Below are 56,117 nucleotides of genomic sequence, written 5' to 3'. Positions count from 1 at the left end.
CGACGTCCCTGGCCCAGAGGGCGGCACCCACTGCTCCTGAGTAAGACCCGAAGTGGCTCGTGACGAGCGGAAGGTGCTCGGGCGGCGTCAGGTGAATTCTGCGAGCGACCGCTCGGCGCAGCGGATCGAGCAGCGCAGCTCCGACACGGGCGACGCCTCCGCCGATGACGACGATGTCAGGTGCCACGATCGCGTGCACGTTCGCGATGCCGATCGCCAGGTGTTCGACAGCCTCGTTCACGGCGCGGATGGCGCGATCCTCGCCTGCGGCGGCGAGCTCGAAGGCTTCCTCTGCGGTCGCGACGCCCGCGGAAGCCGCGATGATGCTGGGACGGGCGACGGCCTCGATGCAGCCTCGATTGCCGCATCCGCATCGGGGACCGTCGGGGACGACGGTCTGGTGGCCGAACTCTCCGGCAATGCCGTCGTGGCCGCCGTGCAGCCGCCCACCGATGACGAGCCCTCCGCCGATGCCGGTGCCGAGAACGATCGCGAGCACGTGCGCGTAGCCCTTCGCGGCTCCGGCCTCTGACTCGGCGAGTGTGAACGCCCGTGCATCGTTGAGCACGGCGACCTGGTGTCCGAGCAGCTCGCCCAGACGTCGTGAGACCGACACCCCCGCCCAGTCGCCGGGCAGGTTCGGAGTGACGGTCGGAATGCCGGTGTCGGGATCGATGACACCCGGGAAGGTCATCCCGACCGCTGAGACCGGAGCGGTCGCGAGGTGCCCAGTCGCGACTGCGCCGAGAGCCTGGAGAATGTCGTCGGCGTCCGTCGTCGGCGTCCGAGTCGTCGAGGTGGCGGTCACCTCGATACCGTCGGTCGTCGCCGCGATCACCGCCGCCTTGATGTTCGTGCCTCCGAGGTCGAGGCCGAGCAGCAGGCTCATCGTGCCGCCACCACGGGTCGGCCCTCCGACACGCTCCATCCGCCGTCGACGGCCACGACCTGACCGGTGACGCTGACGGCGTCGAGCAATGGGACCGCGAGCCGCGCGACATCGCGAGCGTCGAGAATGCCGGCAGCGACCGGCTGCTTGCGAGCGGCGAAGTTCAGAATCGTCGCGTCCTGGGCCGCACGAGCAGCCATCGGCGTTTCGACGAGCCCTGGAGCGATCGCGTTGACCCGGATGCCGTCGTCGGCGTAGTGGGCCGCGAGCGTCCGTGTGAGGCCCACGATCGCTGCTTTCGCGGCCGCGTAGGCATGCGTCGAGAAGTGTTCTGGCGACGGCGACCAGCCGAGAACACTCGTCGTGAGCAGGAGGGAGCCGCCGCGGCCGCCTGCGAGGAGCGCGCGAATGGTCTCTCGCGCGGCGAGGAAGGTCGTCGTGAGGTTGAGGCCCAGGGTTCGGTCCCAGCCCTCGAGCGGAATCTCGTGCAGCGGTCCGTCGCCGAGCCGCCTCCCGCTCCCTCCCGCGACGGCGACGAGGCCGTCGAGCCCTCCGAGCGCATCGTCTGCCGTGGAGAATGCGCGCTCAGCCTCGCGCTCGTCGCTTAGGTCGGCGACGGCGAAGCCCGCGAGCGGCACCCTCGCCGCAAGCTCGGCCAGCGACGACTCGGTGCGTGAGATGGCGAAGACCTGAGCGCCGCGCGAGGCGAGCTCCGTCGCGACCGCAGCAGCTATGCCGGTCGCGCCGGTCACGACGACACGCGTGACCGACGCTGGCTGCACCGAGGTCACGTGTGCACCGTGGGCAGGGGCAGCCGTGGGTCGATGACCTCGCCGGTGCGGCTCGATCGCAGTGCGGCGAAGCAGAGCGCGAGACCGGGCAACGAGGTCGAGGCTGCGTTGACGGGGGCACGCTCTTCTTCGATCGCGACCAGCAGTTCGCCCATCGTGCCGCGCATGCCGTTGAGCCACCAGGTTCCCGTGACTGTGATCGTCTCCGGCTCTTCGCCGGGACGTGACCAGACGATCTGGGTGCCGCCGAGCGCTTCGCCGAGGTGCGAGAGCGATCCCAAGGTGCCGTGCACCTCGTAGCCGCCGCGCTGCTGCACCTTCGTCGCGCCGCGGAACAGCAGCGTCGCCTGAGCCGCGGGAAACTGGATGAGCACTTGCGCCTGCGTCGCGACGGCCATCTTCTGGCCCGGCCGCGAGCCGGTCATCGCGACGACTCCCGTCGCCTCCTGCCGGTTGCGGAACAGATTGGCGAGAAGGTCGAACCAGTGGATGCCGAAATCGTACAGAATCAGGTCTTCCATCGAGTTGAACGCGGGGTTGTCGGCGAAGTCGGAGTCGTGGTCCCAGTAGACGTAGAAGTCGGCAGAGGTGACCTCGCCGATGAGTCCTGCCGCGACGGCCTCGCGCAAGAACGAGAAGTGCGGTGCCCATCGGCCGTTCTGATTGACGGCGAGCTGCATACCGTGCTCGACAGCGAGGTTGACGAGCTCGCGCCCTTCGTCGAGGTCGACGACGAACGGCTTCTGCGAGAGCACGTGCCGCCCGCTGAGAATCGCATCCCGCACGATCGACGGGCGAACGTCGACGTGCGTCGCGATGTCAACGACTTCGATGTCGTCGCGCGCGAGCAGGTCGCGATAGTTCGCGTAGACATCGGCATCCGGATAGAACTCATCGCGTCGGGCTTCGGCCTTCGCACGATCGATGTCGGCGAGGGCGACGACGTTGAACCCGGCGTCGCGGTAGTTCGAGAGGTGCTGGAACGAGATGCCGCCGCAGCCGATGAGACCGATCGGCGTGGTGAGCGACTTCGGAGCGCGGGGCAGATAGTGGATGCCGTCGCTCGTCGGCACGGGGATTCCGGTCATAGCTCGACCACCTTTCCGGCCGCCATGCTCGCTCGGGCGGCATCGACAATGAGTTGGCCCTTGAGGGCGGTCTCGAGGGTGCATGGCCCGCTCGGGGCGACACCGGTCTCTCGGCAGTGGAGGAGGTACGAGAGCGCGTTCTTGGTCGTCTCTGTCGACTCGTCGACGTCGATCTCGTGCACGTCGGGACGCTCGTGCGTCTGCACCGAGAGCGTCGTCGCGAAGTCGCGGCTCACGATCGTGCCTCCCGTGCCCACGACCACGAAGCCGCAGAAAGGTTGGGGCTGCGTCGTCCACGGATCCGTGAAGGTGCCCCATCGGGTGCGATAGGTGGAAAGGCCGCTTGCGAACTCGGCGATCGTGACGCTCTGCTCGTCGACGAAGAGTCCGTCGGGAACGAAGCTCATCGCTGTCACGCGCGACGGCAGCTCGTCGTCGCGAAACCACGTGCCGAGCGTGGTGCCATACCCGAGGTAGTCGTAGGTCGCACCGCCGCTGGCCGGGTCGTACCACCAGTTGCCGTTCTTCTCCTCGGGGGTGGCGCCGAGTGCGAGCGTCTTCTTGCCGTGCGCGTGGCCGAGCGGGCCGCGGTTGCCGTCGTAGTAGTGCACTTCGGTGACGTCGCCGATGAGGCCTTCCGCAATGACTTTCGCGGTCATCCGATGAGCGGGATACCACTCGAGCGGCCAGTTGACGTACACCTCGCTGCCGGTGCCGGCGATCGCGTCGTGCATCGCGAGACCGTCGGCGTGCGATGTCGAGAGCGGCTTCTCGAGGATGATCGTGACCTCGAGCGGAGCGAGCAGGCGGACGTACTCGAGGTGCTGGTCGGTCGGCGAGCACACGAACACGATGTCGGGCCGGGCCGACGCGAGCATCTGCTGGAGGTCGAGGTGTCGCAACTCGGTGGCGATGCCGAGGTCGTCGCACACGGCGTCCATCCGAGCCTTGTCGGTGTCGAACACGCCTGTCACCTCTGCCTGCGGATGCAGTTGTGCGACACGCAGCTGGTCTCCGATGTGCATGTGGTCGAACGCGACGCCGGCGACGCGATACTGGGGCACGTTGTTCATTCCTGCAATCTCCATTGAGTCGGAACATATCTATAGGACTAGGTGCAGGTAACCTTAGGGGACGCGCTCTCAGTGAGACAAGTGCACCGGGGTTTTGCCTCATTCGTCCCAAGAAACAGCTTGGATCTGCGGTTCACACAGGGTTCACGCGGCAATCACTAGGGGGGAGACCGTTGACATCGTCGATCCAACTCGTATAGACATGTGTTACTTGACCGCGCGAACCTGCGGTCCAGAGCACCAACGGCGCTGTGATGGGCACGGCGCTGTTTCCTGACCAGAAGGAGTCAGTTATGCAACGAGGCAAACTCGCTCACCGGCCCCGGAGCGTCATGCTCGCGGTGGCAACGGTGTCGGTCGCAGCCCTCGCACTGAGCGGCTGCACCGACGCCGGCGGCGGCGACCAAGTCATCCGCGTCGTCTATCCAGAGCAGCCGCCCAGCACGGCAAAGTCCGATGTCATCGAAACCGTCAAGGCCGAATTCGAAGAGGCCAACGAGGGCTGGACGCTCGAGCTCGTCCCCATCAACGCAGCGGATGCCGACTACTTCAGTCGCATCGCCCTCATGTTCGGGTCGCCCGATACCGCACCCGACATCGTCTACGACGACACCTTCCAGGTGAACGCGCACGCGGAGGCCGGCTACCTCGCTCCACTGGACGAGTATCTCACCGACTGGGAGGACTGGGACGCGCAGTACTCACCGACGACTCAAGACCTCGGCAAGGGTCTCGACGGAACGTCGTACGGCATTCCGATCACCGGTGGAACGATCGGTCTCTGGTACGACAAGTCGCTGTTCGAACAGGCTGGTCTTCCGACCGACTGGCAGCCCGAAACCTGGGATGAGTTCGTCGCCGACCTCGAGACCTTGCAGGCGGCCCACCCGGACATCGTTCCGTTCGCGGCACAGACTGCGGAAGTTCACGCCGAAGGTTCGACCTTCCAGACCTTCCAGGTCCTCCTGCAGGGCACCGAAGGCGGGCTCGACAGCAGCTTCTACGACCCCAGCGCAGGCGAATTCGTCACCGGAAGCGAAGGCTTCAACGACGCGCTGACGCTGCTGGCCGATCTGCGCTCGAAGGGCCTCCTCGCCGATGACGCTGATCAACTCGACCCCAACTACTGGGGGACGTTCGGTGGATGGTTCACCGAAGACAGGGTCGGCGTCGCCCTCACCGGGTCGTGGCTCATGTTCCTCTTCGGCGAATACCCGGAGTGGACCGACGAGCTCGGCTGGACCCCGATGCCGTCGCGCGACGGCGGCGATGCCGCGAGCATGTCGGGCGGCTGGGTGTGGGCGATGGGCGCGGGAGCTGCCGACAAGGAGATGACCTTCGAGGCGCTCACGATGCTCACGAGCTACGAGAGCTCGCTCGCCCTTGCCCTGGGCACGGGCGACGTTCCGACCCGCATCGACGTCGCAGAAACCCCGGAGATCGCGGAGAACAACCCGTCGATTCCGTTCTTCTACGACCTTGTCAACGTCGCGGGCATCCGACCGGGAGTTGCGGAATACCCGCAGGTCTCGGCAGCCATCGCGGCGGCCACGGAGGCAGTCACAATCGGCGGTATGTCACCCGAGGAAGCTCAGGCGGCGTACGACGAAGCCGTCCGGTCGATCACGGGCGGCTGATGTCCTCTCGCGACAACGGGCGGGGGGTCGCGAACGCGGCCCCCCGCTCCTCCACGCCTCCGAAGAGCGCGCTCCGCACCTTCCGCCGAAGCGTGGGTCCGGTCGTGCCGATCGTGCCGGCCGCCGCGATCATGGCCGTGTTCTTCGTCGGGCCGATCCTGTGGGCCGTCTACGTCGGCTTCACCGACCAGGGACTCACCGGTGCTGCGGCGCTCAACCCGCAGTGGGTGTGGTTCGACAACTTCGAACGACTCATCAACGACCGCGACGCGCACGCGGCGATCAGCCGCACTGTCGCCTACGTGCTGCTCGTCGTCGCGGGCCAGAACGTGCTGGGACTCGCGCTCGCGCTGCTGCTGCAGAAGCGCAACAAGGCCATGAAGACGATCGCCAGCGGAGCGGTCGTGCTCGCCTGGGTGCTTCCCGAAGTCGTCGTGGCGATGCTCTGGTACGCGTTCCTCAACACTCGAGATGGCACGCTCAACACGATCCTTGCGTCGGTCGGGCTTCCTGGTCAGAGCTGGCTCATCGACCAGCCCTTGTTCGCGATCGTCATCGCGAGCGTATGGCGCGGCACCGCCTTCTCGCTCCTCATCTACTCCGCCGCGCTCGAGGAGGTCAGCCCTGAGTCGATCGAGGCTGCGCAAGTCGACGGGGCCAGCGGCATGCAGCAGCTCTTCTATGTCGTTCTGCCCTCGATCAGTCGGCTCATTCTCACCAACCTCCTGCTCACGACCCTGCAGACGCTCGGCGTCTTCGGGCTCATCTTCGCGCTCACCGGCGGCGGGCCGGGCGGGCAGACTCAGACGCTGCCGCTCTACATGTACGAGCAGGCCTTCCGCTACAACCTCATCGGGTACTCGTCGGTCATCGCTATCGTGCTCGTCGTGCTCGGCGTGATCCTCTCCGCCTTCTACCTCTACGCCTTCAGGAAGGGGTCGAAGTGACGCTCCCTTCTCTCGCTGCGCCGCGGCCGCGGCTGCACGCGGTTTTCGCGAACGTGACGCTCGCGATCATCACGCTGTTGTTCCTGCTCCCGCTGATCTGGCTCGTGCTGGCTTCACTCGACCCGGGCGCGACGCTCTCGCTTCGAGCCCCTGAGCGGATCGCGCTCGACAACTTCGTCGAGATCGGCACCTGGGAGCTCACGTTCCGGCCGATGATGAACGGGCTCATCATCTCGGGACTCGCGAGTCTGCTCGTCGTCGTGCTCTCGGCCCTCGCCGCGTATCCGCTCTCGCGATACACGATGCGCTATGGCGACCACTTCTTGTACACCGTGCTCTTCCTGTCGGCGTTGCCGGTGACGGCGATCATGATCCCGGTGTACACCATGTTCGTTCGCCTTCGACTAGTCGACAGTTTCCTCGGCTGCATCCTGTTCCTCGCCGCATCGAGCTTGCCGTTCGCCATCTGGATGATGAAGAACTTCATGGACGGCATCCCGATCGAGTTCGAGGAAGCCGCCTGGCTCGACGGGGCCTCGAGCCTCCGAACGCTGAGAACGATCGTGCTCCCGCTCATGACGCCCGGCCTGGCCGCGGTGAGCATCTTCCAGTTCATCCTCATGTGGGGCAACTTCTTCGTGCCGTTCATCTTGCTGCTCGATCCAGCAAAACTGCCGATGGCGGTCACGCTGTATCAGTTCTTCGGCAGCTTCGGTGTCGTGAACTATGGCAACCTCGCCGCCTACGCAGCGGTGTACTCCGCGCCGGTGATCGTGCTCTACCTCGTGGTCTCCCGGGTGTTCAACGGGGCGTTCCGGTTGAGTGGCGGGGCGAAGGGCTGATGCCGGAGCGCGGTGCCTTCGCAGACGCGGGCTCCGGCGGTATCGACTCGTCGAAGCTCAGCCTCATGCGTGTCGATCGTTTCATCACGCAGCGGCTGGCACCCGCGGTGATCCGGGCGACGCACGACGTCGAGCTCGCCGCATGGCGCGTCGGCGGCGAGCCGGTTCCGTTCTCCACCGCACGCACGGCACCCTACGAGCCGTTCACGATCGGCACCTCGTGGGGCGCGCCGTGGGACACCGTGTGGTTCCGCATCCGTGGTGACGTGCCCTCGGAGTGGCGCCGGCCGGGCCTCACCGTCGAGCTCGATGTCGATCTGGGCGTTGTGAGCGACTTTCCGGGTTTCCAGGCTGAAGGGCTCGTCCACCGCTCCGATGGATCGGTCGTCAAGGGTGTGCATCCCGAGAACTCCTGGGTGCCGATCGACGACGAGGTGAGCACCTTCGAGCTCTACCTCGAGGCCGCGGCGAACCCCTACGTCGCTGGCGACTTCAGCTTCTTGCCGACCCCGCTCGGCGATCCGTCGACCGCCGGTACCGACGAGCTCTACGTGCTTCGCACGCTGCGGCTCGTGGCACGCGACGAGGAGGTCTGGGAGCTGCTGCAGGATGTCCGCACCTTGCGCGGCCTCGCCGCCGAGCTGCCGCCGAGCTCGCCGCGACGCGCCGAGCTGCTCTTGACCCTCGAGCGCATTGTCGACGCAGTCGACCCCGATGACGTCGCCAGCACGGTGTCGCATGGCAGGGAGCTCGCTGCGCAGTCGCTCGCGCGACCCGCGACGGCGAGCGCTCACCGGGTGCTCGCGGTCGGACACGCGCACATCGACACGGCGTGGCTCTGGCCGACGCGTGAAACAGTGCGCAAGGTTGCGCGCACTTTCGCGAACGTGCTCGATCTGCTCGACCGCGATGCGGATTTCGTGTTCGCGGCATCGTCAGCGCAGCAGTACGCATGGGTGCGCGACGCGCAGCCGGAGCTGTTCGAGCGCGTCCGCGCCGCGGTCGCGGAGGGGCGGTTCGTGCCGGTGGGTGGCATGTGGGTCGAGAGCGACACGAACCTGCCGTCGGGGGAGTCGCTCGCGCGCCAACTCGCCTACGGCAAGCGCTTCTTCCTCGACGAGTTCGGGGTAGAGACGTCGACGGTCTGGTTGCCCGACTCGTTCGGCTACACCGCCGCGTTGCCGCAGCTCATCACGGCCTCGGGTTCGCGGTGGTTTCTCACCCAGAAGATCTCCTGGAACGACACCAATCGCATGCCGAACCACTCGTTCCGCTGGGAGGGCATCGACGGCACTCGGGTGTTCACGCACTTTCCCCCCACTGACACCTACAGCAGCGATCTCTCTGCTGGCGAGCTCGCTCTCGCGGAACGCCAGTTCGACGAAGGAGGTCGAGCGAACACCTCGCTCGCGCTCTTCGGATGGGGTGACGGCGGCGGCGGACCGACCCGCGAGATGCTCGCCGCCGCCCACCGCGCAGCCGACCTCGAGGGATCGCCGCGCGTGGAACTCGCGGGCCCCGAGCAGTTTTTCTCTCTCGCCGAAGCCGAGTACGTCGATCCGGCCGTGTGGGCGGGCGAGCTCTACCTCGAGCTGCACCGCGGGGTGTACACCTCGCAGGCGCGGCTCAAGCGGGCGAATCGTCGGGCAGAGGCGCTGCTTCGCGAAGCCGAATTGTGGAGTGCGACGGCAGCAGTCCGCACCGGGCACGAGTACCCCGCCCCGCAGCTGGACTCGGCCTGGCGCACGGTGCTGCTGAACCAGTTCCACGACATCCTGCCCGGGTCGTCGATTGCCTGGGTCAATCGGGAAGCCGAGCGGGCGGGAGCGGACGTTCTCGCGGTGCTCGAATCCCTTGTCGACGCCGCGCTGACGGCGCTCGCAGGCAGCGGCGAGACCGAGCTCGGGTTCAATGCGGGACCGGGGCCGCGATCGGGGGTCCCCGCCCTGGCCGCCGGCCACGTCAACACGCGATCCGAGTACGTCGACGTCGAGCGCGTCCCGTCAGGATTCGTCCTGTCGTCGCCGATCGCACGCGCCGTCCTCGACGCCAACGGGATGCTGGCTTCCCTTGTCGACGTCGCGACGGGACGGGAACTCGTGCCCGCGGGCATGCCGGGCCTCGCACTGCAGCTGTTCCGCGACACACCACGGCAGTGGGACGCCTGGGACGTCGATCGAGAGGCCCTCGACACCCCGCGCGATGTCGACGCTCCTGAGTCCATCGACCTCGACGCTGAAGCACGGGCGGTCGTCATCCGGCGACGGCCAGGGGATTCGACGATCGTGCAGCGCGTTCGCATGCACCGCGACACCGGCGCCCTCGAGGTCTCTTTCGACATCGACTGGCATGAGCGGGAGAAGCTGCTCAAGCTCGCCTTCCCGCTCGACCTCCGGACCGACCGGGCGACCTCCGAGATCCAGTTCGGCCACGTGCACCGTCCGGTGCACGCGAACACGTCGTGGGACCGAGCGCGATTCGAGACCCCTGCACAGCGGTGGGTGCACGTGGGCGAACCAGGACTGGGCGTCGCGATCGCGAACGACGTCGCCTACGGTCACGACATCCGCACTCGCTCCGGTCCCGACGACCGGCCCGTCGTCGTCCCGCGCGTGTCGTTGCTGCGCAGCGCGAGGTTCCCCGACCCCGAGGCCGACCAGGGTCAGCACGAGTTCACGATCTCATTGCGGATCGTCGCGGACCTCGACGGCGCGATCGACGAGGGCTACCGGCTGCACCTGCCGGTGCGGCTGCGCCGCGGCGCGGGCGCCGTCGAGCCGCTCCTGACCGTCGACGGGCACGGCGTCATCGCCGAAGCGGTGAAACTCGCCGACGACGGATCGGGCGATGTCGTCGTGCGACTCTACGAATCGCGGGGGGCTCGCGCGCTCGCGACGCTCACGACGACGTTCGACTGGAGCAAGGTCTCCGAGACCGACCTCCTCGAGCGCGACATTCCCGACACGCGCGTCATCGACCGAGAACCTGACTCGGTGCGACTCGATCTTCCCGCGTTCACCGTCTGCACACTCCGATTCGCCCGGCCGAGTGCCCACTCCGAGGAAAGGACACGGTGATGACGAACGGCCCCTTGATCGATCCGGCCAGCGCGGCCGAACCCCCACCAACAGCCTTCCACGCCGTCCGACTCTCCGAACGCGACGTCTCGCACCTTCCCGTCATCTGGGCGGGCGATGTCGTCGTCGTCGGCGGCGGCTCCGCGGGCAGTGCGGCGGCGGTCGCGGCAGCTCGGCATGGGGCGTCGACCCTCGTAATCGAGAACGGGGGCTTCTTCGGGGGCACAGCTGCGGCGGTGCTCGACACGATGTACGGCTTCTTCGCGCCCGGCACGGACCAGCGCGTGGTCGGGGGCATCGGCTGGGAGCTTGCCAGCGCGCTGCTCGACGTCGGAAGTGCGATTCTTCGCGGAAACACCTACGGGGCGGGACTCGGAGTCACCTACGAGCCCGAGGCCCTGAAGGCCGAGTGGGATCGCTTGCTCGTCGAGTCGGGGGCCCAGCCGTTGCTGCATACGCGGTTCACGGCATCCGTGCTCGACGGCACCCGCATGACCGCTGTCGTCGTTCTGACCCGACGCGGCCCGTTCCTCGTGCGCGCTGCGCGCTTCGTCGATGCGTCGGGCGATGCAGACGTCGCCTGGGCGGCGGGCTGCACGCTCGAGCAACCGTCGGCGTCGGCACGTGTGCAGCCGCTCACGACGACGTTCCGCGTGGGCGGGGTCGAGCAGCCCGCCTCGACGGCCGAACTGCATCGTTTGCTCCAGGATGCAGCCGCGAGCGGCGCGTACCGGCTCCCGCGTCGTGAAGGCTCATCGCACCACACTGTGCTGCCCGGGGTCTTCCACACCAACCTCACCCGCGTCGCCGGCATCGACCCGACGAATCCCTGGGCGACGACAGCCGCCGAGATCGAGGGGCGCAGTCAGACGGTCGAGTACATTCGCTTCTTGCGAGACCGCATGCCAGGCTATGAGAACTCCTACCTGCTCTCGACGTCAGTCTGGATCGGCACGCGCGAGACCCGCCGTCTGATCGGCCGGTACGTGCTCGATCGCGACGACGTCGTGAGTGCCCGGCGCTTCGACGACGAGATCGCACTGTGCGCCGCGCCGATCGAGGACCACGACGGCGGGACCGCCACGATCTGGCGCTACGTCGCGACCGCGGAGGGCGAGCCGCCCAGCGGCAAGACCTACGGGGTCCCGTACCGCTGCCTCGTTCCCGTCGAGGTCGACAGCCTGCTCGTGGCCGGACGCAGCCTTTCCGCCACTCATGACGCCCATGCCTCCGCCCGTTCGATCGCTCAATGCCTCTCCTACGGTCAGGCCGCGGGTACGGCGGCCGCGCTCTCGGTCTCGGCAGGCGTCTCTCCCTCCGAGGTCAACGCCGACGACCTTCGCCAAGCGCTTGTCGCAGACGCGGTGATGCTGTGAAGGGTGCGATCCGCACCGTGCTCGGAGACCGGTTCGCGATCGAGGGCGTCGCCTATATGCACGAGCACCTCATCCTGGACTCGCCGCTCATCGCCGACCGTTTTCCGCACATCCACCTCCACGATGTCGTTGCGGCGGTCGCGGAGGTTGCTCGGTGCCGGGTGGCCGGGGCGACGCTCGTGCTCGAGGCGATGCCGATGTCTGCGGGGCGCGACGTCGTGCGGCTCGCCGAGGTTGCTCGCCGGGCCGAGGTCGACATCGTGGCAGCGACCGGTCTGCACCACGATCGGTACTACGGACCGAGACACTGGACCAATTTCGTCAGCATCGATGAACTCGCAGACCTGTTCGTCGCAGATCTCGTCGACGGCATCGACGCCTTCGACTACACCGGCCCGATCGTCCGCCGAACGTCGCACCGTGCTGGGGTGGTCAAAGTGGCGACGAGCGGATCGTCGCTCGATGACCGCGATCGTCGCAACCTCCAGGCCGTCGGGCAAGCGAGTGTGCGCACCGGCGCGCCCGTTCTGACGCACTGCGAAGAGGGCAAAGGCGGCCTCGAGCAGGTGGCGCGATTGACGGAGCTCGGAGTGCCTGCGTCGGCGATCGTGCTGAGCCACGTCGACAAGAGCGACGACCCCGGCTACCTCGTGGCGCTCGCGGAGAGTGGCGCAGTGCTCGAGTTCGACCAGTCGCTTCGTGAGTGGGAGGCCGGCGTGAACTCCCGCACTGTTCGCTCCACGCTCCTGCTGCTGGAGCACGGTTTTGCCTCGAGTATCGTGCTCGGTACCGATGGGGCCCGCCGCACACTGTGGCACGAGCTCGGCGGTGCGCCCGGGCTCGCGTGGCTCGCCTCCCACTTGCCGAGCGTGCTCCGCGCCGCGGGCGTGGGGGACGACGACCTCGATCTGTTGCTGCGCGGTAACGCGGAGCGCGTGCTGCGCTGGCGCACCGTGCATGCATCAGGAAGCGGATGATGCAGCTCATCGTGCGCGAGCTTTCTGGCGTGCCGCACGAGGCATTCACCGCCACACACTGCAACGATGTGATCGTGAAGAAGCAATGTGCCATGACCGAACGGGCTCCGGGGCGGTGATCGGGGCTGGTCGCGAACGCCGGCACTCCGCGATCGATTCCCTGCTTGAGTTGTCTCTTCGGCGCGGCGTTTGACTGTGAGTCAGCACACCACACGTCCATTTGGGTGACGATCTCAACGTGACGAGTCCCATCCCGGGCGGTTTGTCTCTGGAGGTAAATGCACGAGTGCTACCCATCAGGGACGGGCCGGATAGGCGTGGACTCGTCTTTGGGTCCCTTTCAGGGCGCCCCGAGCGTGGAGGGGTTTCGTTCCTGGTCACGCCAACGCAGAGGAGTGTTGGTAGAAGTTCTCCCGACTTTCTCGGGGCATCTGGATACCCACCGCGCCGGTGCTGTGCCTGGCGCAGACCGCCCTCTACGGGCCGCCATCTGCGCGCCATGCATATCTAGCCGATGCCCGAGTAGCATCGGCGGGTCGTACCCTGGAACCCTGAGCACGATCGATCACCCGTCGACTCCTGCACCGCACCGACCCGAAGGCCCTCATGACGACCGACCGCGATGGCGCGCGCCACGAGCAAGCGGTCACCTATGCGGCCGTCGGCGCGAGCCAGGCCCCCGACCTCATGCGCTACCCGCCCGAGGGCTACCGACCGCTCGAGATGCGCGGCCGCCTCGGCCACGGCATCGAGCGCTGGGAGTGGGCGGTCGATGCCCTGCTCACGGGCGGGGTGTACCGCGGCGCGGGCATGGACGTGCGCATGAGCCCGGTCGAGGCGAGCGAGGCGGAGCGCGTCTACCGGCCGGTCGAGTTCGACGAGCAGGGCGAGCCGGTCGAGGCCGCCGAGGTCGGCGCTGCAGAAGAGGTCTTCGCCGCCGACGGCACTCGGCACGTGCGCCCCGGTGACGTCATCGTCGTCGGCCTCTCCGTGGGGGAGCGCTTGTGGCTGCCGCTGCCGGGGCGGGTCGTGCTGCTCGAGCAGGATGAGAACCGCGTCATGTACGCCATCGGCACGCTGCCCGGCCACGCGTTCTCGGGCGAGGAGTCGTTCACGCTCGAGCGGGAGGAGAACGGCTCGGTGTGGCTCACCGTGCGCAGCTTCGCGCGCCCAGCCGCATGGTGGGGCTGGCCCATGCTGCCGGGGCTCCTGCTGGCCCGCACCCTCATCGCCCGTAGGTTCCTGCGCGCCCTCACGGTGCCGCTCACCACTCAGGATCGCTGACATACTCTGAACGAGATGAGCAGCGAAACCCGTCCCGTGCAGACTGAGCCGCGGCCCACGAGCAGTGGCGTCGGCCGCGTGCTCGTCGCCGTGTACGCGATCCTCGCCCTCGCCGCTCTCGGCCGCTCGAGCTATCAGATCGCCACCAAGTTCGGCGAAGCTCCCCTCGCGTACAGCCTCTCCGGGCTCGCCGCCGTCGTCTACGTGCTCGCCACAGTCGCGCTCGTCGCCCGGGGCCGCCGCTGGTTCCTCGTCGCCGCCGTCGCGATCACCGTGGAGCTCGCCGGCGTGCTCATCGTCGGCGTCGTGAGCCTGCTCGCCCCCGACGTCTTCCCCGACGACACTGTGTGGTCGGTCTTCGGCCGGGGCTACGCCTTCATCCCGCTCCTCTTGCCCGTGCTGGGCCTGCTGTGGCTGCGGCGCATCGCGGCCGTGCGGCACGCGGAGGAGGCCTCGTGAGCCGCTCCGCCCAGGGACACGTCGCGCGCGGGCTCGACGCGCTGCCCCAGCCGACCGTGCCGTCGATCGTCACGATCGGCAAATTCGACGGCGTGCACCGCGGGCATCGCGCCGTTCTCGACAGCCTGCGGGATGCCGCTGCCGACCGCCGCACGGTCGTCGTCACCTTCGATCGGCACCCGCTCGCCGTTCTTCGGCCCGAGTCGGCGCCGACGCCCCTGCTGAGCGTCGACCAGAAGACTGAGGCGCTACTCGCCGCCGGTGTGGATCTCGTCGTCGTCCTCGACTTCACCCCCGAGTTCGCCGCCCTCAGCCCCGAGCAGTTCGTGCAGCGCGTACTCGTCGGCGGGCTCGGCGCGACCGAGGTGCTCGTCGGCGCCGACTTCCGCTACGGCGCGCGCGGCGCCGGCACGGTCGAGACTCTGCGGCAGGCGGGGGAGCGCGACGGCTTCACGGTCTCCCTCGTCGACGACGTGTGCGAGGCCGACGGCCGCCGCGTGTCGTCCACGGGCATCCGCGCCGCGCTCGAGGCCGGCCATGTCGCGGAGGCGGCCGAGGCTTTGGGGCGCGCCCCGCGCATCCGGTCCCTCGTCGTGCCCGGCCATCAGCGCGGCCGCGACCTCGGCTACCCGACCGCGAACCTCGCCCCCGGCGCCGAGGGCTACATTCCCGCCGACGGCGTGTACGCGTGCTGGTTGCGCGTCGACGGAGAGCGCTACGGGGCCGCGGTGTCGATCGGCAACAACCCGACCTTCGGCGACGTGCTCGAGAAGACGGTGGAGGCGCACGCGATCGACGTGACGCTCGACCTCTACGGCTCGATAGTCGAACTCGAATTCGTCGAGTACATCCGGCCCATGCGCAAGTTCGAGTCGGGCGACGCACTCGCCGTGCAGATGGGGCTCGACGAGCTGCGCATTCGCGAGGTGCTCGGCCTCGCCGCCGAACCCGCGTAGGCCGCTGAGCCCTGCCGACTACTTGTCGGCGATGAGCGACTTCAGCGGAACCTTCGCGCCGTTCTTGATGTTGTCGATGACGTCGTCGGGCACGTCCTTGACGAGGGGCACGTCGAGGTCTTTCGCCCAGGTGCCGATCGTGTCGAGAATCTGGTCGGTGTCGAGGCCCGCGAGGGTCGGCTGAATCTGCTCCCAGAGGCCCTGCAGGGCATCCGGGTCGAAGCCCTTGCCGCTCACGGGGTCGCTCACGACCTCGCCGATGTCACCGAGGTCGAATCCGTTGTTCTGAGCCATCGCGTAGTCCTGCTCTCTCGGGAGCCCGGCGGGCTCGATGCTCATGAGCCTACGGCTCGTCGACGCGCGGCGGAACACCTCCGCGACCGGCGAGGAAGAGCACGATCGAGGATGCCGTGGCCGGCAGAGCCGGCCCCGTGCCGACCTGCCACTCGCTGTCGACCGCGACGAGGGTTCGCGCGGTGAGGACGCTGCGGCGAGGCGTGGGCGCGCGCACCGCGAGATCCACGGCGACGGCGCCGCTCGCGAAGGGGTCGACGCCGAGGTCCACCTCGAGCGCGGTGCCCAGGTCGAGGGCGGCGACGAGGATCTCGCCGAACTCGCGCACCGAGCAGCGCGCCGTCGCGCCCGAGAGGCTCATAGCCTCCGCGCGCAGCGCGGGGGCGAGGCGGTCGGCGTCGAGGGCGGCGACCTCGGGGCTCGGGATCTCGTGGGCGCCGAGGCGTGACGCGAACCACTGCCACCCGCTCCAGCGTCGCAGGGTGAGCAGCTCGCGCACGGCGTCGTCGACGCTCACCCCGGGCCGCAGCGTCTCGCGGGCGAGCGACTCGGGGCGCGTCTCGAGGAGGTTCGCGAGCGACAGCAGGAGCCCGCTCGCGGGTCGTGCCCAGTTGCGCGTGACCCCGCCGTCGTCGCCGCGCGGTCGGTTGCTCAGGGGCAGGAAGCGGCTCCAGTCGGTCACGGCACCACTGTACGGGGCACCCCTCGACCGACATCGAGGTGACCGGCATCTAGGATTGTGCGGTGCCCTCCGACCCCGTGATCTCCCGTCGCGGGGCATCCCTCCTCGGCATTGCGGGCATCCTGCTCATCGCCGCGACGCTGCGGCTGCCGGTCGGGGCGCTGTCGCCTCTTGCCGACCAGATCTCCGTCGACATCCCGCTCTCCGCCGCCGCGCTCGGAGTGCTCGGCATGATGCCGCCCATCGGCTTCGCGCTCTCCGGGCTCATCGCGCCCCTCGTCGCGCGCCGCGTCGGGCTCGAGACGACGCTGCTCCTCGCCGTCGTCATCATGATCCTCGGGCACGTCGCGCGCGCTCTCGCCGGCGGCTACCTCGTGCTCGTGCTCGGCAGCTTCATCGTGCTGCTCGGGGCGGGCTTCGGCAACGTGCTCATGCCGAGCGCCGTCAAACGCTTCGCCCCGCACGCTCTCGGGCCCATGACCGCGGCCTACGCGATGATCATGGCCGTCGGCTCGGCGGTGCCGCCGACCCTCGCTGTCCCGCTCGCCGAGGAGATCGACTGGCGCTTCTCGCTCGGCTCGTGGGCGATCCTCGTCACCGCGGCACTCGTGCCGTGGGTGCTGCTCGCGGTGCGCGGCGCACGGCGTCGAGCGCGCGATCGCGCCGCCGACCCCGACGCCGCGATCCTCGAGCCCGACCCGCACCGCTTCGCGACCCTCGCCCGCTCGCGCACCGTGTGGGGCATCACGATCCCCTTCACCATCTCGAGCATCTCGGCCTATGTGACGTTCGCGCTGCTGCCGGTGATCCTGCAGGACGTCGCGGGGGTCACGGCGACGGAGGCGGGCTCCCTCCTCGCGGTGTTCGCGATCACGGGACTGCCGCTCGCCTTCCTCGCTCCCGTGCTCACGGCCCGGCTGCGCACGCCGACGGTGATCCTCGCCGCGTCGATGGCACTCTTCCTCGTCGGGTACGGGGGCCTCCTCCTCGCCCCGCAGCCCCTCGTGCTGCTGTGGGTCGTGCTCATCGGGCTCGGTCAGGTCACCTTCCCGATGTGCCTGACGCTCATGTCGCTGCGCACGCGCTCGTCGCAGTCGGCCGCGAGCGTGAGCGGGTTCGTGCAGACGATCGGCTACGCGGTGGCCGCGATCGCCCCGCTCGCGCTCGGCGCGCTGCACGAGCTCACTGGCTCGTGGGCGCCGAGCCTCACGATCCTCATCGTGCTCGCGGCGCTCACGATCGTCGCGATGCCGATGCTCGCGGCGCGCGGCATCGTGGAGGACGAGGTCAGGGCACGAGCTCGCTGAGGTGCACGAGGGCCGCAGCACCGACGAGCGGCCCTTCGCCGCTGAGCGATGAGGCCACGACGCGCGTCTTCGTGACGAAACCGAAGTCGCTGTGCTCGGCGACGGCGCGGCCGACAAGCGGAACGTACTGCTCGCTCACGTGACTGAAGCCCCCGCCGATCGCGACGATGTCGAGGTCGACGAGCGCACTCGCGGAGGCGATGGCGCGCCCCACGGCCGTGGCCGACCTCTCGATCGCGGCGAGCGCGATGGTGTCGCCCGCGCGCGCGGAGGCGGAAAGCTCCTCGCCCGTCGACCCGACCCAGCCCTGCTCGGTCGCCCACCGCACCGAGCGGGGGCCTGAGGCGATCCCCTCGAGGCAGCCCCGCGCGCCGCACGCGCACTCGTCGTCGAACCCGCTCACAGCGACGTGCCCGATGTGGCCGGCGTTGCCCGTGGGCCCCGCGATGATGCGGCCCCCGAGCATGAGCCCGCCGCCCACACCGGTCGAGACGATCATGCCCATGACGTTCGTCTCGCCCTGCGCTGCACCCTTCCAGACCTCGGCGAGGGTGATGCAGATGCCGTCCATGCGCAGCGTCACCGGGATGCCCGGCACGAGTTGCTCGACGAGTCCGCCGAGGGGGTAGTCGCGCCAGGCCGGCAGATTGAGCGGGGAGACGTTTCCGCTCGTGCCCGCGATCGGCCCCGCCGAGCCGATGCCCGCGCCCAGGAGAGTGTCGCCCGGCGCGCGCGCGGCGAGCGTCGCCGTGACGCACTCGGTCACGGCGGCGGCGAGCTGCTCGGCGCTGGAGGCGGACCCGGTCGGTCGGCGATGACGCGACCCGTCGACGAGGGTGCCGTCGGCCGCGACGAGCGCGGACTCGACTTTCGTGCCACCGAGATCGATGGCGAGGGCGAGGTCGGTCATGGTGCTGCTTTCACGAGGAGGGGGAGGGAACTCCTCAGCGTATCGAGATCACGGTGGGCGCCACGCTCTGCTCATCTGAGCACGATCTGCAACATATGTTGTCTCGCTCCACGGACCGTTCTAGGCTGGGGAGGGTTCCTCGTGCCTGAGGCACGCCGGCACGCGATACAGGGGGGAGTGCCCATGGCCGCCACCGACACCACCGCCGCCAACGAGCTGCTCGCCGTGCGCGCGGCCGAGCTGTACTACGAGGAGAACAAGACTCAGGACGAGATCGGCGCGATCCTGCGGGTGACGCGCTGGAAGGTCGGCCGCCTCCTCCAGCAGGCGCGCGATCGCGGCATCATCCGCATCGAGATCGTCCACCCGCGCGCCCGGCGCCTCTCGCTCGAGCGCGAGCTCACCGCGAGTTTCGGCCTGCGCGACGCGATCGTGGTGCCCGGACCCCCCGATGACCGCGAGCTGCAGGCCCGCGTGGCCGAGGCGGCCGCCGACTTCCTCGTGAGCGTCCGACCGATCCCTCGTCTCCTCGGCGTCAGCTGGGGCCGCACGCTGCACCAAGTCGCCGAGTGCCTGCCCGAGGGCTGGTCGACGGGCGTCAACGTCGTGCAGATCAACGGCGGCGTGAGCCTCTCCAAGCGGCCCGGCACGGCGGCGAGCACCGCCGTCATGATCGCCCAGAAGGCCGGCGGCGAGGCGACCCTGCTGCCGACCCCGGCCATCCTCGAACGCCTCGAGACGAAGCGCGCGATCGAGGGCGACCGTACTGTGAGCGGTGTCGTGCAGCGGGCCCGCGGCGCCGCCGCGTACCTGTACAGCGCGGGCGTCGCCGACACGAGCTCGGTGCACGTCGACAGCGGCTACCTCACGCCCGACGACATGCGCAGCCTCGTCGAGAAGGGCGCCGTCGGCGACGTCATCGGCCGGTACATCACCGCGGAGGGCACGATCGCCGACCCCGAACTGGATGCTCGTACCCTCGGCCTCGGACTCGACGAGCTGCGCGACTCGCCCATGAGCATCCTCGTCATCGGCGGTGAGGCGAAGCACCCCGTCGCCCACGCCATCGTGCAGCACGGGCTCTGCTCCGTGCTCGTGACCGACGAGCACACCGCCCGCTCCCTCCTGGACGCGGCCCCCGACTCGACCACCTCTGGAGAGGACCCCTCATGACGCTCGACCACCCGGTCGCCCTCGCTCCCGCCGATCGCGCGGTGCAGCTGCTCGGCGGCGACCTCACCGAGAAGGCCCTGCGGCTGCATCTCGACGGCCTCAGCGGTGTCGACGCCGTCGGCCTCGAGCAGCGCGCCGCCGGGCTCTCGACGCGCTCCATCAAGACGAGCTCGAAAGCCTGGGCGCTCGACACGATCATCCGCACGTGCGACCTCACGAGCCTCGAGGGCGCCGATACGCCCGGTACGATCCGCTCGCTCGTCGCCAAGGCCGTGACGCCCGACGCGACCGACCCCGAGACGCCGCGCGTCGCCGCCGTGTGCGTCTACGGCGACATGGTGCCCTACGCGGTCGAGGCGCTCGGAAGCCTGCACGCGGCAGGAGGCGAGTCGGGCATCCAGGTCGCCGCCGTCGCGACGGCGTTCCCCTCGGGGCGCGCGAGCCTCGCCATCAAGCTCGCCGACACGCGCGAGGCCGTCGCGGCCGGTGCTGACGAAATCGACATGGTCATCGACCGCGGGGCCTTCCTCGCCGGGAGCTTCGCGGTCGTCTTCGACCAGATCGTCGCCGTCAAGGAGGCCTGCCGGCGCACCGACGGCACCTACGCCCACCTCAAGGTCATCCTCGAGACGGGCGAGCTGCAGACCTACGACAACGTCAAGCGCGCCTCGTGGCTCGCGATCCTCGCCGGTGCCGACTTCATCAAGACCTCCACGGGCAAGGTGAGCCCCGCCGCGACCCTGCCGGTGACGCTCCTCATGCTCGAGGTCATCCGCGACTGGCACCGCTTGACCGGCGAGAAGATCGGCATGAAGCCTGCGGGCGGCATCCGCGCCTCGAAGGACGCCGTGCGCTACCTCGTGACCGTCGCCGAGACGGTCGGCGAGGAATGGCTCACTCCGCAGCTGTGGCGCTTCGGCGCCTCGAGCCTGCTCAACGATGTGCTCCTGCAGCGTCAGAAGCTCCGAACCGGTCACTACAGTGGCCCCGACTACGTGACGGTGAACTAGATCATGGGTTTCCTCGAATACGCACCCGCCCCCGAATCGGCGGCGATCCTCAACCTCAAGGCCGAGTACGGGCTCTTCATCGACGGCGAGTTCGTCGACGGCCACGGTGAGGTCTTCGACACCATCTCGCCCGCGACCGAGAAGGTCATCGCGCGCATCGCGCAGGCCGACGGGAAGGATGTCGATCGCGCTGTCGCCGCCGCCCGACGCTCGTACGAGAAGGTCTGGTCGCGCATGAGCGGCAGCGACCGCGGCAAGTACCTCTTCCGCATCGCGCGCCTCGTGCAGGAGCGCAGCCGCGAGCTCGCCGTCGCCGAGGCGCTCGACAACGGCAAGCCGATCCGTGAGACGCGCGACGTCGACGTGCCGCTCGTCGCCGCCTGGTTCTTCTACTACGCCGGCTGGGCCGACAAGCTCGAGCACGCCGGGCTCGGCCCGAACCCGCGCGCACTCGGCGTCGCGGCGCAGGTGATTCCCTGGAACTTCCCGCTGCTCATGCTCGCGTGGAAGATCGCGCCGGCCCTCGCCGCGGGCAACACCGTCGTCATCAAGCCCGCCGAGACGACCTCGCTCACCGCCATGCTCTTTGCCGAGATCCTCCAGCAGGCCGAGCTGCCCGCCGGCGTCGTCAACATCGTCACGGGCCCCGGCTCGACCGGGCAGGCGCTCGTGACGCACGACGATGTCAACAAGGTCGCCTTCACGGGGTCGACGGGCGTCGGTCGGATGATCGCGCGCTCCGTCGCCGGAACGAGCAAGAAGCTCACGCTCGAGCTCGGAGGCAAGGCGGCCAACATCGTCTTCGACGACGCGCCCATGGACCAGGCGATCGAGGGCATCGTCAACGGCATCTTCTTCAACCAGGGCCACGTGTGCTGCGCCGGCTCGCGCCTGCTCGTGCAGGAGAACGTGCACGACGAAGTCATCGACCGGCTCAAGCAGCGCCTGTCGACCCTGCGCATGGGCGACCCGCTCGACAAGAACACCGATATCGGCGCGATCAACTCGGCCGCGCAGCTCGAGCGCATCCGCACCCTCAGCGACGTCGGCGAGGAGGAGGGCGCCGAGCGCTGGACGGCTGACTGCGTGATCCCGGACAAGGGCTTCTGGTTCGCACCGACGATCTTCACGCAGGTCTCGCCTGCGCACCGCATCGCGCGAGAAGAGATCTTCGGCCCCGTGCTCTCGGTCATCACCTTCCGCACCGCGGCCGAAGCGATCGCGAAGGCCAACAACACTCCGTACGGTCTCTCGGCGGGCATCTGGACGGAGAAGGGCAGCCGCATGCTCGCCCTCGCCGACCAGCTGCGCGCGGGAGTCATCTGGGCCAACACCTTCAACCGCTTCGACCCGAGCTCGCCCTTCGGCGGCTACAAGGAGTCGGGCTACGGCCGCGAGGGAGGCCGGCACGGCCTCGCCGCGTACCTGGCTTCGAATGGGTGGGAGGCATCGGGCTCGAGCTCAGCATCCCGGCCCGTCACGAAAGCCAGCAAAACGACCAAGAAGGCGGTGGCGAAGTGAGCCGGCTCACCGTGCCCAAGACGTACAAGCTCTACGTGGGCGGCAAGTTTCCGCGCAGTGAGAGCGGTCGCACCTACGAGGTGGCGACACCCAAGGGCGCGTTCCTCGCGAACGCAGCGCAGGCCTCGCGCAAGGATGCGCGCGATGCCGTGGTCGCCGCCCGCAGCGCCGTGGGCGGCTGGGCCGGCGCGACCGGGTACAACCGCGGTCAGGTGCTGTACCGCATCGCCGAGCTGCTCGAGGGGCGTCGCGCCCAGTTCGTCGACGAGATCGTGCAGTCGGAAGGCGTCTCGGCGACCGCCGCGGGCGCGCAGGTCGACGCGGCGATCGATGTCTGGGTCTGGTACGCGGGCTGGGCCGACAAGTACGCGCAGGTCGCGGGCAACGCCAACCCCGTCGCCGGCCCGTACTTCAATATCTCGGTGCCCGAGCCGACCGGTGTCGTCGCGATCATCGCGCCGCAGCAGGCCACGGGAGCCTCGCTCCTCGGCCTCGCCGCGGTCGTCGCCCCCGCGATCCTCACCGGCAACACGGTCGTCGTCGTCGCCCACGAGCGGGCGCCGCTCTCGGCGATATCGCTCGGGGAGGTGCTCGCGACCTCGGACGTTCCCGGGGGAGTCGTCAACATCCTCACCGGGTCACCGGCCGAGATCGCGCCGTGGCTCGCTGCGCACGCCGACGTGAACGCGCTCGACCTGGCCGGTGCGGGCGACCTCGAGTGGGTCGACCTGCAGATCGCCGCGGCCGAGACGCTCACGCGCGTGCTGCAGCCCGAGCCGGGCATCCCGTCGCCGTCGCTCGACCGCATCGGCGCCTTCATCGAGATCAAGACCGTCTGGCACACGAAGGCGATGCGCTAGCCGCGCGCCCGCCTCGCTGCGCGCCGCGCCGCCCGCTTGCGCCACCCGCCCCCCAGCCGGTTCGTCTCCACAATTCAGGAGTCGGCACCGGCTGAGGGGCGGTTCGGGTGCGGGTACGGCGTGTCGCACGACCTCTGCCGCACGATCTCCTGAGTTGTGGAGGCGCGCGCCGCTCCAGGAGGTGCGTGCCGCTTCAGGAGGCGCGCCGCTTGTGGAGGCGCGAGCTGATCGAGGCAGGCGCGCGCTCCGCCGGGAGGCGGAGACGCCACTCCGTCGGGCGGGGGACGCTGGCCCGCGCGCCCGTCGATAGCGTGGGAGAAAGACTCGAATCGACCCACCGAGAAGGATGCGCATGCTCGCCGACCTGCAGGACTACACCGCCACCGTCGACCCGATCTGGCAGTGGCTCGTGATCATGGCCGCGGCGGCCGTGCCGTTCATCGAGTCGTACTTCGCGGCGCCGATCGGCATCCTCGCCGGTGCGTCGCCCCTCGTGGCGATCCCCGCAGCGATCCTCGGCAATGTGATCTCGATGGTGCTCGTCGTGCTGCTCGCCGGCCGAGTGCGGGGAGCGGCGGGAGCCCACGAGCAGCCGCTCTCACCGCGGCGGGAGCGTTTCAAGCGGCGCTTCGATGCGTGGGGCGTGCCCGGGGTGAGCCTGCTCGGCCAGACCCTGCTGCCGAGCCAGATCACGTCGGGCCTCATGGTCGGCTTCGGGGCGTCGCGCCAGCGCGTCATCCTGTGGCAGATCGTGTCGATCACGCTGTGGGGCCTCGGCTTCGGGCTGCTCGGACTCGGCTTCGTGGCGGCCGTCGTCGGTTGATCGCCCGCTAGTCCTGAGCCGGTGACGCGGAGAGCCGGGCGAGAACGGCGGCGGGGTCGAGGAACTCGCCCGTGCGCTCGACCTCGTGCACGAGCTCGACCATGAGCGCGTTCACGGGCGTCGCGACGCCGCCCTCCGCCCCGGCAGCCACGACGACACCGTTGAGGGCGTCGATCTCGGTGGCGCGCCCCCGACGGATGCTCTGCAACGTCGATGCCGGATTCGGCACGTCCCCCATCCTGGCGGCGAGAGCCCGCGGCACCGCCTCGCCCGCGGCAGGGTCGTCGCTCAACAGCAGCGCGACCTCGTCCGGCCCGACGGCTCCGATGCGTGCCAGGTGCAGACCCTTCGCCCGCGCGACGGTCGCCGTCTCCCGCATGCCGCGCGTGAGAACCGCGCGCAGTCCGTCGTGCGCGACGACCTCCTGCACGCTCAGCCCGGTGACCGCCGGCAGGGCGTTGACCTGGTTGACGAGCAGCTTCGTCCACTGCGCGCCCACGATGTCGTCGGCCACGGTGACCTCCGCGGGGAGAGCCGAGCGCAGCGCGGGCAGCGCGACGGCGACCGCCGCAGGGTCACCGCCGAGCACGAGCGGGTTCGGGCCCGTCACGTCGACGTGCCCTGGCTCGAGAAGGCTCGCGGCGAAGAGTGCCAGGCCGATCGCGACGGGGGAGTGCGGCAGAGCATCCCGCACCGCGGCCTCGCCGCCGAGGCCGTTCTGCACGACGAGCGCGGGCGTGCCGTCGATGCGCGCGGCGGCCTCGAGGGCTGCCGCGGTGTCGTGCACCTTCGTCGTGACGACAAGCAGGTCGAGCGGGGCCACGAGGGCGTCCACGACGCGCACACGGGCCCGGTGGTCGCCCCAGCCGCCCGTGAGCAGCAGTCCATCGCGCGCAATGGCGGCACCGTGCTCGCCGCGCGCCGTCACGACCACGTCGTGCCCCGCGCGGTGGAGGAGCGCCGCGAGGGTGCCGCCGACGGCCCCGGCTCCGAGAACGGCGATGCGCATGCTCGGCATCCTACGCACTGCGCACCGAGCGGTAGCGTGGATGCTGTGACCGCCGGGATGCTCTTCGTCGACAAGCCGCAGGGCCTCACGAGCCACGACGTCGTCGCCCGCGCGCGCCGCGCCCTCGATACGCGCAGGGTCGGCCACGCCGGCACCCTCGACCCGATGGCAACGGGCCTGCTGACGCTCGGCGTCGGCCCGGCCACGCGCCTGCTCACCTACCTCGTCGGCCTCGACAAGACGTACGAGACGACCATGAGGCTCGGCGTCGCGACGACGACGGATGACGCCGAGGGCGAGCCGCTCGGCACTGCCGACCCGGCGGCGCTCGAGGCGGTCACGCAGGAGAGGCTCGAGCGGGGCATCCGGAGCCTGACCGGCGAGATCGAGCAGGTGCCGAGCGCCGTGAGCGCCATCAAGGTCGATGGGCGGCGCGCCTACGATCGCGTGCGCGCTGGCGAGGAGGTCGAGCTCGCGGCCCGCCGCGTGACGGTGAGCGCTTTCGAGGTGCTGGCCGTGCGTCGGCAGGCTGACGGCATCGAGGTGGATGCTCGCATCGACTGCTCGTCGGGCACCTACATTCGCGCGCTCGCGCGCGACCTCGGCGCCGATCTGCGGGTCGGCGGACACCTCACGGCGCTCCGCCGCACGCGCGTGGGCCCGTTCGACACGTCACGCGCCGTCGCGGTCGACGACATCGCGCCGGAGGCGCTCGTGCCGCCCGCCGAGGTGGCGGCGCAGCTCTTCCCGGTGCTGAGGGTGAGCGACGTCCAGGCGCGAGATCTCGGCCACGGCAAGACGCTCGCACAGCCCGACTCGCCCGATGCCGAGCCCCTCGCCGCCGTCGACGCGCGAGGTCGACTCGTCGCCCTCGTGTCGGTGCGGGCGGGTGTCGGCCGTACGCTGGTGGGATTCCCTCAGGAGGCGGCCGAATGATCGAGTGGTTCACCATCGCGCAGATCGTCGTCGCGCTGCTCGTCGGGCTCGTGTGCCTCGTGCTCGGCGGCATCGGCACGAAGCCCAACGACGTCTCCGTGCTCGGCTCGGCCCTCGTCGCGCTGCTGCTTCTCGCTCAGATCGTCATCTCCATCGTCGCGCCGTTCGCGGGCAACGCGCCCACGGGCGACCCGGTCGAGTACTGGATCTACCTCGTCACGGCGCTGCTACTGCCGGTACTCGCCATCATCTGGGCGCTCATCGACCGCTCGCGGTGGGCGACCGTCATCCTCGGGGTCGCCGCGATCACGGTGGCGGTCATGCTCTACCGCATGCAGCAGATCTGGTTCGTGCAGATCTACACGCCCGTCGTGTAGGCGCCGCGGGCGTCAGGCGCCGCGGCCGTCAGGCGCCGCTGCGGGCCGCGGGCAGCGCGGCGATGGCGGCAAGCACCTCGTCGAGCCCGGCGACGAGATCGGGTACGACGAGAATCGCCTCTGTCTGCCGCAGCTCCTCGACCGTGAACGCCCCCGTCGCGACGGCGATGAACGGGATGCCCGCGGCCCGAGCCGCCTCGTCGTCGCGCGGGGTGTCGCCGATGATGACGAGCGCGTCGTCGGGGAGGGCCGCGCGCGCGGCCGCGGTGATCTCGCTGCGGTCGCGCGCCGTCGCGCCGAAGTACGAGCGCTGCCAGTCGAACGCCGCGTCGCCGAGCGCCGCAGCCGTGAGCCCGGCGCCCTCGAGCTTGACGCGCGAGCGCGTGAGCGAGTTGCCCGTGAGGAGGGCGTTGCGCCACCCGCGGGCGGCGCACGCGCGCAGAGCATCCTCGACTCCCGGTGCGGTCTCGCGACGGTCGCCGCTCTCAGCGCGCTCCACCGAGAGGTCGTCGAGCACCGTGCGGGCGCGCTCGTGCCACTCGTCGCCGTAGCCGAAGTGGGTGAGGATCTCCCTGAGGATGAGCCCATCGGGCTTGCCGTGCGTGCGCGGCAGGGCCGGGCCGAGCTCGCGCTCCACGGCGCGCTCGACGGCCGAGTGGTAGAGCTCACCGCCGCCGGAGTAGGCGTTCAGCAGCAGGGTTCCGTCGACGTCCCAGAGGATGGTGGTGGTCACCCCTCCACCCTGCCAGAGCGGCGCACGCGGCTCTGCACGACCTCGGCGAGCTCGCGTGAGTCGGCGGCGATGCCGTGGATGATCGAGGAATCGAGTCGGCGCTGCCAGGGCAGGCCGATCCAGTACAGGCTGTCGACGGGGGAGACGCCGCGGTCGTGACGAGGTGCGCCGTGCTCGGTCAGCGCACCGTCGACCTGCACGAAGGGGTAGTGGGCGCGGAACCCGGTGGCCCACAGCACCCCATCCACCTCGACCCGCGTTCCGTCCTGCAGCTCGAGTTCTCGACCGGCGGCGCCGACCACGCGGCTCGTGAGCAGTCGCAGGCGCCCCGCTCGGATGGCGCGCTTCGCCTGCGTGCCGAGGATGCCGTCGCCGCGAGAGTGGATGTACTCGCTGATGCGGCTGTCGGCGGGCGAGCTGAGGATGCCGAAGAGCTTGAGGGGCCAGTACACGGTCGCCCCGAGGACGCGTTCGGGAATGAACCACGGCTTCTGCGGCGCGATCATGGTCACCTCGTGCGTCGCCGACAGCTCGTCGGCGAGCTGTGCAGCCGAGTTGCCGCCGCCGACGACCGCGATGCGTCCGGGAGGCAGATCCTCCGGGCCCTCGTACGCGGTCGAGTGCACCTGCACGACCTCGGGGTGCAGGCCCGCGGCGACGCGGGGCACGCGCGGGTACTGGAACGGACCCGTCGCGATGACGACCGCGCGCGCGTGCACGGTGCCGCGGGTCGTGTCGGCGACGAAGCCGCGGCCGTCGCCGTCACCGTCGCGGGTGATCGCCGTGACGCGCGTCTGTGCCACGACGGGCAGCGCGTGCTTCTCGGCGTACGCCTCGAGATAGTCGGCGATCTCGTCCTTCGTGGGGTAGTAGCCCGCCGAGTCGGGCAGGGGCAGCCCGGGCAGTGCCGAGAACCGCCGCGGGGTGAAGAGCACGAGGCTGCGCCAGCGCGCCCGCCACACGTCGCCGACCCGATCGCGGTCGTCGACGATCACGAAGGGCACGCCCGCCTCGCGCAGCCGGTACCCCATACCGAGGCCGGACTGCCCGCCGCCGACGATGAGCACCTCGGTGGTCTCGGGCAGCGCGGTGTCGTGGTCAGGGCTCGTCGTCACGGCATGCTCTCCACTCGCGTTCTTCGGCGTCGACGCCCCGACCGACGGGTGCGGCGTCTCCACAATTCAGGAGTTCGGGATGCTCGCACCGCGCGACACGCCCGGCAGAGCATCCCGGCCCTCGTTCTGCAGTGTCTCGTCCTGAATTGTGGAGATGCCGCACGGGAGGCGGTGCCGCGCAGGTCGCGCAGGCCCGCGAGGTGCCCGGCGCCGCAGCCTGCCCTGGGCTGGGAGAATGGAGCCGTGCCCAGCGCCCTGCCGATCGCCGACCCGGCTCCCGAGGACGGGGCGCTGCCGTCGACCGTCGCGGAGGGCGCCGAGCAGCGCGAACTCGGCGTGTACCTGCACGTGCCCTACTGCCGCGTGCGGTGCGGCTACTGCGACTTCAACACGTACACGGCCGACGAGGTGCGCGGGGTGAAGCGCAGCGACTTCGCCGACCAGGCGATCGCCGAGCTCGACCTCGCCGCGCGCGTGCTCGACGCCGCGGGCCTGCCGCCGCGGGCTGCGAGCACGGTCTTCCTCGGCGGGGGCACGCCGACGATCCTGCCGCCCGCCGACCTCGCCCGCATGATCGGCGCGGTGCGCGACCGATTCGGTCTCGCGCCCGACGCGGAGGTCACGACCGAGTCGAACCCCGACTCGATCGACGCCGCCGGCCTCGCGGCCCTCGCCGACGCCGGCGTGACGCGCGTTTCGTTCGGCATGCAGTCGGCGGTGCCGCACGTGCTGCGCACCCTCGAGCGCACGCACGACCCCGAGAACGTCGCGCGCCGCGTCGCCGAGGCGCGCGCGGCCGGCCTCGCCGTGAGCCTCGACCTCATCTACGGCACGCCCGGCGAGTCGCCCGATGACTGGGAGGCGAGCCTCGCGGCCGCGCTCGCCGAGCGGCCCGACCACGTGAGCGCCTACGCCCTCATCGTCGAGGAGGGCACGAAGCTCGCGCGCCAGATCGCGCGCGGCGAGGTGCCTCCCGTGGACGACGACCTGCACGCGGCGGCCTACGAGGCGGCGGATGCTCGGCTCACGGCGGCCGGATACCACTGGTACGAGGTCAGCAACTGGGCGACGGCACCCGAGCAGCGCTCGCGGCACAACCGCGCCTACTGGACGGGCCAGGACTGGTGGGGTGTGGGCCCGGGCGCGCACAGCCACGTCGGCGGCGTGCGGTGGTGGAACGTCAAGCACCCGCACGCCTATGCGCAGCGGGTCGGGGCAGGAGTCAGCCCCGCCGCCGGTCGCGAGACGCTCGACGCCGAGACGCGGCGCGTCGAGCGCGTTCTGCTCGAGACGCGGCTGCGCGAGGGTCTGGACCGCGAGCTGCTGACGCCGTCGGGGCGGCACGCAGTCGCTGGCCTGCTCGCCGACGAACTCATCGAACCGGCCGCCGCCTTCGCGGGCCGCATCGTGCTGACCCTGCGCGGGCGGCTGCTGGCCGACGCTGTCGTGCGACGACTGCTGCCGGATTAGGCCGTCGACCGCGTCAGTTCAAGAACTTGATCGCGACGGGGTAGTAGTACTCCTCGCCGCGGTTGGCGGCGATCGCGGCAATGATGCCGAACACGATGATGACGACTCCTACGGCGAGCAGCACGAGGAACCCGATGAAGACGAAGGCCAGCACGTAGCCGGCGACGTAGCCGATGAGCATCGTGAGTTGGAAGTTGAGCGCCGTCATGGAGTGGCCGCGGATGAACGGCCCGCGGTCCTTGAGCACGAGGTACCCGACGAGGGCGGGCACGAAGCCGAAGAAGATGCCGCCGACGTGAATCAATGTCGCCCACAGCTTCTCGTCCTCGGGCCGCAGGGGTGCGGGGGCGGTGGCGTACGGGTTGACGGGCGGCTGTTGGCTCATGGGGCCATTAAACACCGCACGGGGCCCGGCGCGATAGCGCGCGGGCCCCGTGGGCGGAAAGTGATGACCTACTTGATGAGGCGGATCGACACGGCGTAGCGGTATGCGGTGCCGTCCTTCGCCTTGGTGAAGCCCATGATCGAGAAGATCACGGCGAACACCCACACGGCGAGCGGGAAGATCCAGCCGATGAGCGCCCAGAGGCCCAGCGTCACGGCGCCGAGGATCGCGTTGAGGATGAAGATGACGACCTGCGCGATCGCCACCGTGATCTGGAAGTTCAGGGCCTCCTTGGCCTCCTGGTTCGTGAACGAACCGCGGTCCTTGAAGACGAGCCAGATGATGAGGGCGGGCAGGAAGCCCAGGATTCCGCCGAGGTGGGCGAAGGAAGCCCACTGGCGGTCCTCGGTCTCGCTGAGGGGCTGGGCGGGCTGCGGAGCTGCGGGGGGCGGAGTGGACTCAGTCATGTGGGTGCTGCCTTTCAATCGTCCGAACAAGAGGGACCCGGGGTGGAGCCTGACGTGTGACTCGCATCGTTGCGGTGTGCATAACTGCTCCGCGCGGTGCGAGCACACCATCACCGTAGTGCGCACCTCCGTCGGAGGCAACGATGCGCTCACGGTGTGGCGGGGTAGAATTGGCAGTCAGTGGTTTCGAGTGCCAGCGGCGCGGCCACGACGACGGCCATGAGAACAGCCACGACGACGAGCACGACGAGGAGAGGGGCAAGGATGGTTTCCGACCGCGCTCTGCACGTCTTGCGGGCCATCGTGCAGGACTACGTCGCCTCTCGCGAGCCCGTCGGCTCGAAGGCGATCGTCGATCGCCACCAGTTCGGCGTCTCCGCCGCGACGATCCGCAACGACATGGCGCTCCTCGAAGAAGAGGAGCTCATCTCGGCACCCCACACCTCCTCGGGTCGGGTGCCGACCGACAAGGGGTACCGGGTCTTCGTCGACCAGCTCGCCGACCTGCGGCCGCTGAGCGCCGGCCAGCGCCAGGCCATCGCCGCCTTCCTCGATCAGTCGGTCGACCTCGACGACGTCTTCGCGCGCACCGTGCGCCTGCTCTCCTCCCTGACCAACCAGGTCGCGCTCGTGCAGTACCCGACGCTCGGCAATGCGCGCGTGCGGCACATCGAACTCGTGCCCATGAGCCCGACGCGCCTCATGACGGTGTTCATCACCGACGGCGGTCGCGTTGACCAGCGCATGATCGAACTACCGGTCGAGGCCGACGAGGTGTTCGTGGGGGAGCTGCGGGCGAAGCTCAACGCCGCGCTCTCCGGCCGTGCTCTCGCGGAAGTCGGCACCGTTGCCGGCACGCTCGACGGCCAATTCGCCCCCGATCGGCGGGAAGCCGTTCGTGTGGTCGCGGATGCCCTGCTCAGGCACGTCGACGAGCACCGCTCCGATCGGCTCGTGATGGCGGGTGCCGCCAACCTCGTGCGCACCGAGCAGGACTTCGCGGGCAGCGTCTACCCCGTCCTCGAGGCGATCGAGGAGCAGGTGACGCTCTTGAAGCTGTTCAGCGAGATGCAGCTCGACAGCCAGGGGGTGTCGGCACGCATCGGCCGCGAGAACGATGTGGCGCTGCAGGAGGCGGCCGTCGTCACGAGCGCGTACAGCATGGGCAGCGACTCGAGCGCGAAACTCGGGGTGCTCGGCCCCACCCGAATGGATTACTCGAACAACATGGCAGCGGTCCGCGCCGTGGCGCGCTACGTGTCGCGACTGCTCGGTGAGGAATAAGTGGCAGACCACTACGAAGTGCTCGGAATCGATCGCGGTGCGAGCGCCGATGAGGTGAAGAAGGCGTACCGACGCCTCGCACGAGAGCTGCACCCCGACGTCAACCCGAGCGGGGAGGCGGCGGAGCGGTTCAAGCAGGTCACGCACGCCTACGACGTGCTGAGCGACCCGCAGCAGCGCCAGCAGTACGACATGGGCGGCAGCGGCGGCATGGGCGGAGCATCCGGATTCGGAGGCTTCGGCGACATCTTCGAGACGTTCTTCGGAGGAGGGCAGTCGCAGCGCGGCCCCCGGTCGCGCCGCGAGCGCGGGCAGGACGCCCTGCTGCGTGTCGAGGTCGAGCTCGATGAGATCATCTTCGGCACCCATCGCGAGATCGAGGTCGACACAGCCGTGCTGTGCGAGACCTGCAACGGCTCCTGCTGCTCACCCGGCACCGAGCCCGCCACGTGCGACATCTGCCGGGGCTCCGGTCAGATTCAGCGCACCGTGCGCAGCCTGCTCGGCAACGTGCTCACCTCGAGCCCGTGCGGCACGTGCCGCGGCTACGGCACCGTCATCCCGAGCCCGTGCCCGACGTGCGCCGGCCAGGGCCGCGTGCGCGCGCGCCGCACCGTCGCCGTCGACATTCCCGCGGGAGTCGACACGGGCCTGCGCATCCAGCTTCCCGGTCAAGGCGAGGTCGGCCCCGCGGGCGGCCCCAACGGTGACCTGTACCTCGAGATGAAGGTCAAGACGCACGAGACGTTCAGCCGCAACGGCGACGACCTGCTCGCGACCGTCGAGGTGCAGATGGCCGACGCGATCCTCGGCACGACCGTCACCCTCCCGGGCCTCGACGGCGACGTGAGCGTCGAGCTCAAGGCCGGCACGCAGAGCGCCGAGATCATCACGATCAAGGACCGCGGCATCACGCGTCTGCGCGGCTCCGGCCGCGGCGATCTGAAGATCGGCGTGCAGGTCGTCACCCCGGCCCGGCTCAACAGCAAGGAGACCGAGCTCATCAAGCAGTTCGCCGCGAGCCGTCGGCCTGTGCCGCCCCAGTTCGCGACGTTCCAGCAGGGGCTCTTCTCCAAGCTGCGCGACCGCTTCCTCAACCTGTAGCTCGCCCGATGGCGCATTTCTACCTCGACGAGAGCCTCGCGGCGCAGCTGAGCGCAGCGGGCGAGGTTCCCGGGGTGGTCGTCTCCGTGCAGGGGGCGGATGCCCGGCACGCCGTCACCGTCGCACGCGTGCGCCCCGGCGAGAGCCTGCGGCTCGGCGACGGCGCCGGTCTCGTGCTGCACGGCACCGTGACCGAGGCGGATCCGGCCGCCGTCGCACTGCGGGTCGAGCACGTCGAGCGCCACGAGCGGCCCGCGCCGCGCATCCTGCTCGCGCAGGCGCTCGCCAAAGGCGATCGCGACGAGCTCGCTGTGCAGGCGGCGACCGAGCTCGGCGTCGGCGGTGTCATCCCCTGGCACGCCGCGCGCAGCGTGTCGCGGTGGGAGGGCCCCAAGGTCGCCAAGGGCGTCGCGCGCTGGCAGTCGATCGTGCGGGAGGCGAGCAAGCAGTCGCTGCGGCCGTGGCTGCCCGAGGTCGAGCGGCTCGTCTCGACGCGGGAGCTGGCGGCACGAGCATCCGGTGCCGTCATGATCGTGCTCGACACTGCGGGCGAGCGCCCGCTCACCGCGCTGACGGCGACCGACCTGGGGGAGGGCGACCTCGTGCTCGTCGTCGGGCCGGAGGGGGGCATCACCGATGCCGAGCTCGCCGAGCTCGAGGCGGCGGGCGCCCACCGTGTGCGGCTCGGGGATACCGTGCTGCGCACGTCGACGGCGGGGCCGGCGGCGATCGCGCTGCTCAATGCCGCGCTCGGGCGCTGGTGACCGCGCCTGCGGCACCCTGAGCGACTCCCCGGCGGCCATCGGTGCCTCGCTCTAGACTGGACACCATGACGACGAGCGAGCCGACGATCTTCGAGCGCATCATCGCGCGCGAGATTCCCGCCGACATCGTGCACGAGACCGACACGGTCATCGCCTTTCGCGACATCGCCCCGAAGGCGCCCGTGCACCTCCTCGTTGTGCCCAAGACGGCGCAGTACCGCAACGTTGCCGAGCTTGCCGCGGGAGACCCCGGCCTGCTCGCCGAGGTCGTCGCCGTCGCACAGGAGCTCGCGCGAGAGCACGCCGACGGAGAATTCCGCCTCGTGTTCAACACCGGCCCGAATGCGGGCCAGACCGTCTTCCACGTTCACGCCCACGTCCTCGCGGGCGGCCTAGCCGAAGGAACCCTTGCCGACTGACGATCTCGCGGCGAACAACACCAACGCCGCCGACGCGAACCCCGCCCCTGCGTCACCCGCCTCTGCGTCCTCCGCGCCTGCGTCCGCCGCGACCGCGCGGCGGTCTCTTGAGGTCGACGGCGTCGCCATGGTGCGGCTGCTCGGCCCGCAGGACCGCCTGCTCACGACGCTCGAAGCCCAGTACCCGCTCGTCGACGTGCACGTGCGCGGAAACCAGGTGACGCTCGAGGGCGACGCTTCTCAGGTCGACGCGGCCTACCGTCTCGTCGACGAGCTCATCACCATGGTGCGGCAGGGTCACGATCTCGGGCCGACCGAGGTGACCTCCTCGAAGCGCATCCTCGATGCCGGTGCGGGCAGCCCTGCGGAGGTGCTGAGTCAGGCGATCCTCACGAGTCGCGGCAAGAGCATCCGCCCCAAGACGCTCGGCCAGAAGGCCTACGTCGACGCGATCGACCTCAACACGATCGTCTTCGGCATCGGCCCCGCGGGCACCGGCAAGACGTACCTCGCCATGGCGAAGGCCGTGCAGGCGCTGCAGCGCAAGGAGGTCGAGCGCATCATCCTCACGCGCCCGGCCGTCGAGGCGGGGGAGCGGCTCGGGTTCCTGCCGGGCACGCTCACCGACAAGATCGACCCCTACCTGCGGCCGCTCTACGACGCGCTCAACGAGATGATGGACCCGGAGCTCGTGCCCAAGCTGCTCACGACGGGCGTCGTCGAGGTCGCGCCGCTCGCGTACATGCGCGGGCGCACGCTCAACAACTCGTTCATCGTGCTCGATGAGGCGCAGAACACGAGCCCTGAGCAGATGAAGATGTTCCTCACTCGGCTCGGCTTCGGCTCGAAGATGGTCGTCACGGGCGACATCACGCAGGTCGACCTGCCCGTGGGCGCGAGCGGTCTGCAGCTCGTGACCCGCGTGCTCGGTGAGATCGACGACATCCACTTCGCGCGCCTCACCTCCGATGACGTCGTGCGCCACTCGCTCGTCGGCCGCATCGTCGACGCCTACACGAAGTACGACGCGCAGAAGCAGGCACAGCAGTACGAGCGCGAGCACGGCCGAAGAGGCGACGGCGGCGCGGATGCTCGCGGCGGCAACCGCGCGGAGCGTCGCGCCGGGCTCGGCGGCGCGCGTGGTGGCGCGGCGCAGCCCCGCGACCGGTTCCCCCGGCGCCCGCGACCCGAGACCGGAGGGCGCTGACGTGTCGATCGAGATCAACAACGAGTCGGGCTTCGACATCGACGAGTCGGCCCTGCAGCGCCTCGTGCTGCACGCCTTCGACGCGTTGAAGGTGCACCGCGACGCCGAGCTCGCGATTCAACTCGTCGACGAGGGCGCGATGGAGCGCCTGCACATCGAGTGGATGGACGAGCCGGGCCCGACCGACGTGCTGAGCTTCCCCATGGACGAGCTGCGCCCCGGCAGCGACGAGGAGCCCACGCCGCCCGGCCTGCTCGGCGACATCGTGCTGTGCCCGCAGGTCGCGGTCGGTCAGGCCGAGGCCGCCGGCCACTCGACGCTCGACGAGCTGCTACTGCTGACGACGCACGGGCTCCTGCACCTGCTCGGCTTCGACCACGCGGAGCCGGACGAGGAGCGCGAGATGTTCGGCCTGCAGCGCGACATCCTCGTGAGCTTCGCCCTCGACGAGCGGAAGCGCCGGCCGTGACCCTCGCGGTCGTCTTCTTCGTCATCGCCTTCGGGCTCGTCGCCTTCGGCGGCCTCCTCGCCGCGATCGACGCGGCCCTGAGCGTCGTGAGCCGCAACGACCTGCTCGAGCTTGCGGCCGCGCGCCCTCGCCCGAAGCGGCTCTACGCGGTCGCGGGCGACATCGGGGCGCACGTCAACGCTCTCAACTTCCTCCGCATCGTCGCCGAGACCTTCGCCGCGGTGCTCGTGACCCTCGCTTTCGCGTCGATCTTCGAGGAGTGGTGGGCGGCCCTCGCGCTGAGCGCCGCGATCATGATCATCGTCTCGTTCATCCTCGTCGGCTCCAGCCCGCGCAGCGTCGGTCGCGCAAACCCTCGCGGGATGCTCCGCTACACCGATTGGCTCATTCGAGCCGTCCGGCTCATCACCGGGCCCATCGCGGATGCCCTCGTCGCGATCGGCAACCGGGTCACGCCGGGCCGCCCGAAGAGCGCGACCTTCTCGAGCGAGGAGCAGCTGCTGAGCATGGTCGACGAGGCGACCGACCTCGACGTGCTGGACGCCGACGACCGCGACCTCATCCGCTCGATCTTCGACTTCAACGAGACGATCGTGCGCGAGACGATGCTGCCGCGCACCGACATGGTGACGATTGAGCAGGGGTCGACCGTCACCGACGCGATGGCGCTCTTCCTCGCGAAAGGCGTGTCGCGCATCCCCGTCATCGGCGAGAGCAGCGACGACGTGCTCGGCATCATCTACCTGCGCGATGCGGCCCGCCTCGCCTACGAGCAGCCGGCCGCGTGCGCGACGACGAGCGTCGAGGAGCTCGCCAAGCCGGCCCTGTTCATCCCCGAGTCGAAGAAGGCCGACGACGCCCTGCGCGAGATGCAGCTCGCCTCCAACCACATGGCGCTCGTCGTCGACGAGTACGGCGGCATCGCCGGCCTCGTGACGATGGAGGACCTCATCGAGGAGCTCGTCGGCGAGATCAGCGATGAGTACGACCGCGACGTCGCCATGTCGGAGCAGTTGAGCGACAACGAGTTCCGCGTGAGCGCGCGCATGCCCGTCGACGAGCTCGGCGACCTATTCGGCATCGAGCTCGACGACGACGAGGTCGACACGGTCGGCGGTCTGCTCGCGAAGCACGTCGGGCGACTCCCCGTGGTCGGGTCGACGACCGAGGTCGATGGCCTGCACCTCACCGCCGAGCGCACCGAGGGCCGACGCAAGCGCGTCGTCACGGTGCTCGTCTCGGCCGACCAGGCCCTCATCGACGCGAAGCTCGCGTTCGCGAACTCGACAGACACCGGGTCGACCCCGATTCAGGATGCTCGGCTCGAGCAGCACGGCAGCGCCTCGTGAGCGCTGACGGCCGAGGCGGCGGCGGTTCCCGCGAGCACCGCGCGGGCTTCGTGACCTTCGTCGGCCGGCCGAACGTCGGCAAGTCGACCCTCATGAACGCCCTCGTCGGCGAGAAGGTCGCCATCACCTCGTCGAAGCCGCAGACCACGCGACGCGCGATCCGGGGGATCGTGCACCGCGCAGCCGGGCAGTTGATCGTCGTGGACACGCCGGGCATGCACCGGCCGCGCACGCTCCTCGGCGAGCGGCTCAACGCCGTCGTGCAGGACACCCTCGGCGACGTCGACGTCATCGGGTTCTGCGTGCCCGCGGGTGAGCCGATCGGGCCGGGCGACCGCTTCATCAACGAGCAGCTCGACAGCTTCGCGCGCACGCGCAAGATCGCGATCGTGACCAAGACCGACGATGCCTCGCGCGCGCGGGTCGCCGAGCAGCTGCTCGCCGTGTCGGAGCTGCGCGAGTGGGATGCGGTCATTCCGCTCTCGGCCGTCACGGGCGACCAGGTCGACCTGCTCGCCGACGAGCTGATCGCCCTCATGCCCGTCTCGCCGCCTCTCTACGAGGCGGATGCTGTGACGGAGGAGACCGCGATCGACCGGGTCGCCGAGCTCATCCGCGAGGCCGCGCTCGAAGGCGTGAGCGACGAGCTGCCCCACTCGCTCGCCGTCACCGTCGATGAGATGACCGAGCGGTCGGGCTCGGCCGTGCTCGACATCTTCGCCAACGTGTGGGTTGAGCGCGACAGCCAGAAGGGCATCATCATCGGGCACCGCGGGTCGCGCCTCACCGAGGTCGGCACGCGTGCTCGGCACTCGATCGAGGCGCTGCTCGGCCAGCGCGTGTACCTCAAGCTGCACGTCAAGGTCGCCAAGGAGTGGCAGCGCGACCCCAAGCAGCTCGGCAAGCTCGGGTTCTAAGGCCGCGCGGCTGCGCCCCGAGCATCCCGCACCGGCGTCGCCGTCATGTGCCAGATCTGACGCAAACTGGCTGTACCTCCTCCACCACGCGCCCCTTCGCGCCAGATCTGGCGCAGAAAGCGTCGCGTTAGCGGCGGGGTAGCAGGCCGTGGTCGTGGGCGTAGAGCACGACCTGCACTCGGTCGCGCAGCCCGAGCTTCGCCAGGATGCGCCCCACGTGGGACTTCACCGTCGCCTCGGCGACGAACTCGCGCGCGGCGATCTCGGCGTTGCTGAGCCCCTCAGCAACCGCGGTGAAGATCTCGCGCTCGCGCTTGCTGAGGGCGCCGAGTGCCTCCTCGCGCGCCGCGGACGATGCGGCGGTGGCGGGCCGCGGGCGAGCATCCACGTGCGCCAACAGGTCGCCGATCGCGCCGGGTGCGACGACCGCGTGGCCGCCGTGCACGGCGCGGATGGCGGCGAGCAGGAACTCGGGCTCGGCATCCTTGAGCAGGAACCCGCTCGCGCCCGCGCGGATCGCCCGCAGCGCCGCATCGTCGAGGTCGAACGTCGTGAGCACGATCACGCGCGGCGGTGTGCGGCCCGACTCTTCGGCACTGCGCAGGATGCCCCTGGTGCCCGCGATGCCGTCGGCCCGGGGCATCCGGATGTCCATGAGGACGACGTCGGGAGCGTGTTTTGCCGCAGCGGTGACCGCCTCCGCGCCGTCGCTGGCCTCGCCGACCACCGTCAGGTCGGCCTGCGAGTCGACGAGCATGCGCACCCCGCGCCGGAACAGCGGCTGGTCGTCGACGAGCAGGACGCTGATCGGGGTGGTCACGAGCGCAGGCTCCACGGCAGGGTGGTCGCGAGGTCGGCGGTGCGGGGGATCGAGACGAGGGTGAGCTGCACGACAACGGGCGCGGGAGGAGGCGGGGTCGTCATGCGTTGACCTCCGGCGACTCGCTGACGTCGGCCGACCGAGCGTCCTCTCCCGGCTCCGCAGGCTCAGGGCTCGGCTCGACGGGCAGCCGCAGCCGCACGCGGAACGTCTCGCCCTCATGCACGCTCAGCACGCCGCCGGCGAGGGTCGCGCGCTCGCGCATGCCGTCGATGCCGTGGCCGCGGTGCGGCGGCTCGGCGGACTCGGCGTGCTCGGCGGCTGCGCTGGCCGGTGCGGCGTTCGTCACGATGAGGTCGACGGCGTCGGCGCCCCACTCGAGCTCGACGACGGTCGGCTCGTCGCGCGCGCCGTGCCGCATTGCGTTCGTGAGTGTCTCCTGGAGGATGCGGTAGAGCGCGAGCGCGCGCGTCTCGGTCAGGTGGCCGCGCTTGCCGAACTCGCGCACGGCAAGTGTCAGCCCGGCGTCGCGCATCGAGTCGAGTAGCCCGTCGAGGTCGCCGAGCCCGGGCTGGGGGCCGTCCTCCTGCGTGTGGCGCAGGCCCGTGAGCAGCACGCGCACGTCGGCGAGGGCATCCCGTGCCGTCTGCGCGATCGTCTCGAAGGCATCGGCGGCCTGCTCGTCACGCTGCGCTGTCGCGTAGCGCGCGCCGTCGGCTTGCGCGATCACGACCGTGAGGGAGTGCGCGACCACGTCGTGCACGTCGCGGGCGACCCGCGTGCGCTCGGCCTCGAGGTCGGCGCGCGTGAGGGCGGCGTCGCGCTGCGTGCTCACGGTCGCGACGGTCGCGCTGAGCGTGCGGCGGTTCCGGATGCTCCGCACGAGCTCGCCGAGCACCCACGGCAGCAGGGCCAGGACCGGCCAGATGCTATAGCTGAGGAGGTGCGCGATAAACACCGTGGGGTACACGCGTCCGGGGTCGCCAACGCCTAGCGCCACCGCGACGATCACAGTGATCGCCGTTACCGCCGAGATCGCGAACGATGCTCGTCGAGCGGCCGTGGCGCCATAGGCAGCAGCGCCGAAGACGATCACGGCCCCACCCACGAACACGAGCGGGTTCAGTGAGGTGCCGAACGCGAAGGTCAGCAGAAGTCCGAACGCGGTGATCAGCAGCGCGATGAGTGCCCAGGCGGGACGCGCGCGATGCAGGGCGACGCCCACACCAACGGCCAATGCGACGCCCACATTGAGTGCCGTGTGCACGAAGCCTCCCCACCACTGCTGGTTGAGCAGCACGGCGAGCGCGAGCCACGCGCCGAGCACGATTTCGAGCGGGAAGGCGATGCGCGCGCGGCGCTGCGGCGTGAACCACGTGATGAGTGAATCGAACATGTCCGCCACGCTAGGGCCCGCGCGGCCCGCGGTCGCCCCCAACGCGCGCCGCTCACCCCTGCGGTGGAGCAGTTTCATCCCTAAGGCTGAGGCCGAGCATCCCGTCGCCACCATGCCGCGCGCAAGACGCCCAGATTCGCCCCAAATGGGAGGATCGCGCGTCGGCAAGCGCCCATATGCGCCAGATCTGGCACGAGAGGGCGGCGCGACGCGGCGTTGGCGGGCGAGCGGGGCGCGGGTGTACCCTGAAAGTGTGTTCGGCCAGCTCCTTCTTCGCTGCCGCGACGAGGCTTAGTCCACCAGCCTCCCTCGTCGCGGAGTTCGTCGTCGGCTGAAGACCCGCCCCCAGCGACAAGACGAGACCAGCAGGAGCACATCATGGAGAACCGCCAGCAGCCCTCGGGCATGCCGATTCAGAAGTATCAGCCGTACCACGAGCAGCTTCGCGTCGAGCTGCCCGACCGCACGTGGCCGACGAAGCGCATCACGCACGCACCCCGCTGGTGCGCCGTCGACCTGCGCGACGGCAACCAGGCCCTCATCGACCCGATGAGTCCCGAGCGCAAGCGGGTCATGTTCGACCTGCTCGTGCGCATGGGGTTCAAGGAGATCGAGGTCGGGTTCCCGAGCGCGAGCCAGACCGACTTCGACTTCGTGCGCACGCTCATCGAGGACGACCTCATCCCGGATGACGTGACCATCCAGGTGCTCACGCAGTGCCGTGAGCACCTCATCCAGCGCACCTACGAGTCCATCAAGGGCGCCAAGCGCGCGATCGTGCACTTCTACAACTCGACGTCGGTGTTGCAGCGCGAGGTCGTGTTCCGCAGCGACCGCGAGGGCATCAAGCAGATCGCGCTCGAGGGCGCGCGCCTGTGCCGCTCGTTCGAGTCGATGGTGCCCGGCACCGAGGTGTTCTACGAGTACAGCCCCGAGAGCTACACGGGCACCGAGCTCGAGTACGCCGTCGAGGTCTGCAATGCCGTGCTCGAGGTGCTCGAACCGACGCCCGAGCGCAAGGTCATCATCAACCTGCCCGCGACGGTCGAGATGGCGACGCCGAACGTCTACGCCGACTCGATCGAGTGGATGAACCGGCACCTCGCCCACCGCGAGAACGTCATCCTGAGCCTGCACCCGCACAACGACCGCGGCACCGCCGTCGCCGCCGCCGAGCTCGGCTACCTGGCCGGAGCCGACCGCATCGAGGGCTGCCTCTTCGGCAACGGCGAGCGCACCGGCAACGTCGACCTCGTCGCGCTCGGCATCAACCTGTTCACGCAGGGCATCGACCCGCAGCTCGACTTCAGCGACCTCGACGAGATCAAGCGCACGGCCGAGTACTGCAACCAGCTCAAGGTGCACGAGCGCAGCCCCTGGGCGGGCGACCTCGTCTACACAGCCTTCAGCGGAAGCCACCAGGACGCCATCAAGAAGGGCTTCGAGGCGATGGATGCTCGGGCTCAGGCCGCGGGCGTGACGACCGACGACATCCCGTGGGGTGTTCCCTACCTGCCCGTCGACCCGCAGGATCTCGGCCGCTCGTACGAGGCGGTCATCCGCGTCAACTCGCAGTCCGGCAAGGGCGGAGTCGCCTACCTGCTCAAGACCGACCGCAAGCTCGACCTGCCCCGCAAGCTGCAGATCGAGTTCAGCCACGTCGTGCAGGCCAAGACGGACGCCGACGGTGGCGAGGTCACGAGCGACCAGATCTGGGAGATCTTCCAGGACGAGTACTTGCCCGCACCCGACGCAGACGCCAAGTGGGGCCGCTTCGAGCTGCTGTCGACCCGCACGGCCTCCGACATGACGGGCACGGTCACCCTCAACGCGACCTTGCGCGACGGAGAGGAGATCGCCGCGACCGAGGCGACCGGCAACGGTCCCGTCGCGGCGTTCCTCAGCATGATGCAGTCGCACGGCATCAGCATCCGCCTGTTCGACTACGTCGAGCACGCGCTGAGCGCCGGCGGGGATGCTCTGGCCGCGAGCTACGTCGAGCTCGAGGTCAACGGCCGCACGCTGTGGGGCGTGGGCATCGACGCCGACATCTCGACCGCGTCGCTCAAGGCCGTCGTCTCGGCGGTCAACCGTGCCATCAGGCTCGACGCCTCCGACCGCGCCGGGGAGCTCGTCGGCGCGTAGAACGTGCGCCGCTCGGCGGTCGGCCCGCGGGCCGACCGCCGCATCCCGCCCGCGCCTCGCTCTGCGATCTCCACAATTCAGGAGTCGATGACGCGGCGCGGCCGTCGACACGCCGTGAGAGCGCGGCCACGCGCGAGCGTGCGGCGCCGTCTCCTGAATTGTGGAGACGAACGGGGCACGGGAACGTGCGTCAGCGCGTGGTCGCGGCCCATTCCGCGAAGCGGATGCCCGGCCCGGGCGCCCCGGTCGTGTGCAGCCCGGCGCGGTAGGCGGCGACGAGCGCGCCGGGCGCGCGCCACTCGACGACCCGGCGTGGGGCCGCCTCCGCCGACGCGCCGTGCGCGACGAGCCACTGCCGGGCGAGCTCGGCCATCGGCAGCACCTCGGGGCCGCCGAGGTCGTCGGCACGCCCGTTCGCCGGTTCCGCGCCCGCGAGCGATACGAGCCGGTCGGCGACCGCCGCGGTACTGATGGGCTGGAACGGCGCGTCGAGCGCGATCACGCGCGGCAGGAGTCGCTGGGCGCGGAAGAACCCCGCCACGAAGTCGTGGCACTGCGTCGCCCGCAGAATCGTGAACGGCAGGCCGGAGCCGGCGACGAGTTCCTCGCACGCGCGCTTCGCGCGGTAGTAGCCGAGCGGCACAGCGTCGACGCCCACGATCGACAGGTACACGAGGTGCTGCACCCCCGCGGAACGAGCAGCGTCGACGAGGTGCTGGGTCGCACGAGCATCCGACCGTCGGTTCGTGGCGAGGTGTAGCACCGTGTCGACGCCGTCGAGTGCCTCGCGCAGGCCGACTCCCGACTGCAGGTCGGCGACGACGTGCGCGTCGCCGGGACGGCGGCTCAGGATGCGCGGCTCGACGCCGGCTGCGCGCAGAGCTTCGACGGTGGGGCGGCCGAGGGGTCCGGTGCCGCCGGTGATGAGCAGGGTCACACTCGAATTCTGTCGCAGTCGAGCGGCTACCCGTGCGGCCGGCTCGCCCCGGGGATGGGGGAGCGACGCCGCACGCGGGCCGCGGAGCCGACGACCGGGATCGACGAGGTCGTCGGGTGCAGGTGGATCACGCCGGTGGATGTCGTGACCGTGCGGCTGCCGTCGTCCGGAGCGGGGTCGTCGTCGCGCCTTCCGCGCCGGGGGATGGAGGGCAGCCTGGGCAGGCGCGTGATCGCGCGCTGCTCGGGCAGGCTCCAGCCGAACAGCACCGACGCCATGCGCACCCCGAAGGTGATCGCGACGCCGACCGCGCCCGCCACGAAGACGTCGACGTCGAACGCCAGCAGGACGGCGATGGTGCCCGAACCGGCCGCGGCGGCGACCGCGTAGAGCGAGCCGACGTGCATGAGCGCGATGGGCAGGTTCAGCAGCAGGTCGCGCAGAATCGAGCCGCCGACCGCCGCGAGAACTCCGACGAAGATGGCGGCGACCTCGGGCAGCCCGAGAGCGAGCGCCTTGGTCGTGCCGATGGCGCCGAAGAGGCCGATCGTGAGCGCGTCGAGCACGGTGATGAGCGGGTTGACCCGTGAGAGCACGCGCTCGAGCAGCATGCCGAGGAGCGCGGCGCCGGTGGCGACGAGAACGTACCAGTTGGTCTGCAGGGTCGCGAGCGGAACGTTGAGCAGCAGGTCGCGCAGCAGACCGCCGCCGAAGCCGACGACGATGCCGATGATGGCGACCCCGAGCCAGTCGAGCCTCCGGTCGCGGAACTGCGCCGCGAACAGCGCCCCCTGCAGTGCGCCGATGCCGACGGCGAGCAGGTCGGCCCACAGCGGGATCACGAAGAGGTCGTCCACGTGACCATTCTGTCGCTCTGCGATGACTGCGGACCGCCCGCGAGCATGCTGACCACGTGCCGGGAAGGGCTCACGCGTGTTCGTGTGTCTCTGACCTGAACTGGTAGACTCTGTTCTAGTCACAGTGACCCTATGTAGGATCACGGGCCGCGAACGAGAGGGGAATCAGGATGTCCGCCACCGCATCCGACATCGCCCTCGCGGTGTCGACCGTCATCTTCGCGCTCCGCCCCGACGATCAGGGCGGCGACGAGAGCCCCGCGCCCGGAGTGTGGCTGCCGCTCGTGCGGCGCATCCGCGAACCGCACCTGGGTCGGTGGGCGCTGCCCGGCGGATCCGTCGTCGTCGACGAGAGCCTCGAAGCCGCGGCGCGGCGCACTCTCGCCGAGACCACGCAGCTCGAGCCCACCTACCTCGAGCAGCTGTACGCCTTCGGCGACGTCGACCGTTCGCCCGACCGGCGCATGGTCTCGATCGTGTACTGGGCGCTCGTGCGGCCCGACGAGGCCGAGAAGGTCAGCCTGGGGGAGAACGTGCGGTGGTTCGCCGCCGACGACCTGCCCGAGCTCGCCTTCGACCACAACCTCATCGTCGACTACGCCCTGTGGCGCCTGCGCACGAAGATGGAGTATTCGCGCATCGCCCACGCCTTCCTCGGCCCCATGTTCACGCTCGCTGAGCTGCGCAGCGTGCACGAGGCCGTGCTGCAGAGGCCGCTCGACCCCGCGAACTTTCGCCGACAGATGGAGTCGTCGGGCGCGATCGTCCCCACCGACCAGGTCGTCACGGGGGGTCGGCACCGCCCCCCGCGGCTGTACCGCTACAACTCCGACATCGAGCTCGTCGATGTCGGGCCTCTCACCCTCAGGAGGTCGTCATGACCACGACGCTCGACACCACCATCCGCGCGATCACCAACGGCGAGGCGCCGGGAGAGACGTGCACGCCCGACCTCGCGAAAGGCCCGTGGGAGTTCGACGAGACCCCCGGCTACGGCCCCGGCTCGTCGATGTTCGATGTGATCCCGACGGGGTCGCCGCGGCAGGGAGCGCTGCCGGCCGCCTACCAGGACGCGTCGCCTGAGGACCTCCACCGGCGCATCCGCGAGGCCAAGGATGCTCTGGGCGACCGTCTCGTCATCCTCGGGCACTTCTACCAGCGCGATGAGGTCGTGCAGCACGCCGACTTCCTCGGCGACTCGTTCCAGCTCGCCAACGCAGCCCTCACGAAGCCCGACGCCGAGTACATCGTGTTCTGCGGCGTGCACTTCATGGCCGAGACGGCCGACATTCTGGCGCGACCCGACCAGCGCGTGATTCTGCCGAACCTCGCGGCGGGCTGCTCGATGGCCGACATGGCCGACGAGGACTCGGTGGAGGCGGCGTGGGAGGAGCTCGTCAGCGTCTACGGCACGGAGCCCGACGAGTCCGGCCGCGTGCCGGTCATCCCCGTGACCTACATGAACTCGTCGGCCGCGCTCAAGGCGTTCTGCGGCAAGCACGGCGGCATCGTCTGCACGTCGTCGAACGCCGCAACGGTGCTCGAGTGGGCCTTCGAGCGCGGGCAGCGCGTGCTGTTCTTCCCCGACCAGCACCTCGGGCGCAACACGGCCAAGGCGATGGGCGTGCCGCTCGAGCAGATGCCCATGTGGAACCCGCGCAAGCCGCTCGGCGGCTCGACGCGCGACGAGCTGATGGACGCCCGCGTCATCCTGTGGCACGGCTTCTGCAGCGTGCACAAGCGCTTCACGGTCGACCAGGTGGCCGCGGCGCGCGAGTCGCACCCGGGGGTGCGTGTGATCGTGCATCCCGAATGCCCCATGCCCGTCGTGGACGCGGCTGATGAATCCGGCTCGACCGACTACATTCGCCGCGCCGTCGCCGACGCGACGGAGCCCACGACCTTCGCGATCGGCACCGAGATCAACATGGTCAACCGCCTCGCGGCCGAGTACCCGCAGCACACGATCTTCTGCCTCGACCCGGTCATCTGCCCGTGCTCGACGATGTACCGCATCCACCCCGGGTACCTCGCCTGGGTGCTCGAAGAGCTCGTCGCCGGTCGTGTCGTCAACGAGATCGCGGTCGCCTCCACCATTCAGGACGACGCCCGCGTGGCCCTCGAGCGGATGCTCGCGGCGAAGCCGCGCGACTAGGTCACGTCATGGCGCACATTCTTGTCATCGGCAGCGGCATGGCCGGGCTCATCACCGCGATCCGGGCCGCGCGGCACCACGATGTGACGATCGTCACAAAAGACGTCCTGACCGCGGGTTCGACGTCGTGGGCGCAGGGCGGCATCGCCGCCGCCGTGTTCGGCGACGATAGCCCTGCGCTGCACGCGCGCGACACGCTCGACGCCGGCGCGGGGCTGTGCGACCCCTCGGCCGTTCGCGTGCTGACGGAGGAGGGGCCCGCGCGCATCCTCGACCTCGTGGCGCTCGGTGTCGCCTTCGATGCGGCTGACGGAGCCGTGCCGCCGCTCGATCCCGTGCGCGACTGGGCGCGCGGGCTGGAGGCGGCGCACTCGGTGGCGCGCATCCTGCACGCCGGTGGGGATGCGACCGGTCGCCTCATCGAGGCCGCTCTCGCCGCTGCTGTGCGGACCGAGCGCATCCGAGCGCGGGAGTTCTCCCGGGCCGTGTCACTCACGGTGCGCGACGGTGTTGTGACGGGCGCGGTCGTGGAGGCGCACGGGGTCACGGAGGAGGTAGCGGCCGACGCCGTCGTGCTCGCGACCGGCGGCAGTGGTCGCCTCTACCGGCACACGACGAACCCGCCGGTGTCGACGGGCGACGGCGTCGTGCTCGCCTACGAGGCCGGTGCGGCGCTCGCGGATCTCGAGTTCGTGCAGTTCCACCCCACGGTGCTCGCGGGGGGAGGGCTCGTGTCGGAGGCGGTGCGCGGCGAGGGCGCGACGCTGCTCGACGCTTCCGGGCGTCGCTTCATGCTCGACGTTGACCCTCGCGGCGAGCTCGCGCCGCGGGACATCGTGGCCCGCGCGATCGCCCGGCAGATGCGACTGCAGGATGGTCGGCCGGTGCTGCTCGATGCCACGATGCTCGGCGCCTCCGTGCTGCACTCGCGGTTCCCGACGATCGACGCCCTCGTGCGCGCGACCGGGGTGGACTGGACGCAGTCGCCCGTACCGGTGACGCCCGCGGCGCACTACGCCATGGGCGGCGTGCTCACCGACATGGATGGCCGCACGACGCTTCCCGGCCTGTTCGCTGTGGGCGAAACCTCGTCGACGGGAGTGCACGGGGCCAACCGCCTCGCCTCCAACTCGCTCCTCGAAGCCGTCGTCGTCGGGTGGCGCGCGGGCGACGCGGTCTCCCGGCCGCACGACCCGCTCGCCCTCGCGCCCGCGACCTCCACAACTCAGGAGTCCGCGCGCGAGCCACTCACCTCCACAATTCAGGAGTCTGCGCCGAGCGACCTGACGGCGACTCCCGTGCCGCTCGAGCTCGCGAACGCACCCGACGCCCTGCAGAACGGAGGGCGCTCGTGGTCGTCCTCGGACATCCGAGATCGCGCGTGGCAGTCTCTCGGTCTGGAGCGCGAGGGCGCCTCCTTGGCCGCCCTGGCGCAGGAACTCGCGGATGCGCGGCCCGCCGACGAGGAGGCGCGAAGCCTGCTGCCGCTCGCGCGCCTCACCTGCGCTGCTGCACTCGCTCGCACCGAATCGCGCGGCGCGCACGCCCGCACCGACTATCCACAGCTCGACTCGGCGCAGCGCGTGCGGCGTGTCGTCGTGCGGCCCGCGACCCAATCTCCTGAATTGTGGAGATCGACGGAGCCGATGGCCACGACCGAGCCCTCGGAGGTGCACGCATGAGCACGAGAGACTCCGAAGCGGCGGTCGACCCGTCGCGCGCCGCCGTGCAGGCTGTCGTCGAGGCGGCCCTGGCCGAGGACGCCCCCTGGGGCGACGTGTCGAGCGAGGCTGCCATCCCGGCCGACGCACGGGCGACCGCGAGCGTGGTGAGCCGCGTCGACGGTGTGTTCGCGGGCGGCCTCGCGCTCGAGCTCGCCTTCCGGCATGCCGACGCGAGCATCGAGGTCGTGCGGCACCGCGACGACGGCGCCGCGCTCGAGCCCGGCGCGCTCGTCGCGACGGTGCGCGGCTCGGCCCGGGGCATCCTTCTCGGTGAGCGACTCGCGCTCAACCTCGCCCAGCGCCTCAGCGGCGTCGCCACGCTCACGCGCCGCTACGTCGATGCGGTCGCCGGCACAGGCGCGCGCATCGTCGACACCCGCAAGACCACGCCGGGCCTGCGGACGCTCGAGAAGGCCGCGGTGCGCGCCGGCGGCGCCCGCAATCATCGCTTCTCGCTCTCGGACGCGGTCATGCTCAAGGACAACCATCTCGCCGTCCTCGCCGCGCAGGGGCTCGACCTGACGGAGGCCATCCGCACGGTGCGCGCTCGCATCCCGCACACCATGCACCTCGAGGTCGAGGTCGACCGCCTCGACCAGCTGCCCGCCGTTCTCGCCGCCGAGCCGGACACGATCATGCTCGACAACTTCAGCTTCGCCGACCTCCGCGACGGTGTTGCGCTCATCGCCGGCCGCGCGATCGTCGAGGCGAGCGGCGGGGTGACGCTCGAGACCGTGCGCGCGATCGCCGAGACGGGCGTCGACGTCATCTCGGTCGGTGCGCTTACGCACAGCGCGCCGGCGCTCGACCTGGGCCTCGACATCGCCATCGACAGCGCCACCTCCACTGGCACCGCCACCGACACTGCCGGGACGCCGTGAGCCTCATCGACCTCGACCAGGCCGCGACGGGCGCCGTGCGCCGCGAGGTGCTCGAGGCGATGTGGCCGTACCTCACCGGCGACTACGGCAACCCGTCGAGCACGCACTCGCTCGGGCGCAGCGCGGCCGAGGGTCTCGCCCGAGCGCGCGCGCTCATGGCCCGCAGCACGGGCGTGCGCCCGCCGCAGGTCGTGCTCACCGGCGGCGGCACCGAGGCCGACAACCTCGCCGTGATCGGCTTGACCCTGGGCGCGATCGCGAGCGGCCGAGGTCGGCACGTCATCGTGAGCGCCGTCGAGCACGAGGCGGTGCTCGCCGCGGCCGACTACCTGGAGCGATGGCACGACGTCGAGGTCACGCGCCTGCCCGTCGACAATGCAGGACGAACGGATGCCGCGCTCCTGCGCGCCGCCCTCCGAGACCACACCGCCCTCGTGAGCGTGCAGCACGCCAACAACGAGGTCGGTACGGTGCAACCCGTGCGTGCGCTGGGCGAGGAGGCTCATGCGCGGGGCGCGCTCTTCCACGTCGACGCCGTGCAGACCGCTGGGTGGATGTCGCTCGACCCGGCAGAGGGTCCTGAGCTGTCGACGGGAGCCCTCGCCGATGCTGGTCTGTCGACGGCCGACGCCGTGAGCATCTCGGCCCACAAGCTCGGCGGGCCCAAGGGCGTGGGCGCGCTCATCCTGCACACTCGCGCGCGGCTCGAGCCGATCATCCACGGCGGTGGGCAGGAGGGCGAGCGTCGCAGCGGCACCGAGAACGTGGCGGGGGCCGTGGGGCTCGCCGTCGCGCTGCAGCTCGCGGGGGAGGAGCGCGAGGCGCATCCCGACCGGTGGAGTGCGGAAGCGCAGCGACGCGACGCGTTCATCGCCGCCGTCGTCGAGGCGGTGCCCGGCGCCCAGCTCACGGGCAACGCGGTCGAGCGGCTGCCCGCACATGCGTCGTTCGTCGTGCCGGGGCTCGGCGGCGAGCCGCTGCTGCAGGCGCTCGACGACCGCGGCATCCTCGCCTCGAGCGGCTCGGCGTGCGCCGCCGGGCGCGACGACCCCTCGCCCGTGCTGCTCGCGATGGGCTACGACCCCGACATGGCGCGCACGGCGATCCGCTTCACCTGGGGCGCCTCCACAACTCAGGAGTCGCTCGACGCCGCCGTGCGCACTCTCGCGGAATCAGCGGCGACTCTGCGCGGCGAACGCTGACGAGCAGCGCGATCTCCTGAATTGTGGAGGCGCGCGCGGGGGAGCGGCCACCGCGCAGGCGCACGCGCGATACTGGGGCGGTGCCGACCTACCGAGATGAAGCCGTCGTGCTGCGCACCCACAAGCTGGGCGAAGCCGACCGCATCATCACGATGCTCGGCCGGCAGCACGGCAAGATCCGCGCGGTCGCGAAGGGCGTGCGCCGCACGGCCAGCCGCTTCGGCAGCCGCCTCGAGCCGTTCATGGTCGCCGACCTGCAGCTGTACCGTGGCCGCAGCCTCGACATCATCCAGCAGGCGGTGAGCCTCGGCTCGTACGGCGACGAGATCAGCGCCGACTACGCCCGCTACACGGCCGCGAGCGCGATGGTCGAGACGGCCGACAAGGTCACCGGCGACGACGGCGGCGGCCCCCAGCAGTACCTCCTCCTCGTGGGAGCCCTGCGCTCTCTCTCGCGCGGCGAGCACCACGCGAGCCTCACGCTCGACTCCTACCTGCTGCGCGCCCTGTCGATCGCGGGCTGGGCGCCGAGCTTCGCCGACTGCGCGGTCACCGGCGCACCGGGCCCGCACAGCGCCTTCGTCGTGCAACTGGGCGGCATGGTGGCGGATGGCGTGGCGCCTCCCGGCGCCCCGCGCGTGAGCCCGGCCACCCTCGAGCTGCTCGGCGCACTCCTGACCGGCGACTGGCCGACCGCGGATGCGGCCGACGAGCGCACCCGCGCGCAAGCGAGCGGGCTCATCGCCGCCTACACGCAGTTCCACCTCGAGCGCGGGCTGCGCTCGCTGCCCCACGTCGACCGCACTCTGCACGTCGAGCCCGCGCTGCACGTGGCGCCCGCTGGCGCGGCCGCCGCCTCCGCCCACGACCGACCCGGGCCGGCCGAGCCCCCGCGCCCTGCGCCGGGCACCTCCACAACTCAGGAGTATGCGTGAGCAGAGCATCCCGACCCACCGAACCGCTGCGCCCTCTCGACTGGACGGGCGAGGCACCTCCTGAATTGCGGAGGGAAGCCGTGCCGCAGCACGTCGCCATCGTCATGGACGGCAACGGCCGCTGGGCCAACCGCCAGGGCCTCACGCGCGTCGAGGGCCACCGCGCGGGCGAGGCGAGCCTGCTCGACGTCGTCGCGGGCGCCGTGCAGATCGGCGTCAAGCACCTCAGCGTCTACGCGTTCAGCACGGAGAACTGGAACCGCAGCCCCGACGAGGTGCGCTTTCTCATGGGCTTCAACCGCGAGGTACTGCGACGCCGCCGCGACCAGCTCGACGCCTGGAACGTGCGCATCCGCTGGGCCGGCCGTCGCCCCCGCCTGTGGCGCAGCGTCATCAGCGAGCTCGAGGAGGCACAGCGGCGCACGGCCGGCAACACGGGCCTCACCCTGACGATGTGCGTCAACTACGGCGGCCGCGTCGAGATCGTGGATGCTGTGCGCGCGATCGGCGAGGAGGTCGCCGCCGGGCGGCTCACGCCGAGTCGCATCACCGAGCGCACGATTTCCCGCCACCTTTACGAGCCCGACCAGCCTGACGTGGACCTCTTCGTGCGCTCGAGCGGCGAGCAGCGCACGAGCAACTTCCTGCCGTGGCAGAGCGCCTACGCCGAGATGGTGTTCCTCGACACGCTGTGGCCCGACTTCCGGCGCCGCCACCTGTGGGATGCGATCGCCGACTACGCCTCGCGCGACCGCCGCTTCGGTGGCGCGGTCGACGCACCCGCCGGCCAGTAGCTGGCGGGCGTCACTAGACTGGGCCATCGTGCCGTGCACCCAGCTCGGCGGATCAAGGAGTGTTCGTGGCATCCACCAGTCGACTCGATGCGGTCATCGCGCTCGCCAAGCGACGCGGATTCGTGTTTCAGGCGGGGGAGATCTACGGCGGTTCCCGATCTGCCTGGGACTACGGGCCCCTCGGCGTCGAGCTCAAGGAGAACATCAAGCGCCAGTGGTGGCGCTCGATGGTGACGCGCCGCGACGACGTCGTCGGGCTCGACTCGAGCGTCATCCTGCCGCGCAGGGTGTGGGAGGCCTCCGGCCACGTCGACGTCTTCAGCGACCCGCTCGTCGAGTGCCTGAACTGCCACAAGCGGTACCGCGCCGACCACCTCGAGGAGGAGTTCGAGGAGAAGAAGGGCCGCGCGCCCGAGGGCGGGCTCGCCGAGGTCGTGTGCGTCAACTGCGGCACGCGCGGTCAGTGGACCGAGCCGAAGGAGTTCTCGGGCCTGCTCAAGACCTACCTCGGCCCCGTCGAGGAGGAGTCGGGCCTGCACTACCTGCGCCCCGAGACCGCGCAGGGCATCTTCGTGAACTTCGTCAACGTGCTCAACGCCGCGCGCGTCAAGCCGCCGTTCGGCATCGGCCAGATCGGCAAGTCGTTCCGCAACGAGATCACGCCTGGTAACTTCATTTTCCGCACGCGCGAGTTCGAGCAGATGGAGATGGAGTTCTTCGTCGAGCCGGGCAGCGACGAGGAGTGGCACCAGTACTGGATCGACGCGCGCATGGCGTGGTACACCGATCTCGGCATCAACCCCGAGAACCTGCGGTTGTACGAGCACCCGGCCGAGAAGCTCTCGCACTACTCCAAGCGCACCGTCGACATCGAGTACCGCTTCGGGTTCTCCGGGTCGGAGTTCGGCGAGCTCGAGGGCGTCGCCAACCGCACCGACTTCGACCTCTCGACCCACGCCGCGGCGTCCGGAGTCGACCTGTCGTATTTCGACCAGGGCAAGAACGAGCGCTGGACCCCGTACGTCATCGAGCCCGCCGCCGGCCTTACGCGCTCGCTCATGGCGTTCCTCGTGGACGCCTACGCCGAGGACGAGGCGCCCAACACGAAGGGCGGCGTCGACGTGCGCACCGTGTTGCGCCTCGACCGCAGGCTGGCCCCCGTCAAGGCGGCGGTGCTGCCGCTGTCGCGCAACGAGAAGTTGTCGCCCGTCGCGCGCGAGCTCGCCGACACGCTGCGCCAGCACTGGAACGTCGACTTCGACGACGCCGGCGCGATCGGTCGGCGCTACCGCCGACAAGACGAGATCGGCACGCCGTTCGCGATCACCGTCGACTTCGACACTCTCGACGACCAGGCCGTGACCGTGCGCGAGCGCGACACCATGCAGCAGGAGCGCATCCCGCTCGCCAAGCTCGAGGGGTACCTCGCCGCCGAGCTGCTCGGCGCGTAGCCGCGCCCCGGCTGCGCGAGTCCGCGCGGCCGCCCGTACCGAGCGCCGTGCGCCGCCGAGCACGCCCACGCGAGCTCGATCTCCACAATTCAGGAGTCGCGGCGTGAGACAGGGCATCCTGAGGCCATTGTCGGCGTGTCGCGCGCGGGCGGCGACGCGAACTCCTGAGTTGTGGAGGCGCGTGGTGTCTGACGAGTCCTCCCCAGCGAGCGTGGGTGGCGTGACACTCCGACATCGCGCGGAGGGACGGTCACGGGCTGCGGGGGCGGGCATCCTGCCCCCATGGATGCCCGAGCTCTCGTCGTCGCGCACGGCGGCGCACTCGACCGGCGTCGATTGGTCGAACTGGGTGCGACCGATCATGATCTGCGCACAGCGCTGAAGCGCGGGGGGCTCCATCGGCCTCGACGTGGCTGGTACTCGAGCTGGCGGGAGGACGACCCCAGGTTTCGAGCAATGCGCGTGGGCGGGCGCCTCACCGGTCTGAGCGCCATCGAGGCGCTCGGCGGCTGGGTGCTCGGTACGCATCCTCTTCACGTGGCCGTGCCAACCAATGCGGCGCGATTGCGCAGTCAACGGCGGCGTGACATCCGGTGGGCGGATGCCCGGCCCGACGGCGTCGTCGTGCATTGGGTCGCGGCATCCCACGATCGGGGTTCCTCCACGGGAGTGGTGCCGCTGGTGGAGGCGCTCGAGCTTGTGTGCCGCACGGCGTCGGTCGAGCAGTCGATCGCGGCGCTCGACTGGGCGCGCCGCCGTGGGCAACTCGATGTGCTCGAGCTCGCGCAGCTCCAGGGTCGGCTGAGCGACCTCGGCTGGTTGCTCGATGCGTCAGAGCGCCGATGCGACTCGCTGCCGGAGAGCCTGGCGCGCACGCGCTGCTCTGCTACTGGTTGGCAGGTCACTCTGCAGGCTCCTTGGCGCCCGGGTCTCGAGCGCATCGACCTCCTCATCGAGGGTTCAGTGGCTCTGGAGGTTGACGGAGAGGAGTTCCACCGCGATCGCTTCGAGCAGGACCGGGAGCGGGATCTCTCGATCTCAGAGCACGGCCTGCACGCCCTCCGGCCGAGCGCGCGGCAGGTCTATATGCGCTGGCCCCTCGTGCAGTCCGCTGTGGAGGCAGCTCTGGCCGAGCGGGGCATCCTCGTTCCTCTCCACAATTCAGGAGTCGCGTCGGTGAGCCGCCCCGCGACACGCCGCAGGCCCGCCTGGGCGCCCGTTCGCGAGCGCGGCAGTCCTGAATTGTGGAGATGACCCGAGGCGCGACGCTCGGCGCCCCGGGTGAGGGAATACCCGCACACGCGCCGCGTTGACTCCAGCATGAGCAAGCCGCTGAGTGTGCAAATCTGGTCGGACGTGCAGTGCCCCTGGTGCTACATCGGCAAGCGCAAGTTCGAGGCCGCGCTGGCCGAGCTCGCGGCCGACCCCGCGGCCCCGCAGGTCGAGGTGGTGTACCGCTCCTTCGAGCTCGCCCCCGACACCCCCGTCGACTTCGAGGGAACACCCGTCGACTACCTCAGCCAGCGCAAGGGCATCGCCCCCGAGCAGGCCCGCGCGATGATCGACCGCGTCTCGGGCATCGCCGAGTCGGTGGGGCTCGACTACCGCTACGACGACATCCACCAGACCAACACGGTGCTCGCGCACGAGCTGCTGCACTTCGCGAAGGCCCACGGCAAGCAGCTCGAGCTCAAGGAGCGCCTGCTGCGCGCCTACTTCACCGAGGGTCGTCACATCGGCCGGGCCGATGACCTCGCCGACCTCGCCGCCGAGGTGGGGCTCGACCACGACGAGGCGCAGGCCGCACTCACCGAGCACACCTACCTGACCGACGTGAAGGCCGACATGGCGCAGGCGGTGGCGTACGGCATCCAGGGTGTGCCCTTCTTCGTGATCGATGACCGATACGGCATCTCTGGAGCGCAGGAGACCGCCCATTTCGTCGCCGCCCTGAAGCAGGCGGCGGCTGAGCGCGCCGAGGCGCCAGCATGAACGAGGATGCCCGGCCGCAGCCCCTCACCCTCCTGACCTCCACGGCTCCGGGCGCCGAGCTCGCCGCCTGCGAAGGCGACTCCTGCCTCGTGCCGTCGAGCGTCGCCGTGCCCGAACCCTCCGAACCTCAGGAGTAGCGACCCCGGTGAAAAGGTGGCTCCTTCACGGGCGGCGCGGGAGGGCTACCGAGCCGGCAGCGGCTCGGTGATGTCGGCGACGGTCGCCGACAGCGAGGCGAGCAACTCATCCGCCGCGACGAAGAGCGACGCCCCGTGCGAGCCCGCACCGAGCGACACCCGCCGACCTTGCATGCGCGTGTCGGCATAGACGGGCCACGCGGTCGTCGAGCCGAGCGGCGTGATGGTGCCGCGCTCGAATCCGGTGGCCGCGAGCGCCTCCGCCGCGTCGGGCAGCCGCAGCTTGTTGACCCCGACGAGGGCTCGCAGCTTGGGCCAGGCGAGCTGCCGGTCGCCGGGCACGAGCGCGAAGAGGAAACTGCCGTCGCTGCGTGCCACGACGAGCGTCTTGACGATCGACGACGGGGCAATGCCGAGCTGCTCGGCGGCCTCCTCGAGCGAGCGGGCGCGCATCCTCTCGACGAACTCGACGTCGAGTCCGCGCGCGGCGGCGTCAGCGGCGACCCTGTCGCGGCCGGCTGCTGTATCGGTCATGGCGCTCCTTCCGCGCTCTAGGCTGAGTCCATGAGCAACGGCGCACCGATCAGAACCGGCATCATCGGCTTCGGACTCGCGGGTCGAGTCTTCCACGCCCCTTTCCTCGCGACGAATCCCGCGTTCACGATCTCGGCGATCGCGACGAGCAGCGAGGAGAGGTCCGCGCAGGCGGC

Annotated in this window: 58 protein-coding genes and 1 pseudogene (3 of these 59 running past the window's edge); 42 read left to right on the top strand and 17 right to left on the bottom strand. The window is 70.2% G+C overall.

The window, feature by feature from the left end; all coding sequences use genetic code 11:
- Positions 1–44 carry the final stretch of a GntR family transcriptional regulator gene (locus tag FK219_RS03625; RefSeq protein WP_165638038.1) on the top strand. The gene continues 763 nt to the left of window position 1, outside the view, so only the last 44 of its 807 coding nucleotides appear in the window; its start codon lies off the left edge, out of view; the stop codon is at positions 42–44.
- Here the strand turns inward: FK219_RS03625 and FK219_RS03620 are convergent.
- The 4 genes in view from FK219_RS03620 to FK219_RS03610 are tightly spaced (each overlapping or abutting the next) and all read right to left on the bottom strand, a layout consistent with a single transcriptional unit that may run on beyond the window.
- Positions 1–889: the 5' portion of an ROK family protein gene (locus FK219_RS03620; RefSeq protein ID WP_165638037.1), read on the bottom strand. 17 nt of this gene lie to the left of the window's left edge; 889 of the gene's 906 nt are visible here — the first part of the coding sequence; it begins with the start codon at positions 887–889; its stop codon lies off the left edge, out of view. The two genes, FK219_RS03625 and FK219_RS03620, sit on opposite strands and share 61 nt — an antisense overlap.
- Positions 886–1,680, bottom strand: coding sequence for an SDR family NAD(P)-dependent oxidoreductase (locus FK219_RS13420; RefSeq protein ID WP_210416761.1), 795 nt, complete (start codon positions 1,678–1,680; stop codon positions 886–888). The genes FK219_RS03620 and FK219_RS13420 overlap by 4 nt, the downstream gene beginning before the upstream one ends.
- Entirely contained in the window at positions 1,677–2,768 is a 1,092-nt protein-coding gene (locus tag FK219_RS13415; protein WP_210416760.1) for a Gfo/Idh/MocA family protein, read from the bottom strand. The genes FK219_RS13420 and FK219_RS13415 overlap by 4 nt, the downstream gene beginning before the upstream one ends.
- Entirely contained in the window at positions 2,765–3,841 is a 1,077-nt protein-coding gene (locus tag FK219_RS03610; RefSeq protein ID WP_165638036.1) for a Gfo/Idh/MocA family protein, read from the bottom strand. Before FK219_RS03610 ends, FK219_RS13415 begins: the two co-directional genes overlap by 4 nt.
- A gap of 293 nt (positions 3,842–4,134) precedes the next feature.
- Here FK219_RS03610 and FK219_RS03605 point away from each other — a divergent pair, with 293 nt between their 5' ends.
- The 11 genes and pseudogenes from FK219_RS03605 (at position 4,135) to FK219_RS03565 (ending at position 15,396) form a co-directional block, all read left to right on the top strand.
- A complete protein-coding gene (locus tag FK219_RS03605) occupies positions 4,135–5,478 on the top strand; it encodes an extracellular solute-binding protein (RefSeq protein WP_165638035.1) in 1,344 nt (447 codons plus the stop codon).
- A 104-nt stretch (positions 5,479–5,582) separates the two neighbouring features.
- Positions 5,583–6,425: a carbohydrate ABC transporter permease gene (locus FK219_RS03600; protein ID WP_328821589.1), complete on the top strand. Its 843-nt coding sequence runs from the start codon at positions 5,583–5,585 to the stop codon at positions 6,423–6,425.
- Positions 6,422–7,267, top strand: a complete 846-nt coding sequence (locus FK219_RS03595; RefSeq protein ID WP_152583066.1) for a carbohydrate ABC transporter permease — start codon at positions 6,422–6,424, stop codon at positions 7,265–7,267. The genes FK219_RS03600 and FK219_RS03595 overlap by 4 nt, the downstream gene beginning before the upstream one ends.
- Positions 7,267–10,344 (top strand): alpha-mannosidase, encoded by a 3,078-nt coding sequence (locus tag FK219_RS03590; RefSeq protein WP_152583065.1) that lies wholly within the window; start codon positions 7,267–7,269, stop codon positions 10,342–10,344. The genes FK219_RS03595 and FK219_RS03590 overlap by 1 nt, the downstream gene beginning before the upstream one ends.
- Positions 10,344–11,720, top strand: coding sequence for an FAD-dependent oxidoreductase (locus FK219_RS03585; protein WP_152583064.1), 1,377 nt, complete (start codon positions 10,344–10,346; stop codon positions 11,718–11,720). The genes FK219_RS03590 and FK219_RS03585 overlap by 1 nt, the downstream gene beginning before the upstream one ends.
- Positions 11,717–12,697, top strand: a complete 981-nt coding sequence (locus tag FK219_RS03580; RefSeq protein WP_165638034.1) for a phosphotriesterase family protein — start codon at positions 11,717–11,719, stop codon at positions 12,695–12,697. The genes FK219_RS03585 and FK219_RS03580 overlap by 4 nt, the downstream gene beginning before the upstream one ends.
- A complete protein-coding gene (locus tag FK219_RS13910; RefSeq protein WP_268888642.1) occupies positions 12,694–12,816 on the top strand; it encodes a hypothetical protein in 123 nt (40 codons plus the stop codon). Before FK219_RS03580 ends, FK219_RS13910 begins: the two co-directional genes overlap by 4 nt.
- 98 nt (positions 12,817–12,914) lie before the next feature.
- Positions 12,915–13,208, top strand: a pseudogene (locus FK219_RS14220) (hypothetical protein); the annotation flags it as partial.
- Positions 13,209–13,303: 95 nt separating this feature from the next.
- Positions 13,304–13,981 (top strand): DUF1990 family protein, encoded by a 678-nt coding sequence (locus FK219_RS03575; RefSeq protein ID WP_152583062.1) that lies wholly within the window; start codon positions 13,304–13,306, stop codon positions 13,979–13,981.
- Between the two features lie 15 nt (positions 13,982–13,996).
- On the top strand, positions 13,997–14,440 hold the full coding sequence (locus FK219_RS03570; protein ID WP_152583061.1) for a hypothetical protein: 444 nt from the start codon (positions 13,997–13,999) through the stop codon (positions 14,438–14,440).
- Entirely contained in the window at positions 14,437–15,396 is a 960-nt protein-coding gene (locus FK219_RS03565) for a bifunctional riboflavin kinase/FAD synthetase (RefSeq protein WP_152583060.1), read from the top strand. Before FK219_RS03570 ends, FK219_RS03565 begins: the two co-directional genes overlap by 4 nt.
- 18 nt (positions 15,397–15,414) lie before the next feature.
- On the opposite strand, the gene FK219_RS03560 is transcribed toward FK219_RS03565, so the two are convergent.
- Together FK219_RS03560 and FK219_RS03555 are read right to left on the bottom strand one after the other, a co-directional pair.
- Positions 15,415–15,735, bottom strand: coding sequence for a hypothetical protein (locus FK219_RS03560; protein WP_152583059.1), 321 nt, complete (start codon positions 15,733–15,735; stop codon positions 15,415–15,417).
- 4 nt (positions 15,736–15,739) lie between these two features.
- The gene (locus FK219_RS03555) at positions 15,740–16,372 is read right to left on the bottom strand and encodes a hypothetical protein (RefSeq protein ID WP_152583058.1); all 633 of its coding nucleotides are present in this window, start codon (positions 16,370–16,372) and stop codon (positions 15,740–15,742) included.
- Positions 16,373–16,434: 62 nt separating this feature from the next.
- On the opposite strand from FK219_RS03555, the gene FK219_RS03550 reads away from it, so the two are divergent.
- Complete coding sequence (locus FK219_RS03550) at positions 16,435–17,679, top strand: MFS transporter (RefSeq protein WP_152583057.1); 1,245 nt, start codon at positions 16,435–16,437, stop codon at positions 17,677–17,679.
- Here the strand turns inward: FK219_RS03550 and FK219_RS03545 are convergent.
- Positions 17,660–18,589, bottom strand: a complete 930-nt coding sequence (locus FK219_RS03545) for an ROK family protein (protein WP_152583056.1) — start codon at positions 18,587–18,589, stop codon at positions 17,660–17,662. The two genes, FK219_RS03550 and FK219_RS03545, sit on opposite strands and share 20 nt — an antisense overlap.
- Before the next feature lie 183 nt (positions 18,590–18,772).
- Here FK219_RS03545 and FK219_RS03540 point away from each other — a divergent pair, with 183 nt between their 5' ends.
- The 5 genes from FK219_RS03540 (at position 18,773) to FK219_RS03520 (ending at position 23,976) form a co-directional block, all read left to right on the top strand.
- On the top strand, positions 18,773–19,762 hold the full coding sequence (locus tag FK219_RS03540; protein ID WP_152583055.1) for a sugar-binding transcriptional regulator: 990 nt from the start codon (positions 18,773–18,775) through the stop codon (positions 19,760–19,762).
- Positions 19,759–20,772, top strand: a complete 1,014-nt coding sequence (deoC, locus tag FK219_RS03535) for a deoxyribose-phosphate aldolase (RefSeq protein WP_152583054.1) — start codon at positions 19,759–19,761, stop codon at positions 20,770–20,772. The genes FK219_RS03540 and deoC overlap by 4 nt, the downstream gene beginning before the upstream one ends.
- 3 nt (positions 20,773–20,775) lie before the next feature.
- A complete protein-coding gene (locus FK219_RS03530; RefSeq protein WP_152583053.1) occupies positions 20,776–22,293 on the top strand; it encodes an aldehyde dehydrogenase family protein in 1,518 nt (505 codons plus the stop codon).
- Positions 22,290–23,153 (top strand): aldehyde dehydrogenase family protein, encoded by an 864-nt coding sequence (locus FK219_RS03525; RefSeq protein ID WP_152583052.1) that lies wholly within the window; start codon positions 22,290–22,292, stop codon positions 23,151–23,153. Before FK219_RS03530 ends, FK219_RS03525 begins: the two co-directional genes overlap by 4 nt.
- Before the next feature lie 352 nt (positions 23,154–23,505).
- Positions 23,506–23,976, top strand: a complete 471-nt coding sequence (locus FK219_RS03520) for a small multi-drug export protein (protein ID WP_152583051.1) — start codon at positions 23,506–23,508, stop codon at positions 23,974–23,976.
- A gap of 7 nt (positions 23,977–23,983) precedes the next feature.
- On the opposite strand, the gene FK219_RS03515 is transcribed toward FK219_RS03520, so the two are convergent.
- Positions 23,984–24,985, bottom strand: a complete 1,002-nt coding sequence (locus tag FK219_RS03515; protein WP_152583050.1) for a ketopantoate reductase family protein — start codon at positions 24,983–24,985, stop codon at positions 23,984–23,986.
- Between the two features lie 57 nt (positions 24,986–25,042).
- Between FK219_RS03515 and truB the strand changes: the two genes are divergently transcribed.
- Both truB and FK219_RS03505 read left to right on the top strand, forming a co-directional pair.
- A complete protein-coding gene (gene truB, locus FK219_RS03510) occupies positions 25,043–25,921 on the top strand; it encodes a tRNA pseudouridine(55) synthase TruB (RefSeq protein WP_152583134.1) in 879 nt (292 codons plus the stop codon).
- Entirely contained in the window at positions 25,918–26,298 is a 381-nt protein-coding gene (locus tag FK219_RS03505) for a hypothetical protein (RefSeq protein ID WP_152583049.1), read from the top strand. The genes truB and FK219_RS03505 overlap by 4 nt, the downstream gene beginning before the upstream one ends.
- A gap of 28 nt (positions 26,299–26,326) precedes the next feature.
- Here the strand turns inward: FK219_RS03505 and FK219_RS03500 are convergent, their stop codons facing one another.
- On the bottom strand, positions 26,327–27,031 hold the full coding sequence (locus FK219_RS03500) for an HAD family hydrolase (protein ID WP_152583048.1): 705 nt from the start codon (positions 27,029–27,031) through the stop codon (positions 26,327–26,329).
- Complete coding sequence (locus tag FK219_RS03495) at positions 27,028–28,146, bottom strand: flavin-containing monooxygenase (protein WP_152583047.1); 1,119 nt, start codon at positions 28,144–28,146, stop codon at positions 27,028–27,030. Before FK219_RS03495 ends, FK219_RS03500 begins: the two co-directional genes overlap by 4 nt.
- A 243-nt stretch (positions 28,147–28,389) precedes the next feature.
- On the opposite strand from FK219_RS03495, the gene hemW reads away from it, so the two are divergent.
- The gene (gene hemW, locus FK219_RS03490; RefSeq protein WP_152583046.1) at positions 28,390–29,616 is read left to right on the top strand and encodes a radical SAM family heme chaperone HemW; all 1,227 of its coding nucleotides are present in this window, start codon (positions 28,390–28,392) and stop codon (positions 29,614–29,616) included.
- A gap of 13 nt (positions 29,617–29,629) precedes the next feature.
- Here hemW and FK219_RS03485 read toward each other — a convergent pair whose 3' ends face one another.
- Both FK219_RS03485 and FK219_RS03480 read right to left on the bottom strand, forming a co-directional pair.
- Positions 29,630–30,001: a DUF4870 domain-containing protein gene (locus FK219_RS03485; protein WP_152583045.1), complete on the bottom strand. Its 372-nt coding sequence runs from the start codon at positions 29,999–30,001 to the stop codon at positions 29,630–29,632.
- Between the two features lie 68 nt (positions 30,002–30,069).
- Positions 30,070–30,468: a DUF4870 domain-containing protein gene (locus tag FK219_RS03480; RefSeq protein ID WP_152583044.1), complete on the bottom strand. Its 399-nt coding sequence runs from the start codon at positions 30,466–30,468 to the stop codon at positions 30,070–30,072.
- Between the two features lie 264 nt (positions 30,469–30,732).
- On the opposite strand from FK219_RS03480, the gene hrcA reads away from it, so the two are divergent.
- The 8 genes from hrcA (at position 30,733) to era (ending at position 37,981) form a co-directional block, all read left to right on the top strand.
- Positions 30,733–31,752, top strand: coding sequence for a heat-inducible transcriptional repressor HrcA (gene hrcA / locus FK219_RS03475; protein ID WP_152583043.1), 1,020 nt, complete (start codon positions 30,733–30,735; stop codon positions 31,750–31,752).
- Positions 31,753–32,856: a molecular chaperone DnaJ gene (dnaJ, locus tag FK219_RS03470; protein ID WP_152583042.1), complete on the top strand. Its 1,104-nt coding sequence runs from the start codon at positions 31,753–31,755 to the stop codon at positions 32,854–32,856. It begins immediately after the preceding gene.
- Positions 32,857–32,864: 8 nt separating this feature from the next.
- On the top strand, positions 32,865–33,620 hold the full coding sequence (locus tag FK219_RS03465) for a 16S rRNA (uracil(1498)-N(3))-methyltransferase (protein WP_152583041.1): 756 nt from the start codon (positions 32,865–32,867) through the stop codon (positions 33,618–33,620).
- Positions 33,621–33,685: 65 nt separating this feature from the next.
- The gene (locus tag FK219_RS03460) at positions 33,686–34,039 is read left to right on the top strand and encodes a histidine triad nucleotide-binding protein (RefSeq protein WP_152583040.1); all 354 of its coding nucleotides are present in this window, start codon (positions 33,686–33,688) and stop codon (positions 34,037–34,039) included.
- A 127-nt stretch (positions 34,040–34,166) separates the two neighbouring features.
- Entirely contained in the window at positions 34,167–35,246 is a 1,080-nt protein-coding gene (locus tag FK219_RS03455) for a PhoH family protein (RefSeq protein ID WP_152583133.1), read from the top strand.
- A 1-nt stretch (position 35,247) separates the two neighbouring features.
- Positions 35,248–35,715, top strand: coding sequence for an rRNA maturation RNase YbeY (gene ybeY / locus FK219_RS03450; protein ID WP_152583039.1), 468 nt, complete (start codon positions 35,248–35,250; stop codon positions 35,713–35,715).
- Positions 35,712–37,064 carry a hemolysin family protein gene (locus FK219_RS03445; protein ID WP_152583038.1) on the top strand — a complete coding sequence of 451 codons (1,353 nt, stop codon included), beginning with the start codon at positions 35,712–35,714 and terminating at the stop codon, positions 37,062–37,064. The genes ybeY and FK219_RS03445 overlap by 4 nt, the downstream gene beginning before the upstream one ends.
- The gene (gene era, locus FK219_RS03440; protein WP_152583037.1) at positions 37,061–37,981 is read left to right on the top strand and encodes a GTPase Era; all 921 of its coding nucleotides are present in this window, start codon (positions 37,061–37,063) and stop codon (positions 37,979–37,981) included. Before FK219_RS03445 ends, era begins: the two co-directional genes overlap by 4 nt.
- 127 nt (positions 37,982–38,108) lie before the next feature.
- Here the strand turns inward: era and FK219_RS03435 are convergent, their stop codons facing one another.
- Entirely contained in the window at positions 38,109–38,801 is a 693-nt protein-coding gene (locus FK219_RS03435; protein WP_328821588.1) for a response regulator transcription factor, read from the bottom strand.
- Positions 38,802–38,901: 100 nt separating this feature from the next.
- Positions 38,902–40,197, bottom strand: a complete 1,296-nt coding sequence (locus tag FK219_RS13580; protein WP_235923720.1) for a sensor histidine kinase — start codon at positions 40,195–40,197, stop codon at positions 38,902–38,904.
- A gap of 378 nt (positions 40,198–40,575) precedes the next feature.
- Between FK219_RS13580 and leuA the strand changes: the two genes are divergently transcribed.
- On the top strand, positions 40,576–42,342 hold the full coding sequence (gene leuA, locus FK219_RS03430) for a 2-isopropylmalate synthase (protein WP_152583034.1): 1,767 nt from the start codon (positions 40,576–40,578) through the stop codon (positions 42,340–42,342).
- A 190-nt stretch (positions 42,343–42,532) separates the two neighbouring features.
- On the opposite strand, the gene FK219_RS03425 is transcribed toward leuA, so the two are convergent.
- Complete coding sequence (locus FK219_RS03425; protein ID WP_165638033.1) at positions 42,533–43,279, bottom strand: SDR family oxidoreductase; 747 nt, start codon at positions 43,277–43,279, stop codon at positions 42,533–42,535.
- A gap of 26 nt (positions 43,280–43,305) precedes the next feature.
- Complete coding sequence (locus tag FK219_RS03420; RefSeq protein WP_152583033.1) at positions 43,306–44,136, bottom strand: trimeric intracellular cation channel family protein; 831 nt, start codon at positions 44,134–44,136, stop codon at positions 43,306–43,308.
- A gap of 170 nt (positions 44,137–44,306) precedes the next feature.
- On the opposite strand from FK219_RS03420, the gene FK219_RS03415 reads away from it, so the two are divergent.
- From FK219_RS03415 to FK219_RS03365, 11 genes are all read left to right on the top strand, one after another.
- The gene (locus FK219_RS03415) at positions 44,307–45,017 is read left to right on the top strand and encodes an NUDIX hydrolase (protein ID WP_152583032.1); all 711 of its coding nucleotides are present in this window, start codon (positions 44,307–44,309) and stop codon (positions 45,015–45,017) included.
- Entirely contained in the window at positions 45,014–46,291 is a 1,278-nt protein-coding gene (gene nadA / locus FK219_RS03410) for a quinolinate synthase NadA (RefSeq protein WP_152583031.1), read from the top strand. Before FK219_RS03415 ends, nadA begins: the two co-directional genes overlap by 4 nt.
- A gap of 8 nt (positions 46,292–46,299) precedes the next feature.
- Positions 46,300–47,973: an L-aspartate oxidase gene (gene nadB, locus FK219_RS03405; protein WP_152583030.1), complete on the top strand. Its 1,674-nt coding sequence runs from the start codon at positions 46,300–46,302 to the stop codon at positions 47,971–47,973.
- Entirely contained in the window at positions 47,970–48,896 is a 927-nt protein-coding gene (gene nadC / locus FK219_RS03400) for a carboxylating nicotinate-nucleotide diphosphorylase (protein WP_152583029.1), read from the top strand. Before nadB ends, nadC begins: the two co-directional genes overlap by 4 nt.
- Positions 48,893–50,098: a cysteine desulfurase family protein gene (locus tag FK219_RS03395; RefSeq protein ID WP_152583028.1), complete on the top strand. Its 1,206-nt coding sequence runs from the start codon at positions 48,893–48,895 to the stop codon at positions 50,096–50,098. The genes nadC and FK219_RS03395 overlap by 4 nt, the downstream gene beginning before the upstream one ends.
- An 80-nt stretch (positions 50,099–50,178) precedes the next feature.
- Entirely contained in the window at positions 50,179–51,033 is an 855-nt protein-coding gene (gene recO / locus FK219_RS03390; protein WP_152583027.1) for a DNA repair protein RecO, read from the top strand.
- On the top strand, positions 51,030–51,827 hold the full coding sequence (locus FK219_RS03385) for an isoprenyl transferase (RefSeq protein WP_152583026.1): 798 nt from the start codon (positions 51,030–51,032) through the stop codon (positions 51,825–51,827). Before recO ends, FK219_RS03385 begins: the two co-directional genes overlap by 4 nt.
- Before the next feature lie 65 nt (positions 51,828–51,892).
- On the top strand, positions 51,893–53,278 hold the full coding sequence (locus FK219_RS03380) for a glycine--tRNA ligase (RefSeq protein WP_152583025.1): 1,386 nt from the start codon (positions 51,893–51,895) through the stop codon (positions 53,276–53,278).
- Positions 53,279–53,560: 282 nt separating this feature from the next.
- Positions 53,561–54,532 (top strand): glycyl-tRNA synthetase, encoded by a 972-nt coding sequence (locus FK219_RS03375; protein ID WP_152583024.1) that lies wholly within the window; start codon positions 53,561–53,563, stop codon positions 54,530–54,532.
- A 66-nt stretch (positions 54,533–54,598) separates the two neighbouring features.
- Positions 54,599–55,270, top strand: a complete 672-nt coding sequence (locus FK219_RS03370; RefSeq protein WP_152583023.1) for a DsbA family oxidoreductase — start codon at positions 54,599–54,601, stop codon at positions 55,268–55,270.
- Positions 55,267–55,407 (top strand): hypothetical protein, encoded by a 141-nt coding sequence (locus FK219_RS03365; RefSeq protein ID WP_165638032.1) that lies wholly within the window; start codon positions 55,267–55,269, stop codon positions 55,405–55,407. Before FK219_RS03370 ends, FK219_RS03365 begins: the two co-directional genes overlap by 4 nt.
- 45 nt (positions 55,408–55,452) lie before the next feature.
- Here FK219_RS03365 and FK219_RS03360 read toward each other — a convergent pair whose 3' ends face one another.
- A complete protein-coding gene (locus tag FK219_RS03360) occupies positions 55,453–55,941 on the bottom strand; it encodes an aminoacyl-tRNA deacylase (RefSeq protein WP_152583022.1) in 489 nt (162 codons plus the stop codon).
- A 30-nt stretch (positions 55,942–55,971) separates the two neighbouring features.
- On the opposite strand from FK219_RS03360, the gene FK219_RS03355 reads away from it, so the two are divergent.
- Positions 55,972–56,117: the 5' portion of a Gfo/Idh/MocA family protein gene (locus FK219_RS03355; protein ID WP_152583021.1), read on the top strand. It continues 907 nt past the right edge of the window; the window shows 146 of its 1,053 coding nt (coding positions 1–146); it begins with the start codon at positions 55,972–55,974; its stop codon lies off the right edge, out of view.

It is taken from the genome of Microcella pacifica (genome assembly GCF_009371975.2).
Taxonomy (GTDB): domain Bacteria; phylum Actinomycetota; class Actinomycetes; order Actinomycetales; family Microbacteriaceae; genus Microcella; species Microcella pacifica.
Note: the sequence above shows the minus strand (reverse complement) of the source record. Positions and strands in the feature narration are given on the sequence as shown.

Bases quoted from the DNA above. Each gene is read 5' to 3' on its own strand.
- FK219_RS13415 (WP_210416760.1), bottom strand. From the start codon at position 2,768: ATGACCGGAATCCCCGTGCCGACGAGCGACGGCATCCACTATCTGCCC.
- FK219_RS03610 (WP_165638036.1), bottom strand. From the start codon at position 3,841: ATGAACAACGTGCCCCAGTATCGCGTCGCCGGCGTCGCGTTCGACCAC.
- FK219_RS03605 (WP_165638035.1), top strand. From the start codon at position 4,135: ATGCAACGAGGCAAACTCGCTCACCGGCCCCGGAGCGTCATGCTCGCG.
- FK219_RS03590 (WP_152583065.1), top strand. From the start codon at position 7,267: ATGCCGGAGCGCGGTGCCTTCGCAGACGCGGGCTCCGGCGGTATCGAC.
- FK219_RS03585 (WP_152583064.1), top strand. From the start codon at position 10,344: ATGACGAACGGCCCCTTGATCGATCCGGCCAGCGCGGCCGAACCCCCA.
- FK219_RS13910 (WP_268888642.1), top strand. From the start codon at position 12,694: ATGATGCAGCTCATCGTGCGCGAGCTTTCTGGCGTGCCGCACGAGGCA.
- FK219_RS03575 (WP_152583062.1), top strand. From the start codon at position 13,304: ATGACGACCGACCGCGATGGCGCGCGCCACGAGCAAGCGGTCACCTAT.
- FK219_RS03570 (WP_152583061.1), top strand. From the start codon at position 13,997: ATGAGCAGCGAAACCCGTCCCGTGCAGACTGAGCCGCGGCCCACGAGC.
- FK219_RS03560 (WP_152583059.1), bottom strand. From the start codon at position 15,735: ATGAGCATCGAGCCCGCCGGGCTCCCGAGAGAGCAGGACTACGCGATG.
- FK219_RS03545 (WP_152583056.1), bottom strand. From the start codon at position 18,589: ATGACCGACCTCGCCCTCGCCATCGATCTCGGTGGCACGAAAGTCGAG.
- FK219_RS03540 (WP_152583055.1), top strand. From the start codon at position 18,773: ATGGCCGCCACCGACACCACCGCCGCCAACGAGCTGCTCGCCGTGCGC.
- deoC (WP_152583054.1), top strand. From the start codon at position 19,759: ATGACGCTCGACCACCCGGTCGCCCTCGCTCCCGCCGATCGCGCGGTG.
- FK219_RS03530 (WP_152583053.1), top strand. From the start codon at position 20,776: ATGGGTTTCCTCGAATACGCACCCGCCCCCGAATCGGCGGCGATCCTC.
- FK219_RS03520 (WP_152583051.1), top strand. From the start codon at position 23,506: ATGCTCGCCGACCTGCAGGACTACACCGCCACCGTCGACCCGATCTGG.
- FK219_RS03515 (WP_152583050.1), bottom strand. From the start codon at position 24,985: ATGCGCATCGCCGTTCTCGGAGCCGGGGCCGTCGGCGGCACCCTCGCG.
- truB (WP_152583134.1), top strand. From the start codon at position 25,043: ATGCTCTTCGTCGACAAGCCGCAGGGCCTCACGAGCCACGACGTCGTC.
- FK219_RS03505 (WP_152583049.1), top strand. From the start codon at position 25,918: ATGATCGAGTGGTTCACCATCGCGCAGATCGTCGTCGCGCTGCTCGTC.
- FK219_RS03485 (WP_152583045.1), bottom strand. From the start codon at position 30,001: ATGAGCCAACAGCCGCCCGTCAACCCGTACGCCACCGCCCCCGCACCC.
- FK219_RS03480 (WP_152583044.1), bottom strand. From the start codon at position 30,468: ATGACTGAGTCCACTCCGCCCCCCGCAGCTCCGCAGCCCGCCCAGCCC.
- hrcA (WP_152583043.1), top strand. From the start codon at position 30,733: ATGGTTTCCGACCGCGCTCTGCACGTCTTGCGGGCCATCGTGCAGGAC.
- FK219_RS03465 (WP_152583041.1), top strand. From the start codon at position 32,865: ATGGCGCATTTCTACCTCGACGAGAGCCTCGCGGCGCAGCTGAGCGCA.
- FK219_RS03460 (WP_152583040.1), top strand. From the start codon at position 33,686: ATGACGACGAGCGAGCCGACGATCTTCGAGCGCATCATCGCGCGCGAG.
- FK219_RS03455 (WP_152583133.1), top strand. From the start codon at position 34,167: ATGGTGCGGCTGCTCGGCCCGCAGGACCGCCTGCTCACGACGCTCGAA.
- FK219_RS13580 (WP_235923720.1), bottom strand. From the start codon at position 40,197: ATGTTCGATTCACTCATCACGTGGTTCACGCCGCAGCGCCGCGCGCGC.
- leuA (WP_152583034.1), top strand. From the start codon at position 40,576: ATGGAGAACCGCCAGCAGCCCTCGGGCATGCCGATTCAGAAGTATCAG.
- FK219_RS03415 (WP_152583032.1), top strand. From the start codon at position 44,307: ATGTCCGCCACCGCATCCGACATCGCCCTCGCGGTGTCGACCGTCATC.
- nadA (WP_152583031.1), top strand. From the start codon at position 45,014: ATGACCACGACGCTCGACACCACCATCCGCGCGATCACCAACGGCGAG.
- nadB (WP_152583030.1), top strand. From the start codon at position 46,300: ATGGCGCACATTCTTGTCATCGGCAGCGGCATGGCCGGGCTCATCACC.
- nadC (WP_152583029.1), top strand. From the start codon at position 47,970: ATGAGCACGAGAGACTCCGAAGCGGCGGTCGACCCGTCGCGCGCCGCC.
- FK219_RS03375 (WP_152583024.1), top strand. From the start codon at position 53,561: ATGGATGCCCGAGCTCTCGTCGTCGCGCACGGCGGCGCACTCGACCGG.
- FK219_RS03370 (WP_152583023.1), top strand. From the start codon at position 54,599: ATGAGCAAGCCGCTGAGTGTGCAAATCTGGTCGGACGTGCAGTGCCCC.
- FK219_RS03365 (WP_165638032.1), top strand. From the start codon at position 55,267: ATGAACGAGGATGCCCGGCCGCAGCCCCTCACCCTCCTGACCTCCACG.
- FK219_RS03360 (WP_152583022.1), bottom strand. From the start codon at position 55,941: ATGACCGATACAGCAGCCGGCCGCGACAGGGTCGCCGCTGACGCCGCC.